Source organism: Pseudomonas sp. PL-6, from assembly GCF_054110165.1.
The window spans coordinates 1655583-1711565 of the sequence record NZ_CM134189.1; the positions used below are offsets into that span (position 1 = coordinate 1655583).

The following is a 55983-nucleotide window of genomic DNA, read 5'->3' on the forward strand; positions in this document are numbered from 1 at the left end:
TGGCCAGTGGCGCGATGGCCCACAGCTGGCGCAGGTTGCTCGGCGGCGCTTCCGGCAGGCTCGGCTGGGCCTGGCGGGTCAGGGTGATGGGCATCAGCGCCGCGCTGATCAGGATGGCGGCGAGGGCGAACAGGGTGAACTGCACCGGGTCGGCCAGGTGCAGCAGTTGCTGGGCCAGGGCCAGGGCGCCGAGGTTGACCGCCATGTACACAGCGAACACCTGGCCGCGCTGCTCGCTGGGCGCCTGGGCGTTGAGCCAGCTCTCGATGACCATGTACAGCGTCACCAGGGCCAGGCCGTAGAGCACGCGTAAGAATAGCCAGACCCAGGGATCGATCAGCAGCAGGTGGAGCAGGGCGGCGATGGCGGCCAGGGCGGCGCAACAGGCGAACGCGCGGATATGCCCGATGCGTCTGACCAGCGGCGTCGCCAGCCAGGTGCCGAGGAGGAACCCGACGAAGTACCCGGACATGATCAGGCCGAGCATCGTGGTGGAGTAGCCTTCGGCGACGCCACGCAGGGTCAGTAGGGTGTTGAGCAGGCCATTGCCGAGCAGGAGTAACGCGACCCCACTCAGCAACGAGCCGATGGGGGCAATCAGGGACCACATGGCGAACTACCCTAGGGGACTGTGCCGGTGATGGCAAGCAGGGAGTACGCCAATGAATAGCTGGGTAATTAATTAAGTTGTTGAAATATAAAAAGTAAATTTATCGACAAAAGGTCCATGGATTTTTTCTGCACGTGGCGGCGCACCCTGGCGGTGCAGGGCTCGGCCGATAGTCCCGGCGTGCCGCGAGCGGTGTTTCCTGCATGGGCCCGGAAAAAAGAGCCGGCGGCGCTGTAACGCCAGGCAGGCCGCCCCGTCCATTTCAGCGAGGGTGCCAATCCGGCCCCACGCAGGAAAACTTCTGGAGAATTGCCATGAAACAGCTCAATACCCTGACCGCCACCCTGGGCGCCGCGCTGCTCACGTCCGTCGCCTTCACCGCTCAGGCGGCGGGCAATCCCTTCGCCGCCGAGGAACTCGCCAGCGGCTACAGTCTGGCCGCGCACGAGAAGGGCCATGAGGGCAGCTGCGGCGAAGGCAAGTGCGGCGGCGAGATGAAGGCCGAAGGCGAGGGCAAGTGTGGCGAGGGCAAATGCGGCGGCGAGATGAAGGCCGACGGCGAAGGCAAATGCGGCGAGGGCAAGTGCGGCGCCGAGAAGAGCGAATAAGGCAGGGAACGGGGGACGGATCATGCAGGCTCGTTTCGTCAGCGGCGCCGGCCTCGGCTTGCGTCGTGGCCTGCTCGCCGCCTTGCAGGAGGACGGGGCGAGCGGTGCGGACTTTCTCGAAGTGGCGCCGGAGAACTGGATCGGCGTCGGTGGGCGCCTGGGCAGGCAACTGCGCGCGCTCAGCGAACGCCGGCCGCTGCTCTGCCATGGCCTGTCCCTCAATCTCAGCGGCTTCGCGCCGCTGGACCTGGAGCTGCTGCGGGCCATCAAGGCATTTCTCGATGCCCATGGCGTGCTCGGCTACAGCGAGCACCTGTCGGCCTGTGCCGATCACGGCCAGCTCTACGACCTGATGCCGCTGCCGTTCTCCGAGGAGTCGGTGGTGCGCATTGCCGAGCGCGTGCGCATCGTCCAGGACTTGCTGGAGCGGCCGCTGATCATCGAGAACGTCTCGGCTTACGCGCAGCTGCCGGGCGAGCTGGACGAGGCGAGCTTCGTTCGCGCGGTGCTGGAGCGCGCCGATTGCCAGCTGCTGCTGGACGTCAACAACCTCTACGTCAACAGCATCAATTTCAACTTCGATGCCCAGGCTTATACCGCCGCGCTGCCGAGCGAGCGCATCGCCTACCTGCATGTGGCCGGGCATTACGACCAGGCCGCCGATCTCAAGATCGACACCCACGGCGCGCCGGTGATCGACCCGGTGTGGGCCTTGCTGGCGCATGCCTACGCACGTCATGGCGTGCGCCCGACGCTGCTGGAGCGCGACTTCAACTTCCCGCCGCTGGCCGAGCTGTACGCCGAGCTGGCGCAGATCCGCCGCCTGCAGGCCGCGGCTGCGGGCGCGCGCAGGTACGGCACATGACCGGCGTCGACCATCAGCGCGCCTTCGCCGCGCGCATCCGTCAGCCCGAGGCCGAGCCCCTGCTGCCCGGCATCGCGGCCGAGCGCATGGCGGTCTATGAAGAGCTGTTCTTCAACAATATCGAGGGTTTCGTCAGCGGCGCCTTCCCGGTGCTGCGTTCGCTGTTCGACGAGGTGCGCTGGCGCTCGCTGCTGCGCGCCTTTATCGCCGCTCATCGGGCGACGACGCCTTACTTTCTTGCGATCAGCCAGGAATTTCTCGCCTGGCTGCAGCAGGGCTACCGGGCGCAGGCGGGCGATCCGCCGTTCATCCTCGAGCTGGCGCACTACGAATGGCTGGAGCTGGCGCTGGACGTCAGCGAGGCCGAGCTGCCGGCCCGCGGCTGGTCGCCCCTGGCCTGGCCGCTGGCCTATGCCTGGCCGGTGCAGCGCATCGGCCGCGACTACCACCCCGAGACGCCGCCGGCCGAACCCAGCTGCCTGCTGGCCTGGCGCGACGGCCAGGACAGGGTGCGCTTCATGCAGCTGGCGCCGTTCGCCTACCGCCTGGCGCTGCGTCTGCAGGCCGGCGAGGCGCCCGCTGCCGCGCTCGCGGCCCTGGCCGCCGAGCATGGCCTGGTCGCCGATGGCGACTACCTCGATAACGCCCGCGCGCTGCTGGACGACTGGCAGCGGCGCGCCATCTGGTTTCCTTCCACCGAGGACTGACCCTCATGCTCGCCGTGCTCAATCGATGCCAGGATGCCCTGGACGCCACCCGCCGCCTGGATTTTCTCGGCCCGCTGCTGCTGCGCCTGTACCTGGTGCCGGTGTTCTGGATGGCCGGTACGCGGAAACTCAAGGATATCGACGCCACCGCCGCCTGGTTCGGCAACCCGGACTGGGGCCTGGGCCTGCCGTTTCCCGAGCTGCTGGCCTGGGCCGCGGCGCTGAGCGAGGCGGGCGGGGCGATTCTGCTGCTGTTCGGCCTGGCGGTGCGCTGGGTGAGCATTCCGCTGATGGTGACCATGCTGGTGGCGATCTTCGCCGTGCACTGGCCCTATGGCTGGCAGGCCATCGCCGACCCCACGGCGCCCTTCGCCAACGAGCGGGTGCTGGCGGCGGCGGAGAAACTGCAGCGGGCACGGGCGCTGTTGCGCGAGTACGGCAACTACCAGTGGCTGACCGGCAGTGGCCAGTTCGTGGTGCTGAACAACGGCATCGAGTTCGCCGCCACCTACCTGGTGATGCTGCTGGCGCTGTTCTTCGGCGGGGCGGGGCGCTGGCTGAGCCTGGATTACTGGCTGGCGCGGCGCTGGCGGCGGCAGCGCACGCGGATCGACGGCGGGGCCTAGCCCGGATGCAATCCGGGGCGGCGATGGTCGGGCTTCGCTGCGCTCGGCGCCAACCTACTCCTGGCGTAGTTCGACCAGCCATTCCTTGGGCACGTCGCGCTTGAGCGCCAGCTGGCACTGCTGGCTGTCGGGGTCGAAGACGATCACCGCCTCGCCCTTGTCGAGGGCGCGGCGCACCCGTTGCACGCGGGTTTCCAGCGGGGTTTCGTCGCCGTTGTCGGTGCCCTCGCGGGTGACGAAGTCCTCGATCAGCGCGGTGAGGGTATCGGCTTGCAGCAGGTGAGCGGGAATCAGCACGGCAGGAAGGCTCCAGTCAAACGGCGCCCATGCTAGCGCGCGCGTCAGGCACTGTGCACCCGAAGAAAGCGCTCCAGGGTGCTGTAGAGCAGGCCGCTGTCCAGCGGTTTGCCGAGAAAGTCGTCCATCCCGGCGTCCAGGCCGTGCTGGCGGTGTTCGTCGAGGATATGCGCGGTCAGCGCGACGATCGGCACCGCCGCCAGCTGCTGGCTGCGCTCCAGGCGGCGGATCTGCCGGGTGGCCTCGAAGCCGTCCATCAGCGGCATCTCGCAGTCCATCAGGATCAGCTGGATGGCGCCGGGGTCACGGCCGTATTCGGCGACTGCGGCCTGGCCGTCGGTGACCAGGCGCACGCTGTAGCCGCGTTTCTTCAGGAAACCCTGGACCACCAGCTGGTTCACCGGGTTGTCCTCGGCCACCAGGATGCAGGGGGCGTCGTGGTTGTCGCTGCGTATCTCTCTGAGCAACTGATGTACCTGTGCGCGGGGTTCTTCGTAGAGTTCGCCCAGCGCCTGGCGCAGGGCGTTGACCGCCATCGGCTGGGCCAGGTGCTGCAGGCGCAGGCCCTGGCTGGCCGGCAGCTGCTGGCAGGCTTCGGGCGGGCAGACCAGCAGCACGCGCTGCTGTGGCTGCAGCTTGGGCCGCAGCGAGTCGAGCCAGTGGTTGACGCTGCCCGGCCAGGGCGCCATCAGCACCAGCAGCGGCGGCGCGGCGAAATCCTCCAGGTAATCCAGTAGGCGTTCCGGGGTCTGGCAGCGTTCGGTGCGCATGCCCCAGCGCCCGAGCAGGCGGCTGGCGGCGTCCAGGCCGAGGCCGTCGAGCGAGGCGAGCAGGGCGGTGCGCCCGGCCAGCAGGCGGCCGAGTTCGTCGGGCGCCTCGGCCGCGCTCAGCAGCGGAATGTCGAAGGCGAAACGGGTGCCCTGGCCGGGGGTGCTCTGCACCTCGATGCGGCCGTCCATCATCTCCACCAGCTCCTTGCTGATGGCCAGGCCCAGGCCGCTGCCGCCATAGCGACGGGTGGTGCTGGAGTCGCCCTGGGCGAAGGATTCGAACAGCTGGGCCAGGGCCTGCTCGCTGATGCCGATGCCGCTGTCGCTGACGGCAAACACCAGGTGCGGCTGGCCGTGGCTGTCGCTGCGGCGGCTGACGCTGATCGCCACGTGGCCCTCGGGGGTGAATTTCAGGGCGTTGCTGAGCAGGTTCATCAGCACCTGCTTGAGCCGCGTCGGGTCGCCCTGGATGCGCCGCGGCACGCCGCCTTCGAGGCTGACGTAGAGGCGCAGGCGCTTGTCCAGGGCCTGGCCGGTGAACAGGCTGAGGGTCTCGGAGATCAGGTCTTCCAGGTCGAACTCGATCTGCTCCAGGCTGAGCTTGCCGGACTCGATGCGGGCGTAGTCGAGGATGTCGTTGATCACCGCCATCAGCGAGCTGCCGGAGCTGGAGATGGTGTCGACGTAGAAGCGCTGGCTGCGATCCAGCGGCGTCTCGCGCAGCAGCTGCAGCATGCCCAGCACGCCGTTGAGCGGGGTGCGGATCTCGTGGCTCATCTTGGCCAGGAAGCGGCTCTTGGCCTGGCTCTCGAACTCGGCCTGTTCGGCGGCGCGGCGCGAGCGGAAGCCTTCCTCCTTGAGCAGGTTGATGCGGTCGGCCAGGCCGATGGACAGGGTGATCAGCTCGATGGTCACGCCGATCTTCACCACCGTGGCGCCGAACACGCCGAACACTTCCAGGCCCAGCGAGCCGGTGGTGGCCTGGATGAAGGCGAACAGCAGGATGGCCCAGGCCAGGGTGTAGTAGGAGCCGTAGCGCACGCCGCGGCGCCAGACGTAGACGCCGGTGAGCAACAGGATCAGCGACACCAGCGAGACGGTGACGCTGGCCAGGATGTTCCAGGCGGAAAGGCCGATCAGCGGTGCCGACAGCAGGATGCCGGCGCAGGCCAGCATCAGCAGGCGCAGGCCGGTGTCCAGGCGCGGGAAGTACTGGCGCGCGTGGAGGAAGTGGCGGCTGAACTGGATGGCGGTCAGGCAGTGCAGGTACATCAGGATGTAGATGCTCACCGACTGGAAGGCCACGTGCTCGGGCAGCAGCTTGAACAGCATGCCGTCGAAGCAGGCGGCGAGCAGGCCGACGTTGAGGTTGTAGGCCAGGTACCAGAGGTAGGCGGCTTCACGCAGCGACAGGTAGAGGAACAGGTTGTAGCAGAACATGGCGAACAGCACGCCGTAGAACGCGCCGTTGAAGCCCATGAGGTTTTCTTGGGCCACCGCGCTGGCGCCGTAGGTGCTGAAGAACAGCGGCACGAACACCGTGCTGGTGGTGTCGACGCGCACCAGCAGGGTGCTGACGCCAGGCTCCAGCTGCAGCGGGAACCAGAAGTTGCGCACCTGCACCGGGCGCTGGGAGAAGGCGTAGCGGTCGCCGCTTTCCTGTTCCAGGCGGCGGCCGTCGGGGCCGACGAGGAACACCTGCAGGTGGTCGAGCAGCGGGTAGTTGACCTCCAGGTAGCCGCCCAGCGCCTGAGTCAGGCCGTTGACCAGGCGCACCTTGAACCACCACACCGAGGCGTTCTTGCCCTGGTTGGCGTGCTCGCCCGTGATGCGGCGGAAGGCGTCGTCGTCCAGCGCCAGCGCCTGGTCGACGCTCAGCTGGCCGCCGACGTCCTCGTAGTAGCCGGTGTAGGGGCCGAGGGAAAGGCGCAGGTCGTCGCTATCCAGCGGCGCGGGTGGCAGGGCCCAGCTCGGGGACGTCAGCCAGAACAGCAGCAAAGCCAGGCATAGACGAGGCATCCGGAAACCTCAGTGGGCCACCAACAATGGCCGGGAATCATGTCCAACGTCGCGTCGCGACGGCCCGAAGGGTGACCGCCAGGGATGGCTGGCGGTTGCAGCGGGGGCGCTCGCGGCCCCCGGGGTTCTTTCGCGCCACTTTGCCCGGATGCGCGGGCCCCTTCAAGCGTCCTTGTCGTGCTGGCCGAGCAGGCTGTCCACCGGCGGGACGCGCGTCTCGCTTTCCATCTGCGCGTCGTGTTCGAGCTGGTGGCTGAAACGCTCCAGCGAGCCCTGCGCCGGCTGCGCGTCGCTGGCGAACACCGGCGGGCTGAGCAGGTAGGCGGTGAGCAGGCGGCTGAGCGCCTTGAGGCTGTCGATATGGGTGCGCTCGTAGCCGTGGGTGGCGTCGCAGCCGAAGGCCAGCAGCGCGGTGCGGATGTCGTGACCGGCGGTGACCGCCGACTGCGCGTCGCTGTGGTAGTAGCGGAACAGGTCGCGGCGCACCGGGATTTCCTGCTCGGCGCCCAGGCGCAGCAGCTGGCGCGACAGGTGATAGTCGTAGGGGCCGCCGGAGTCCTGCATGGCCACGCTGACCGCGTGTTCGCTGGACTGCTGGCCGGGCGCCACCGGGGCGATGTCGATGCCGACGAACTCGCTGACGTCCCAGGGCAGCGCGGCGGCGGCGCCGGAGCCGACCTCCTCGGTGATGGTGAACAGCGGGTGGCAGTCGATCTCCGGCTGCAGGCCGTGCTCCTTGATGGTCTTCAGCGAGGCCAGCAGGGCGGCGACGCCGGCCTTGTCGTCGAGGTGGCGGGCGCTGATATGGCCGCTCTCGGTGAATTCCGGCAGCGGGTCGAAGGCGACGAAATCGCCCACCGAGATGCCCAGCGACTCGCAGTCGGCGCGGGTGGTGGTGTAGGCGTCGAGGCGCAGCTCGATGTGGTCCCAGCTGATCGGCAGGTTGTCCACCGCGGTGTTGAAGGCGTGCCCGGAGGCCATCAGCGGCAGCACGCTGCCGCGCAGCACGCCCTGGTCGGTGAACACGCTGACCCGGCTGCCCTCGGCGAAGCGGCTCGACCAGCAGCCCACCGGGGCCAGGCCGAGGCGACCGTTGTCCTGCACCTCGCGGACGATGGCGCCGATGGTGTCGAGGTGTGCCGACACCGCGCGGTCGCAGCGCTCGCAATCGCTCTGGCGGCCCTTGAGGGTGGCGCGGATGGTGCCGCGGCGGGTCAGCTCGAAGGGGATGTCGAGGTCGTTCAGGCGCTCGGCGACGTAGCGCACTATGGTGTCGGTGAAGCCGGTGGGGCTGGGGATGGCGAGCATCTCCAGCAGCACCTTCTGCAGGTAGTCGAGGTCGGGTTCGGGTAGTTGCGGCATATGGACTCCTCGGCGTTGCCATTGCCCCTCGCCCGTTTACGGGAGAGGGGGGCGGGGGAGAGGGCTACCGATCAGCGCTCAGCTGATCACCTGGCTCAGCGGGAACAGCAGGTCGACGAAGCGTTCGGCGGTCGGCTGCGGTTCGTGGTTGGCCAGGCCGGCGCGTTCGTTGGCCTCGATGAACACATGCTGCGGCTGGTCGGCGGCCGGCACCAGCAGGTCGAGGCCGACCACCGGGATCTCCAGGGCTCGCGCGGCCTTGATCGCCGCCTCGCGCAGGCTCGGGTGGAGGATCGCGGTGACGTCCTCCAGGGTGCCGCCGGTGTGCAGGTTGGCGGTCTTGCGCACGGCCAGGCGCTGACCGGCCGGCAGCACGCTGTCGTAGTCGAGGCCGGCGCCGTGCAGGGTGCGCAGGGTTTCGGCGTCCTTGGGAATGCGGCTTTCGCCGCCGGTGGCGGCCTGGCGCCGGCGGCTCTGCGCGTCGATCAGCGCGCCGACGCTGTGGCGGCCGTCGCCGATGATCTCGGCCGGGCGGCGGATGGCCGCGGCGACCACCTCGTAGCCGATCACCAGCACGCGCAGGTCGTGGCCTTGGTGGAAGCTTTCCAGCAGCACGCGCTGGTCGAACACGCGGGCGCGCTCGATGGCGTCCTGTACCTCGCCCGGCGTGCGCAGGTCGACCGCCACGCCCTGGCCCTGTTCGCCGTCCACCGGCTTGACCACCAGGGCGCCGTGTTCGGCGAGAAAGGCGGCGTTGTCCTCGGCGCTGCCGGCCAGGCGCTGCGCCGGTACGGCGAGGCCGGCGCGCGACAGGGCGCGGTGGGTCAGGCGCTTGTCCTGGCACAGGGTCATGCTCACCGCGCTGGTCAGGTCGCTCAGCGATTCGCGGCAGCGGATGCGCCGGCCGCCCTGGCTCAAGGTGAACAGCCCGGCCTCGGCGTCGTCCACCTGCACCTCGATGCCGCGGCGCAGCGCCTCGTCGACGATGATGCGCGCATAGGGGTTGAGCTCGGCCTGTGGGCCGGGGCCGAGGAACAGCGGCTGGTTGATGCCGTTCTTGCGCTTGAGGCTGAAGGTCTGCAGCTCGCGGAAGCCGAGCTTGGCGTAGAGCTGCTTGGCCTGCTTGTTGTCGTGCAGCACCGACAGGTCGAGGTAGCTCAGGCCACGGCTCATAAAGTGCTCGATCAGGTGGCGTACCAGCACCTCGCCGACACCGGGGCGGCTGCACTGTGGGTCCACCGCCAGGCACCAGAGACTGCTGCCGTTTTCCGGGTCGTGGAAGGCGCGCTGGTGGTTGAGGCCCATGACGCTGCCGATCACCGCGCCGCTGTCCTCGTCCTCGGCCAGCCAGTAGGTGGGTCCGCCTTCGTTGTAGGGGGTGAGTTTCCCCGGCTCGATCGGCAGCATGCCGCGCATTTGGTACAGGCAGTTGATCGCCTGCCAGTCCGCCTCGTTCTGCGCGCGGCGGATGCGGTAACCGCGAAAGCCGCGGCGCGCCGGCCGGTAGTCGGTGAACCACAGGCGCAGGGTGTCGGAGGGGTCGAGGAACAGCTGCTGCGGCGCCTGCGCCAGCACCTGGTGCGGCGCGGCGACGTACAGGGCGATATCGCGCTCGCCGGGCTGCTCGTCGAGCAGGGCGGCGGCCAGTTCGCCGGCATCCGGGTAGGTGTGGCCGATCAGCAGGCGGCCCCAGCCGCAGTGCACGGCCAGCGGCTGGCTGGGCGGGGCGTTGTGATCCTCGGCCAGACGCGCCTGCAGGCGTTCGTAGGAGGGCGTCTGACCGCGCAGCAGGCGTTGGTTGTAGGCAGTGGTGCGCATTGGAATGGTCCTTTGCTGTCTGCAACGCCCGGATCGGATCCGAGCGTGAATGGAGTCGCGACAACCCCGGATTGCATCCGGGCTACGGCTGTGCCGAAGCGTAGGGTGGAGGTCGCTTTTCACATCCACCCTAGGCGTTTACAGGCCTTGCTCGCTCAACCACAGGTTGAGCGCCGCCAGCTGCCACAGCTTGGAGCCGCGCAGCGGCGTCAGCTGGCCCTGCGGGTCGGTCAGCAACTGGTCGAGCATGGCCGGGTTGAACAGGCCGCGATCCTGGCTGGGGTCGAGCAGCAGGTCGCGCACCCAGCCCAGGGTGGCGCCTTCCAGGTGCTTGAGTCCGGGCACCGGGAAGTAGCCCTTGGGTCGGTCGATCACCTCGCCGGGGATCACCTGGCGTGCCGCTTCCTTGAGCACGTGCTTGCCGCCGTCCGGTAGCTTGAAGCGCGCCGGAATACGCGCCGACAGTTCCACCAGGCGGTAGTCGAGGAACGGCGTGCGCGCCTCCAGGCCCCAGGCCATGGTCATGTTGTCCACCCGCTTGACCGGGTCGTCGACCAGCATCACCGTGCTGTCCAGGCGCAGCGCCTTGTCCACCGGCGCGACGGCGCCGGGGGCGGCGAAGTGCTGGCGGACGAATTCGCCGGCCATGTCGCCGGTCAGCCACTGCGGCTGCACGCAGGCGGCGTACTCGTCGTAGTCGCGGTCGAAGAAGGCCGCGCGGTAGGCGGCGAAGGCGTCGTCGGCGCCGTCCACCTGCGGGTACCAGTGGTAGCCGGCGAACAGCTCGTCGGCGCCCTGGCCGCTCTGCACCACCTTGCAGTGCTTGGCCACCTCGCGCGACAGCAGGTAGAAGGCGATGCAGTCGTGGCTGACCATCGGCTCGCTCATGGCGCGGAAGGCCGCCGGCAACTGCTCGATGATCTCGTGCTCGTCGATGCGCAGCTGGTGGTGGCGGGTTGCGAAGCGTTCGGCGATCAGGTCCGAGTACTGGAACTCGTCGCCACGCTCGCCGCCGGCATCCTGGAAGCCGATGGAGAAGGTCAGCAGATTCTCTACCCCGGCCTCGCGCAGCAGGCCGACCAGCAGGCTGGAGTCGACGCCGCCGGACAGCAGCACGCCGACATCCACCGCGGCGCGCTGGCGGATCGACACCGCCTCGCGCATGCCGTCGAGCACGCGCTCGCGCCAGTCTTCCAGGGTGAAGGGGATTTCCTCGCGCTGCGGGCCGAACTCCAGCTGCCACCAGCTCTGCTGCTGGCAGTTGCCGTCGGCGTCGATGCGCAGCCAGGTGGCCGGCGGCAGCTTCTCCACGCCGGCGAGGATGGTGCGCGGCGCCGGCACCACGGCGTGGAAGTTCAGGTAATGGTTGAGCGCCACGGGATCGAGGGTCCTGGCGATATCGCCGCCCTGCAGCAGGGCGGGCAGCGAGGAGGCGAAGCGCAGGCGCTCGCCGGTGCGCGACAGGTACAGCGGCTTGACGCCGAGGCGGTCGCGAGCGATGAACAGACTCTGCTTGTCGCGCTCCCACACGGCGAAGGCGAACATGCCGTTGAGCTTGGGCAGCAGTTTTTCGCCCCAGGCGTGGTAGCCCTTGAGCAGCACCTCGGTGTCGCCGCCGGAGAAGAAGCGGTAGCCCAGCTCTTGCAGTTCGGCGCGCAGCTCGGGGTAGTTGTAGATGGCGCCGTTGAACACCATGGACAGGCCCAGGTCGCTGTCGATCATCGGCTGGCCGGAGGCTTCGGCCAGGTCCATGATCTTCAGGCGGCGGTGGCCGAGGGCGACGGGGCCCTGGCTGTGGAAACCGTGGGCGTCGGGGCCGCGAGGGGCCAGGTGATGGGTGATGCGCTCGACGGCCGCGAGGTCCGCGGGGCGTCGATCAAAACGTAGTTCTCCAGCTATTCCGCACATATTTTCCTTACCGGTATTGCCGTTGGGGAGGGGCTCGGTGGTGGCCGAGCCTTTTACACCAAAACAAAAAAATGCTTTTATGTCAAAGTTTATGGTGCGATATATAGGTATGTATGAGCGATAAAAAAGTTCCTACTGAAATAGATTTGTCATCCGTGCTGGCCTTCGAAATGCCCCTGTTCCAGGCCTTGCGACGGCTGCAGCAGGCGGGCGAGGTGCACGCCAAGCGCCTGGCCCGTTTCGGCGGGCTGACGCCCATGCAGCTGCTGATCCTGCAGGTGCTGGCGAGCGAGACGCGCCTGACCGCCAGCGCCCTCAGCGGGCGGGTCAGCCTGACCGCGGCGACCCTGTCCGGCATGCTCGACCGCCTGGAGGAACGTGGCCTGCTGCAGCGTCAGCGCGACGACCAGGATCGCCGCCGCCAGTGGCTGCTGATCAGCGACGCCGGCCGCGAGCTGATCCAGCAGGCGCCGTCGCTGCTGCCGCCGGAGTTCAACCGGCGCTTCGCCGCCCTGGCCGACTGGGAGCGCCACAGCCTGACTGCCGCGCTGCTGCGCGCCGCCGAGCTGTGCGGGGAAATGGATTGAGGCGGCGCCGCCTCGGGGCGCCGCTGGAAAACCGCTTTTTCCAGAAAAAATTCAAGCAGGGTGTTGACTTAGCGTCGTCGCCTGCATAAAGTGCGCGCCTCGCTAAGGCACATGGGTGGTTAGCTCAGCCGGGAGAGCATCTGCCTTACAAGCAGAGGGTCGGCGGTTCGATCCCGTCACCACCCACCATAGCGAATTCGGACGCAAGTCCGGCCGACGCGCAGCGGTAGTTCAGTCGGTTAGAATACCGGCCTGTCACGCCGGGGGTCGCGGGTTCGAGTCCCGTCCGCTGCGCCATTTTTCTCCGGTTCGAGCATGCTCGGGCCGAGATGGCAAACCTTAAGAGGTGCCATCAGATGCAACACTGCTTATTGAAACAGAGTTCCTTGGACGCAAGTCCAGCCGACACGCAGCGGTAGTTCAGTCGGTTAGAATACCGGCCTGTCACGCCGGGGGTCGCGGGTTCGAGTCCCGTCCGCTGCGCCATATACGGAAACCCGCTGATCGCAAGATCAGCGGGTTTTTTGTTGCCCATCGTCTGGGCGCCGCTTCTCTGTGGCGGCGCTCAAGCGGCAAGCTTTGCGTGGCTGTCGGTCGCGGCTAAGGAAGCTCTGAAATAGCCGTCATTCCCGCGCAGGCGGGAATCCAGAGCCTGCGTAGTCCCTGGGCTCCCGCCTTCGCGGGAGTGACGATAAGTGGCTTTTTCAGAATTTCCCTAAAGCCCCTCCCACGCTACCTGTGGGGGGTAGGCTTTCTTCCCGCCAGCCATGGCGCCCGGCAATTTTTCCTGCCCGCGGCTTTTCGTCATCTTGTCTTCATCCCGCCGTTCTAGCCTGATGGGCATGTTTCTTGTTTATCGTTGAACGGGTCATGCGGGAGGAGCGAGCGATGGACGATTATCAGGAAGAACTGCTGGAACTGAGCGCCCTGGAGCAGGATGCGGTGGATGGCGTCGAGGACGCCACCGAGCTCTAACGGGTCATGGCGCCCCGCAATGGGGCGCCGGCCAGGCGGCTGCCGCTCGCTCTCGTAGCCCGGCTTTCATCCGGGCTACCCGCGCTCAGCGTGAAAGAGCGTCCAGCACCTGGCCGATGGCCGTTTCCAGTCCGGCGATGGGCGCGTCCTGGTTGTCTTCGATCACCACCAGGCGGCTGCCGCCGTCGCTGATCGCCTTGGCCAGATCGGCTGTCGGCTGACGCTGGACAAGCATGGCGGCGACCTCGTTGTCCCGCAGCTCGGCGCTCAGTTGCGCCAGGGTCTCGGCCGTCCATTCGGCGTCTTGCGCCACGTTCAGCTCGATGCGGTCGAGGTTGAGGCCGCCGATCAGGTAATCGAAGTGATCCGACAGGCTGGCCACGTTGAGGTTGTCCAGTTCGGCCAGGCGGCTTTCGCTGGCGGCGCTGAGCTTGAGCAGGCGCTGCTTGAGCGTCGCCAGGTTGGCTTCGATCTGCGGTTTGGCCTCTGGCGCCAGGCGGCCCAGGTCGGCGGCGATCACATCGGCCATGCGCCCCAGGTTGTTGATGTTGAGCCAGGGCTGGCTGGCCAGGGCGTCGCCGCCGTCGCTGCGCAGGGCGACGCCGGGCAGGGCGCCGTCCACCGGGCGCGCGCCGTCGACTTCGACGATGCGGATATTGCTGCGCCGCGCCAGCGGGTAGAGCGGGTCGTCCGGCCACAGCGAGCGCAGGGCGATTACCGCGTCGGCGTCGCGCGCGGCCTTGTCCAGCGCGCCCGCGCCGCGGCCGGCGAAGTACGAGGGTTGGCGGCTGGCCGGCAAGTTGGCCGGCGCGGCGCGTTGCAGTTGCACGGCGCTGCCGTCGAGCAGGCTGGCGCCGAGGCCGTAGGTGATCGGCAGGCTGGCGAGAATGCGCACGGGTTGCTGTTCGGCGTGTAGCGGGCCGGCGAGCAGGGCGCAGGCGGCGAGGGCGAGGCTCAGGCGTTGCAGGTTCATCCCAGGTTCCCTTTCAGGCTAGGCAGGATGCCGCGGGCGATGGCGGCGAGGGCGAAGGCGAGGCCGGCGACCATGATGATCGCGGCGCCGGAGGGGACCGGCAGTTCCAGGGCGATCGGCAGGAAGATGCCGGCCAGAGTGCTGCAGGTGGCGATCAGTACCGACAGCCAGAAGAAGCCCTTCAGCGATTGGCTCAGCAGGCGTGCGGCGGCCGCTGGGATCACCAGCAGGGCGCCGACCAGGATGGCGCCGATGACCTTGACCGCAGCCACAGTGACCAGCGACACCAGCATCACGAACAGGTAGTCCAGCGGCTTCACCGCGACGCCGCGCACGCTGGCCAGTTGCGGGTTGAAGCTGGCCAGCATGATGCGGTTGTACAACGGCAGCGCCAGGCCCAGTACCAGCAGCGAGACCAGCGCCAGCACGGCGAGGTCCTGGGCGTTGACCGTCAGCACCGAGCCGAACAGCACGTTCTCCAGGATATGGATGTTGATCTTGCCGGCGAGCACCAGCAGCAGGCTGGCGCCGATTGCCAGCGACACCGAGAGGAACACGCCGATCAGGGTGTCCGGCGCCAGGCCGGTGCGGTTGCGCAGGTAGTTGAGCAGGATGCCGAACAGCAGGCAGTAGCCGAACAGGCTGCCGTAGGGGCCGGTGTAGGGTTCGCCGAGCAGGATGCCGATGGCCACCCCGGTCAGTGCTGCGTGGCCGACCGCCTCGGAGAAGAAGGCGAAGCGCTTGACCACCACCAGGGTGCCGAGGCCGCCGAGCACCGGACCGATCAGCAGGCCGGCGAGCAGGGCGTTGACCACGAAGCCGTAGGCCAGGGCTTCGGGCAGGTAGCCGGCGCTGGCCCAGGCCTGGATCGCCAGGCGGATGCCTTCGAAACTCATGACGAGGCCTCTTGCTGGCGCGGATGGCTGGAGAACAGTTCGAGCAGCCGTTCCGGAGTCAGCACCTGCTGCGGCGCATCGTCGAACAGCACGCGGCGGTTGAGCCCGGTGACGCGGTCGGCGAGGCGGCCGACGGCCTGCAGGTCGTGCTCGATCCACAGCACCGTGGTGCCGGCCTGGCGCCAGTCGCGCAACAACTGTTCGAACACCTGCACGCCGGGCTCGTCCAGTGCCGACATCGGCTCGTCCAGCACCAGCAGCTGCGCCTCGGGCACCAGGCCCTGGGCCAGCAGCACGCGCTGGCGCTCGCCGCCGGACAGCGCGCCCATGCGCCGCTTGCGCTTGTCGAGCATGCCGACCCGCGCCAGCGCCTGTTCGATGGTCGGGGCGTGGCGCCGCGACAGGCCGAGGAAGGCCGGGCGGCGCTGGCACATGGCGGCCATGAAGTCGTCCACCGTCATCGGCAGGCCGCGGTCGAACTCCAGCGCCTGCGGCACGTAGCCGATGGTGCCGGGGCTGGCCGGCCAGTGCAGGCGCAGCTCGCCCTGGTGCGGCATCTGTCCGAGCAGGGTCTTGATCAGCGAGCTCTTGCCGCCGCCGTTGGGGCCGACCAGGGCGTGCACGCTGCCGGCGCGCACCTGGAAGCTGACGTTGTCGAGGATGCGCGTGCGGCCGAGCGCCAGCTGCACTGCGTCGAACTCGATGGCCGGGCCGCTCGGGCGCGGCAGCGCGTTCTCCAGCGCACTCATGCGCCGGAGTCCCGAATCGCCCGCACCACGGTGTCGAGGTTGTGGCGCATCTCTTCCTCGTACTTCTGCGGGCTGTAGTCGCCGTAGGAGATATGGGTCAGGGCGTAGAGCTTGACCCCGGATTCGCGCTGGATGGTGTCGACGTAGCTGGAGGGGAAGTCCATCTCCGAGAAGATCACCTGCACGTCGAGGTCCTTGAGCTGGTCGATGGTCTTCTTCAGCTGGCTGGGGCTGGGTTCGATGCCGTGGGCCGGTTCGACCACCGCGGTGACCTCCAGGCCGAACTCGCGCAGCAGGTAGTCGTAGGCGCCGTGGATGGTGGCCACCCGCAGCTCGTTACCCGAGGCGGCGCTGAGCTGGCTCAGCGCCGTCGCGCGCAGGCCGCGCAGGCGCTTGCCGTAGGCGCGGGCGTTCTGGCTGTAGTGCCTGGCGTTGTCCGGGTCGAGCTTGCCCAGCTCGCGGGCGATGTTGTTGATCTGCGCGATCGAGGCGCTGATGGAGAGGAAGGTGTGCGGGTTGACCACCTTGCCGGCGCCGCGCGCGGCCTGGCCGGTGGCGGCCAGCAGCGGCACGCGGGCGTTGGCCTCGATCACCGGCACCTGCGGCTTCTCGCTGACGGCGATCATGCGGTCGGCGAAGTCGTCGTGGCCGACGCCGTTGAGCACCACCACGTCGAGGCCGCCGATGCGCTTGATGTCCTCGGCACGCGGCTCGTAGGCGTGCGGGTTGAAGCCGGCGGGAATCAGCGGCACCACCTCGGCGCGGTCGCCGACTATGTTGCTGACGTAGCTGTAATAAGGGTGCAGGGTGATGCCGATGCGCAGGCGCTGGCCGTCGGCGGCCTGGGCCAGGGCCGGCAGCAGCGCGGCGCCGAGCAGCAGGCCGCCGAGCAGGCGGCGCAGGGGGGCGGAGAGGGTCATCTGCGGGTCTTCCAAAGGGTCAGTGGCGATGCTGGCGGGTGACGCCGGCATCGTAGTGGGTCACCACCTGCTGCCAGCCGGCGGCGCTCAGGGCGTCGTCGTGCAGCGCGGTCGGCGGCGTGGCGGCGCTGCGCTTGAGCCAGATGGTTGGCGTGTCGCCGCCGGGCAGCAGGAGGAAGGTGCCGGCCACCGCGACGTCGCCGCTCAGGCCCAGGTAGGCGCTGCGCTCGCCGCGCTGCAGCAGTTGCCAGCGATGGCCGCCGCGCTTGCTCGCGCTGGCGTCGGCGACGAAGGGCGGCAGGCCCTCGTCGGCCAGGGCCTGCGGGCTGGGCAGGGCCTGCAGCTCGCCTTGCAGCAGGAGGATTTCGTCGTACGCCACGGCGAGGTCGGTGTGGATGCCCTGCTCGGCGGCATTGAGGTCGCGGCGGGCGTCGAGCTGGTGGCCTGCGACCTCCTGCTGCGGCACCGGCTCGCTGCGCCAGACGATGACCAGCGCAGCGAGGGCGAGGATCGCCAGGCTGAGCAGCAGCACCTGCAAGCTCTCGTGGCCGGCGCCGGCCGGGCGTACCACCTGGGTGGTCATGGCGCGGCGATTTCCGTGTGGTCGATCTCCACCACGTGGCCGGGGCCGGCGTCGAACAGCACGTAGAACTCGCCGTCCGGGCGCTTGAAGCTGAGCCGGGAATCCTCGCCGAGCTTGCCGGGCACCAGCACCTCCTCCTCGTAGCTGATCACGTCGAGGGTCACGCCCGGGGCGCCGCTGCCGTCGGAGAAGCCGCCGGTGCAGACGATTTTCTCGCCGTCGCCGGCCTCGCACTGGCAGATCGGGTTGTGCGCCAGGGCCAGGGGCGCGAGCCCGACGCCGAGGACGAACAGGCCGATACGCAGGGTGGGGGTCATGGTTTGCCTCCTTGTTGCTTGAGCCAGGCGAGGGTCGCCGGCGACGCCTCGGCCAAGGGAATGGATGCCTGGTGCACCGTGCCGTCCCAGCCTTCGGCGGTGATCCACAGCTCGGCGTCGGGCTTGGTGCGTGGCGGTACGGGAATGCTGGCGCCCATGCGGTAGGGGCTGCCAAAGAACAGCCCGCCGGCGGCGCGCAGGCTGCGCGGCTTGCCGATGCGCAGGTAGGTGGCCTTGACCTGCTCGCCGCAGCCCTGGCACAGCGCGGCGTTGAACGCCTTCATGTAGCCGGCCGGGCCTTCCAGCTGCGGCGGCAGATTGCGGAACTCGGCCAGGCGCAGGCTCCAGGGGCCGACCTGGACTTCGCCGATCTCGCGCTCGCCCAGGCCGCTGTCGCCGCGAAACAGCGCCACGTCGTGGAAATACTTGGGCATGAAGCCCAGCGGAATCAGGATCAGCAGCGCATTCAGGTGGAAGCGCCACCGGTACCACCAGCGGCTCAGGGCAGAAGGCGCCGGGGCGGCGGTTGCGGCTTTGCTCATGGACGACCCTCCGAGACTTCGGCGATGGCGATGGGCGCCGCCCGGGTCGGCCGCGGGGTGCGTCTGACCACTGCGGCAGTGGCCTGCACCGTGCGTTTGCTCCAGATCAGCAGGCCGCTGAGCACCATCATGCTCAGCAGCAGGCCGAAGAAGCACCAGATCAGCTTGACCCACAGGCCGCCGAAGTCGCCGACGTGCAGCGGGCGCATGGACTCGGTGACGAACTCCAGCGCGGAGCGGTCGTCGAGCAGGCGCTTGGCGTCGATCTCGCCGTTGTAGGGGTTGACCGTCACCGACTGGAACATCAGCGGATACCAGCCGCGACCCGAGACGGTGATGTGGCCATAGGCATAGATGGGCAGGTCGATCGAGCTGGCCTCCAGGCTGGGCACGGCGCCCTGGGCGATGCTCACTGCCTTGTCCAGGTCGATGCGCGGCACGTCCGCTGCACTGGCCGCCAGCGGCACTTCCTCGCGGCTCACCACCGGCGGCACGCCCTCGGTGGAGATGGAGATGTGGAAGTCGAACAGCAACGCGCGGATCAGGAACCAGATGCCGGTGATGGAAATCACCGCGATGAACCAGATCGACCAGATGCCGGACAGGCGATGGAAATCGCCCCAGAAGATCCGCGCGCCCTGGCCCACGCGCAGGCGCGGACGGAAGAAGCCTTTCCAGAATTTCTTGTAGACCACCAGCCCGGTGATCAGCGACAGCAGCATCGGAATGCCGGTCAGCGACACCAGGTACCAGCCCCAGCTGAAGCCGTTGGTGAAGGGCACCAGCCACCAGCCGTGCAGGGCACGGGTGAACTGGCGGAAGTCGAACTGCGGGCTGATGCCCTGGATCACCCCGGTGTAGGGGTTGACGTAGATCATCGGCGAGCTGCCGTCCGGGTAGCTGACCCGGGCGGTGAGGGCGAAGTGATCCTCGTCCGGGCGCTCGATGCTCTGCACCACCAGTCCCGGCTCGGCGCGCTGGATCGCCGCCAGCACCTGGCCGTAGCTGAGCCGCTCGGCGTCGTCCGACGGCTTGCTGGCGCGCACGTCCGGGTTGGCCAGCCAGACGATCTCCTGGCTGACCGTGGCCAGGGTGCCGGTGACGCAGATGATCAGCAGGAAGAACCAGACCGGCAGGGCCAGCCAGCTATGGACGAGAAACCAGAGTCTGGAGCGGGATTTCTTGGACATGGTCGCGGGGTCGTTGGCGCGCGCGGCGGGCCGGCGCGGAATGAATGGAGTAAGAAGCGACCGCAAACGCGGATGAAAAGGATTCTAAGTTGCAAACGATTGGCGATCAAGGTCGCCGTGCGCGATCAGCCCGCTCGGCGTTGCGCGCGCCGGTAGTCGCCGGGCGTTTGCCCGAGCCAGCGCTTGAAGGCGCGCTGGAAGGCTTCGGCGGAGGCGAAGCCGAGCAGGTAGGCGATCTCGCCGAAGGCCAGCTCGGTGTCGCGGATATAGGCCATGGCCAGATCGCGGCGGGTGTCGTTGAGAATGGCGCGAAACTGCGTGCCTTCCTCGGCCAGCTTGCGCCGCAGCGTCCAGCTCGGCAGTTGCAGGCGTCTTGCCAGCTCTTCCAGGTCCGGCTCGCGGCCGTGCAGCAGCGGGCCGAGCAACTGGATCACCCGTTCGCGCAGGCTGCGGGTGCGGGTCAGTTGTTCGCGTTCGCGCTCGCACAGTTCCAGCAACTGCTGCCAGGTGCCGGGGCAGTGCTCCGGGTTGCCCTGGGCCAGGCTGGCGGCGCTCAGGCGCAGGCGGTTGGCGCCGGCGGCGAACTCCACTGGGCAGCCGAACAGTGCCTCGTAGCGCTCGGCATAGACCGGCGCAGGGAACTCGATCTCGACTTTCTCCAGGGCCACCGGGCGACCGATCACCTGGCTCAGGTTGCTCTGCCAGCCGGCCAGCACCGAGTCGACCACGAAGCGGTTGTAGGCGTTGTACGGGCTGATGGAATAGAAGTGCAGCCAGGCGCCGCGGCCGTCCTCGACCAAGCCCGAACTGCCGCGGTAGTTGGCCGCATACAGCGCCTCGAAGTCGGTCAGCACGCGTGCCGCCGCGCCCAGGCTGGGTGCCTGGGCGGCGCAGATACCGGCCAGGCCGACCTGGCCGAGGCGGCTCAGGCGGCCCATGTCCAGGCCCAGTGCCGGGTCGCCGCACAGTGCGATGGCGCTGTGACCCAGGCGCATGAAACGCGGGATCGACAGGCGTGCGCGCGGCTCGCTCAGGCGCGCGGCGTCCAGGCCGAACTGCTCGAGCAGCGGCTGCGGGTCGTGCCCGCGTTCGCGCAGGGCCGCGGCCAGCGCCTGGGTGAAGCCGACCGAGAGGTCGCCGAGGCGAACGCGCGAGGCTTTCATAGCCACAGGTTGAGCAGTTGCGCGCCGCGGTCCTCGGCGCCCTGTTGCACCTGACCGGCGTCGAACGCCAGCCCCGCGGCCTGGCCGCTGCGCTCCCACAGGCGGCCGCGAAGGTGCACCCGGAGGCCGGCGCGTACGCCGTCGGCGTGCAGGTGCCGGGCCAGCTCGGCGTTGTGGCCGGCGCCTTCCAGGTCGCCGGGCATGGCCAGCAGCTCGACCTGCTGGCCGACCAGGGCGGCGCGACTGGCAGCCTGCCGGGCGTCGTCGCCGAGCAGCACGCCGAGGCGTCCGGCCGGTGTGTCGAGCACCTGCAGCGCCGCGCTCGGGGCGGCGCTCACGGCGCCTGCGGCAACGGCCTGGCGCTGCGGCTGGCCCAGCGGATTGCCGGCGCGGTCGAACACCAGGCTGACGTTGTACAGCGGCCCGCGGCCCACCTCGAGGCGGCCCAGCTCGACGCGCGGCTCGGGCAGGACGATGGAGCCGGCCACCAGGGTGATGCCGTAGTCGCGGGCTAGGCCGCCGAACAGCTGCTGGTAGTCCTGGGCCATGGCCCTGGCCTTGGTGCGCAGCAGGGCGTCGTCCAGACGCGCGTCGCCCTCGGCGGCCAGCAGGGCGCGCAGGAAGGCCAGCGGGTTGCTCGCCGCCAGCCAGCGCAGGGCCTGGCGCCGATCCGCGGCGCGGTACAGCTCGTCCTTCTCGCCCACCGCCAGCAACCAGGTGCCGATATGTGCCGGCAGCACGACTACGGTGCGTTCGCTGAGCAGGCCCAGGTCGCGGGCCTGGTCGAGGTAGGCGGCCAGTTTCAGGCGCAGGCGGCCGAGGCTCTGGTAGTCGGCGGCGAACAGCTCGGGCTGGATGCCCAGCAGGTTGCCGCGCGGGCCGGGTTGGCCGCGGTCGAGGGCGAGTCGGCTGCGCAGGTCGGACAGGTAGTGGCCGCTGGGGCGCTGCTCGCACCAGTGGGCGTAGCTGCCGAGGCCGGCGAGCAGGGCGAGGGACAGGACGCTGAGGATCAGTAAACGCATGGCGGGGCTTTCGTTGGAGTTGCGCTGCAGGTTAGGTCGATTGGGCGGGCCTGCCAAGTCAGCTTGCTCATTTCGATCATTATCTTGTCAGTTTCGATCATTGAGCCGGGCTGGCGGGCTCTTTATCGTCTGGCCCCATAACCGACCGCGTGACCATGAGACCGCGGCAATCCGTGAACTGCACCGCGATGTGGAGAATTCCATGACTGCTCGTTACCCGCACCTGCTGGCCCCGCTCGACCTCGGCTTCACCACGCTGAGCAACCGCACCCTGATGGGCTCCATGCACACCGGCCTGGAAGAGAAGCCGGGCGGCTTCGAGCGCATGGCGGCCTATTTCGCCGAGCGCGCCCGCGGCGGCGTCGGCCTGATGGTCACCGGCGGCATCGGTCCGAACGAGGAGGGTGGTGTGTACGCCGGCGCGGCCAAGCTGAGCACGGTCGAGGAAGCGGAGAAGCACAAGGTCGTCACCCAGGCGGTGCACGAGGCCGGCGGCAAGATCTGCATGCAGATCCTGCATGCCGGGCGCTACGCCTACAGCCCCAAATCCGTCGCGCCGAGCGCCATCCAGGCGCCGATCAACCCGTTCAAGCCGCGCGAGCTGGACGAGGAGGGTATCGAGAAGCAGATCCAGGACTTCGTCAACTGCGCCGCCCTGGCCCAGCAGGCCGGCTACGATGGCGTCGAGATCATGGGGTCGGAAGGCTACTTCATCAACCAGTTCCTGGTCGCCCACACCAACCAGCGCACCGACCGCTGGGGCGGCAGCTACGAGAACCGCATGCGCCTGCCGGTGGAGATCGTCCGTCGCGTGCGTGAGGCGGTCGGGCCGAACTTCATCATCATCTATCGCCTGTCGATGCTCGACCTGGTCGAGGGCGGCAGCACCTGGGACGAGATCGTGCTGCTGGCCAAGGCCATCGAGGCCGCCGGCGCCACCCTGATCAACACCGGCATCGGCTGGCACGAGGCGCGCATCCCGACCATCGCCACCAAGGTGCCGCGTGCGGCCTTTACCAAGGTCACCGCCAAGCTCAAGGGTGAGGTGTCGATTCCGCTGATCACCACCAACCGCATCAACACCCCGGAAGTCGCCGAGCAGGTGCTGGCCGAGGGCGATGCCGATATGGTGTCGATGGCCCGTCCCTTCCTCGCCGACCCGGACTTCGTCAACAAGGCCGCCGAAGGCCGCGCGGACGAGATCAACACCTGCATCGGCTGCAACCAGGCCTGCCTGGACCACACCTTCGGCGGCAAGCTGACCAGCTGCCTGGTCAACCCGCGCGCCTGCCATGAGACCGAGCTGAACTATATCCCCACTCAGCAGGTGAAGAAGATCGCCGTGGTCGGCGCCGGCCCGGCCGGACTGGCGGCGGCGACCGTCGCGGCCGAGCGCGGCCACAGCGTGACCCTATTCGATGCCGCCAGCGAGATCGGCGGCCAGTTCAACGTGGCCAAGCGCGTGCCGGGCAAGGAGGAGTTCTTCGAGACCCTGCGCTACTTCAAGCGCAAGCTGGAAACCACCGGCGTCGATCTGCGCCTCAATACCCGCGTCGGCGTCGACGAGCTGGCGAGCGGCGGTTTCGACGAGATCGTCCTGGCCACCGGCATCGCCCCGCGCACCCCGGAGATTCCCGGTATCGAACACGCCAAGGTGATCAGCTACCTGGACGCCATCCTCGAACGCAAGCCGGTCGGCCAGCAGGTCGCGGTGATCGGCGCCGGCGGCATCGGTTTCGACGTTTCCGAATACATCACCCACCAGGGCCAGGCCACCAGCCTGGACCGCGAGGCGTTCTGGAAGGAGTGGGGCATCGACGGCCAACTGGAGGCGCGCGGCGGTGTCGCCGGTATCGCGGCTCAGCCGCACCCGGCGGCGCGCCAGGTGTTCCTGTTGCAGCGCAAGAAGTCCAAGGTCGGCGACGGCCTGGGCAAGACCACCGGCTGGATCCACCGCACCGGGCTGAAGAACAAGAACGTGCAGATGCTCAACTCGGTCGAGTACCTCAAGGTCGACGACGCCGGCCTGCATATCCGCATCGCTGGCGGCGAGCCGCAGCTGCTGCCGGTCGATACGGTGATCGTCTGCGCCGGCCAGGATCCGCTGCGCGAGCTGCAGCAGGGCCTGGAAGACGCCGGCCAGCGCGTGCACCTGATTGGCGGCGCCGACGTGGCGGCCGAACTGGACGCCAAGCGCGCGATCAACCAGGGCTCGCGCCTGGCCGCCGAGCTCTAAGCAAGAAGACGCCCCGCCTTGTGCGGGGCATTTTGTTTGTGGCCGACAATAACAAGGAGAAGCCCGATGTCCCTCGAAGCCCAATTGCAGCCCGCCGCCGCGGCCAGCCTGCAACGCTGGCACCAGCTTATCGCCGCCAAGGACCTGGGGCCGCTGCCGGAGTTGCTGCACCCGCAGGCGGTGTTTCGCTCGCCCATGGCGCACACCCCCTACCCGGGCGCGCAGGCGGTCAACCTGATCCTCAATACCGTGCTCAAGGTGTTCGAGGACTTCGCCTACCACCGCGAGCTGGCCACGGCCGACGGCCTCAGCGTGGTGCTGGAGTTCAGCGCCAGGGTCGCTGGCCGGGACCTTAAAGGCATCGACATGATCCGTTTCGACGAGACCGGCAAGATCGTCGAGTTCGAGGTGATGATCCGCCCGATGAGCGGCCTGCAGGCGCTGGGCGCGGAGATGGCGCAACGCCTGGCGCCTTTTCTCGCCGCGGCCAAGCACTGAAATCCATCACAGTTTTGTTTTGCGGCTCGTCGCACTCTGCTGGGCGGCTGGTCGAGTGCCAAGCCCGTCACATTGCTGCGGCGGGTTTTTCCCCTAGACTTGGCTGAACAACGGAGGGCCCCGCCGCTCAGGCCTGACAAGGCCTTGTCGGCAGTCCTCCGTGCGCGCAGATGCCACCCGCGTTGGTCCAGAGGGAACCCGATGAGCATGCAGAACAAGCCGCAGATGGTGGAAGCCGTGATGTTCTTCAGTGAACGCGGTATCTGCAAACAGATGCTGTTCCCCGAGTTTGAGGCCCTGCTCGACGGCGTGGTCAACATGCCCGAATTCGCCGACCAGCAGATGCGCGTGGCCTTCGTCACCATCAACCCGCGCCTGCTGGTCAAGGCGGCGGTGTTCTTCTACCTGGACTTCAACGCGGACGGCAGCCCCGACAAGGGCTGGAACATTCCCCTGCAGCACCTGGCCGAGCGCGCCGGGCGTGGCCCCGACCTGGGCGCTGGCCCCATCCGCCTGGCCTGCCGCAGCCAGTGCCCGGTGTCCTGGCACCAGATGCACCTGTGGGACCCCAGCCTGGCGCCGGGGCAGAACGACCTGGTGCTGCTGCGCGATGCGGTCAAGGGCAATAAGCTCGGGCTGCTGGTGGAGGACGAGAATGCCCAGGCGGTGGTCGCCGAGCGCCTGCAGATGGCCTCCGAGGACAAGTGGTACGCCCCCGATCCGGCCAAGGAAGTGGCCGACCAGCTGGCGCGCAAGATGGATCAGGAGCACCGCCTGAAGACCGCCCAGTTGATCAAGCAGCAGCGCCTGCGCATCAGCAGCCTGAGCCAGCAGCACGAGGAGGAGCTGGCCAAGGCCAAGCTGGCCAGCGAGGAGCAGAGCAAGCACCTGCAGGCGCAGATCCACGGCCTGCACCAGGCGCTGCGCCAGCAGGAGGAACTCAACGCCAGTCTCAAGGCGCAGCTGGCCGCCCAGGCCGAGAGCTTCCAGAGCAGCCGCGAGGAAATGACCCAGCAGCTGCGCGCCCTCGAGCGCCACGGCCGTACCGAAGGCGACATCCTCCGTGCTCAGTTCGACGGCGAGCTGCAGGCCAAGGTCGCCGCAGCGGTGGTGGAGTACAAGGAACAGATCGCCATCCGCGACGTCGAGCTGGCCTACCGCAACGAGCAGGATGCCCAGCTGCAGCGGGAGAACGCCCGGCTCAAGCGCGAGCGCGACGAATTCGCCAGCCAGGGCGGCGACCAGGTGCTCGAGCGCCTGGCCAAGCTCGGCGTGGTATTCGTGGTCTACCACCCGGGCGCCGGCCACCTGACCATCCCGCTGCAGGACATCGCCCGCTACCAGGACAACCCCATGGCCTATGCCGCGGCCAAATGCTTCGTCTCCGAGCCGCAGTACCGCCAGTGGCTGGCGCATTATCAGCAGCCGACCTGCGATGCCAGCCTGCCCAGCGGCGAACGCTGCGCCATTCCCATCGACCGGATCGACTCGCCCAGTCGCTTCAACGCCGGCGACTCCAACTGCTGCGCGCGGCACAAGGCGGGTAGTCGCCTGCGTACCGTCGGCTGATCTTGGCCCTGCAATTCCCCGACTGGCGCCCGCAGGCGGCGCTGCAACCCGTGCATCTGGACTGGCTGGACGCGGCCGGCATCGAGCTGGCCTGCCTGCGCCTGGAGCTGATCGACCCGCTGGTGTCCGGCAACAAGTGGTTCAAGCTCGCTCCGCACCTGCAGGCCGCCGCTGCCGGCGGCGCAGCCGGAGTGATCAGCCTGGGCGGCGCCCATTCCAATCACCTGCATGCGCTGGCCGCGGCCGGCAAGCGTTTCGGCTTTGCCACCGTCGGCCTGCTGCGCGGCGAGCCGCAGCAGACGCCGACCGTCGTTGATCTGCAGGCCTGCGGCATGCAACTGCACTGGCTGGGCTACGGCGGCTACCGGGCGCGGCATCAGGCGGATTTCTGGCAGCCCTGGCTGCAGCGCTACCCGCGCTTTCATCCGGTCGACGAGGGTGGCCTGGGCCTGCTCGCGGCCGAGGGCTGCAGCGGCCTGGTGCAGATGGCGCGGGCGCAGCTGGACGGTCTCGGCTGGGACGACTGCGACGGCTGGTGGCTGGCCGTCGGCACCGGCACCACCCTGGCCGGCCTGGTGCTGGGCGAGGCGGGGCGCTGCCCGGTGTACGGCGCCCTGGCGGTGCCGGGCAGCCATGGCGTGGCCGCGCAGGTGAGCGCGCTGCTGCGCCAGGCCGGTCGCCCTGATCGGGGCTATCGGCTGATCGAGGCGGCGCGCGGCGGCTTCGCCCGCATCGACGACGAGTTGCACGAGTTTATCCTGCGCAGCGAGCGGGCCAGCGGCCTGCTGCTGGAGCCGGTCTACACCGGCAAGGCGTTAATGGCGTTGCGCCAGTATGTCGAGGGCGGTTACCTTGCCCGCGGCAGTCGCCTGATCTTCGTCCATACCGGCGGTCTGCAGGGGCGGCGCGCACTGATGGGCGCCGCCGCCGACTACACTGAGGTCTGACCAGCGGAGCCTGGAATCCCCCATGAGCGAACCTCTCCACCCCGAACAGCTGCGCAGCCTGACCCCGCTCAACGTGCTGTCCGACCAGCAGTGGCGCGAGTTGCGCAGCCAGTTGGTGCCGCAGCCCCTGTTGGCCGGCCAACTGCTGTTCCGCCAGGGCGATCAGGCGCGCCTGACCTACTACCTGCTGGCGGGCGAGCTGCAGTTGCAGGGCGCCGACGGCCAGGTGCAGCGTCTGCGGGCCGGCAGCGAGGCCAGCTGCCATCCCTTGTCGCCCAGCCTGCCGCGGCTGCACGAGGCGCGTGCGCTGAGCGACGTCAGCGTGCTGGCCATCGACAGCGCCACCCTGGATCGTCTGCTGACCTGGCGCCTGGCCTACCAGGACCTGCTGCTGGCGCTGCAGCAGAGCGGCGCGGACGTCGAGTGGCTGGAGCGCCTGCTGGACAACCCGCTGTTCGCCAAGGTGCCGCCGGCCAACGTGCAGAACATGCTCGGCCGCCTGCAGCGCATCCAGCTCCCGGCCGGCAGCCGGGTGCTGGAGGAGGGCGCGGCGGGTGATTGCTGCTTTTTCCTCGAAAGCGGCCGCGCCGAAGTGATCCGCGGCGCCGGCGGTGATAGTCAGGTACTGGCCGAATTGGAGGTGGGCGCCTGTTTCGGCGAGGAGGCGCTGCTGGCCGACCGGCCGCGCAACGCCACGGTGACCATGATCGAGGACGGCAGCGTGCTGCGCCTGGATCGCCAGGAGTTCTTCGCCCTGCTCAAGGCGCCGGTGGTGGCCGAGGTGTCCCTCGGCGAAGCGGCGCGCCTGCTGGCTCAGGGCGCGCAGTGGCTGGACGTGCGCCTGCTCGAGGAATACCAGCAGGCGCATGCGCCGCAGGCCCTGCACATGCCGCTGCAGCTGTTGCGCCTGAAGGCGCGTCTGCTGGACAAGGCGCGCACCTACCTGTGCTACTGCGACAGCGGCAAGCGCAGCGCCAGCGCGGTGTTCCTTCTGGCGCAGCTGGGTTACAGCGTCTACGCCCTGCGCAACGGCCTCGATGGCCTGCCGGCGGTGCAGCGCGACGCCCTGCTGTGCGAGAGCGGCGCCGGCTACCTGGCGCGTTCGGGCGGACGCATCGAACGCAGCCGCTGAGCTGAAGGCGGGGCGGTTGCGGCGCGCATGCGATCCGCGGAGGGCTGCAGCCTGTCCCGGATTGCAGCCGGGCTACGGTCTGTCGACCATCTGGGGCTCGGCCTGGCGCGGCCACTGGTCGCCGACCAGAAAGATCCGCTGCACTTCCTGCCAGCTGCCGTCAGCGGCTTCTTCCAAACTTACCAGTAACTGCGCGCCGGCCTGTGCCGGCAGGGCATCCAGCCATTGCTGCAGGCGTTCGCCCGACCAGCGCTGCTCGGCGTCCACCCGCGCCGGGGCCAGCCAGGCCAGGCGCGGCAGCGGCTGCCAGACGCTCGGCGGCTGCTCGCGGAGGAAGGCCGGCCAGTCGCGGCGGTGCAGCCAGCGTCCGCGCAGGTGCTGCGGCGAGGCTCCGCGCGGCGCGGCGCAGCTCTGCGCCCAGGGATAGAACAGGTAGCCGCCGAGCCACAGGGCGGCCTGGGTGTCGCCCAGTCGCAGGGCGTTGAGCGTGCTGCGCGCCTCGCGCCGCGAGGACAGCGGCAGCTGGCGCTGGCTGAGGTGGGCCAGCTTGAGGTCGAGGCGGTCGTGGCTGCCGGGGCCGAGCCACTGCGCGGCGTCGCCGCCGTCTTCGGCGGGCGGGCCGAGGTAGAACTTCACCGCCAGCTCCAGGTGGTGCTCGCCCTCGGCGTCGCGCAGCAGCAGGTCGAGCTCGCCCAGGGTCTGGCCGCTCTGGCGGATCGGCAGGTTGGCCGCCAGCACCTCGATATCCGGCGCGCCATGCAGGGCGAACTGCCACAGGCGTTCGTAGTACAGGCCCAGGCGGCGCACCGGATTGCCGGCCAGCCAGGCGCTCAGCTCGCCGTCGTCGCGGTCCAGCCGGCGCAGCCAGTCGGCCAGCAGTGCCGGCTGGGTGCCCCAGCGGCTGGCCTGCAGCGGGTGGCGCTGCGGTTTGGGCGTCTGCCCGAGCAGCGGCGGCGACAGCAGCACCCAGGCCAGGTCGCGGACGGCGGGGCGGTGCAGGTGGCGGGGCAGATCGTGGAGGACATCGAGCGGGCTCATGTAAGCGAGCATAGCCCAGTGCGGTGGGCGGTTTGCTGCGGCCTCGGCCTTTGACCGATAATCGCCGTCTCTCCCTTCTCAAGTCTGGCGGGCATCCCATGGAGCAATTTCGCAATATCGGCATCATCGGGCGCCTCGGCAGCACGCGGGTGCTGGAGACCGTCCGCCGACTCAAGCGTTATCTCATCGACCGCCACCTGCACGTGATCCTCGAGGACACCATCGCCGAGGTGCTGCCCGGCCACGGCCTGCAGACTTCCTCACGGAAGATGCTCGGCGAGGTCTGCGACCTGGTGATAGTGGTCGGCGGCGACGGCAGCATGCTCGGTGCGGCGCGCGCGCTGGCCCGGCACAAGGTGCCGGTGCTGGGGATCAACCGCGGCAGCCTGGGCTTTCTCACCGATATCCGCCCCGACGAGCTGGAGTTCAAGGTGGCCCAGGTGCTCGAAGGCCAGTACCTGACCGAGAACCGCTTCCTGCTCGAGGCCGAGGTGCGTCGCCACGGCGAAGCCATCGGCCAGGGCGATGCGCTCAACGACGTGGTGCTGCACCCGGGCAAGTCGACGCGGATGATCGAGTTCGAGCTGTTCATCGACGGCCAGTTCGTCTGCAGCCAGAAGGCCGACGGCCTGATCGTCGCCACCCCGACCGGCTCCACCGCCTATGCCCTGTCGGCCGGCGGGCCGATCATGCACCCCAAGCTCGACGCCATAGTGGTGGTGCCGATGTACCCGCACACCCTGTCCAGCCGGCCGATCGTGGTGGACGGCAACAGCGAGCTGAAGATAGTGGTGTCGCAGGACCTGCAGATCTACCCGCAGGTCTCCTGCGACGGTCAGAACCATTTCACCTGCGCGCCGGGCGACACCCTGCACGTGGCCAAGAAGGCGCAGAAGCTGCGCCTGATCCATCCGCTGGATCACAACTATTACGAGGTCTGCCGCACCAAGCTGGGCTGGGGTAGCCGCCTCGGGGGGCACGACTGAATGTCCCTCGACCCCCATCGTGGTTACGACCTGATCGGTGATATCCACGGCTGCGCGCGCACCCTGGAGCGCCTGCTGGAGCAGCTCGGCTATCGCCAGCAGGGCGGCGTGTGGCGCCATGCCTCGCGCCAGGCGATCTTCCTCGGCGACCTGATCGACCGCGGCCCCGGCATCCGCGAGGCCCTGCACCTGGTGCAGGCCATGGTCACGGCCGGCCAGGCGCTGTGCATCATGGGCAACCACGAATTCAACGCCCTGGGCTGGAGCACGCCGGCGCCGCCGGGCAGCGGCCGGCAGTTCGTCCGCGAACACAGCCCGCGCCACCAGCGCCTGATGCGCGAGACCCTGGCGCAGTTCGAGGCCTATCCGCAGGAATGGCGCGAGTTCCTGCGCTGGTTCTACGAGATGCCGCTGTTTCTCGATGCCGGGCGTTTTCGCGTGGTGCATGCCTGCTGGGACAGCGGCCTGATCGAGCCGCTGCGCGCGCAGTTCGCCGACGGCTGCATCGACGAGCATTTCGTCCAGGCCTCGGCGGTGCCCGGCAGCTTCGCCAACCTGGCCCTGGATCGCCTGCTGCGCGGCACCGACATGCGCCTGCCGCATGGCCTGACCCTGACCAGCGACGACGGCTTCACCCGTTCCTATTTCCGTACCAAGTTCTGGGAAGAGAATCCCGAGACCTACGGCGACATCGTCTTCCAGCCCGACGCGCTGCCCGAGCTGGCGGCGCAGACGCCTTTGACCGAACTGCAGAAGGACGAGCTGCTGCGCTACGGCGCACACGAGCCGTTGCTGTTCGTCGGCCACTACTGGCGCCGCGGCAAGCCGGCGCCGATCCGCGCCAACCTGGCCTGCCTGGACTACAGCGCGGTGGTTGGCGGCAAGCTGGTGGCCTACCGCCTGGACCAGGAGCAGCGCCTGGAGTCGGGCAAGTTCGTCTGGGTCGACGTCGATCCCGCGGAGGCGCCGCGATGAGCGCCGTGGCCGTGCTGCGCCTGCCGCTCGCCGCCGATCTGAGCGGTTTCGTCGCCCTGCTGCGGCGTCTGCAGGTGCCGCACCGGGTGATCGAGGAGGGCGGCGAGCAGGTGCTCTGGGTGGCCGGCGAGGAGTTGGCCGAACAGGTGCGCGAGCTCTATGCGCGCTACCCGGATGGCGATGCCGCCGGCGAGGTTGCCGACCCCGTCGCGCCGGAGCGCGAGGGCGTATTGCAGCAACTGCGCCGCAGTCCGCTGACTGGCGCCGTGCTGCTGCTGACTTTCATCGTTTTCGCCGTGACCGCGGCCGGGGAGAACTTCGCCGCCATCCGTTGGCTGAGCTTCGTCGACTTCCGTATCGACGGCGAGCACCTCTACCTGACCTACCTGGAGGCGACGCTCGCCAGCGGCCAGTGGTGGCGTCTGCTGACGCCCATGCTGATCCACTTCGGCTGGCTGCACCTGGCGATGAACAGCCTGTGGTACTGGGAGCTGGGCCGGCGCATCGAATTTCGGCAGGGCGCCATCGGCCTGCTCGGGCTGACCCTGCTGTTCGCCCTGGCGTCGAACTTCGCCCAGTACTGGTGGGCCGGGCCGTCGCTGTTCGGCGGCTTGTCCGGCGTGCTCTACGGCCTGCTCGGGCATTGCTGGATCTACCAGCGTCTGGCGCCGAACCCGGCCTACCGCCTGCCGCCCGGCGTGCTGGTGATGATGTTGGCCTGGCTGGCGATCTGCATGACCGGCGTCTTCGAACTGCTGCAGTTCGGCGCCATCGCCAATGCCGCGCATCTCGGCGGCCTGCTCACCGGCTGCCTCACCGGGCTGCTTGGCGGTATGCTGGCCAGACGCAGCGCTTGAACCGATCATATTGACCGTTCCGGCGGGTTGCACCCGCCCCAGGATCCATCCGGAGACCCCATGTCGTCCTTTCTCGAAGCCATCGAAAACATCACCCCGGAAATCTACCAGAGCCTCAAGCTGGCCGTGGAGATCGGCAAATGGCCCGATGGCCGCAAGCTGACCCAGGAGCAGAAGGAGCTGAGCCTGCAGGCGATGATCGCCTGGGAACAGCAGAACCTGCCGGAGGATCAGCGCACCGGTTACATGGGCCCGCAGGAGTGCAGCAGCAAGTCCGAGCCGGTGCCCAACCTGTTGTTCAAGTCCTCGGAAACCCTGCACTGATGAGCGAACTGGGACGTGGCTCGCTGAGCAAGATGGCGGCGCGCCTGGACGCGCCGGTGCAGTACGCCTTGCGCCTCGGCGACGAAGAGGTACCGGTCAACCCGCTGCTGGGCAAGACGTTGCGCCTGGAGTACCTCGGCGCCATCCACTGCAGTCACTGCGGACGCAGGACCAAGACCAGCTTCAGCCAGGGCTATTGCTACCCCTGCATGCAGAAGCTGGCGCAGTGCGACGTCTGCATCATGAGCCCGGAGAGGTGCCATTACGACTCTGGCACCTGTCGCGAGCCGAGCTGGGGCGAGCAGTTCTGCATGACCGACCATATCGTCTACCTGGCCAATTCCAGCGGCGTGAAGGTGGGCATCACTCGCGCCAGCCAGGTGCCGACGCGCTGGATCGACCAGGGCGCGACCCAGGCGCTGCCCATCCTGCGCGTGGCCACCAGGCAGCAGTCCGGCTTCGTCGAGGACCTGCTGCGCAGCCAGGTGGCGGACAAGACCAACTGGCGCGCGCTGCTCAAGGGCGATGCCGCGCCGGTCGACCTGCCGGCGATCCGCGAGCAGCTGTTCGCCAGCTGCGCCGCGGGCATCGCCGAGCTGCAGCAGCGCTTCGGTCTGCAGGCCATTCAGCCGCTCGGCGCCGCCGAGGTGCTGGACATCCGCTATCCCATCGCGGCCTATCCGGCCAAGATCGCCAGCTTCAACCTGGACAAGCAGCCACTGGCCGAGGGGACCTTGCTCGGGATCAAGGGCCAGTACCTGATGTTCGACACCGGCGTGATCAATATCCGCAAGTACACCGCTTACCAGCTGGCCGTCCACGAGATCGCCGCCTGACCCCCGATTGCCACCCGGCGCCCGGCGCGCCGCAGACGAGAGGCCAAGAGCCATGCGTACCGAACAACCGAAGATGATCTACCTCAAGGACTATCAGGCCCCCGACTACCTGATCGACGAGACCCACCTGACCTTCGAGCTGTTCGAGGACCATAGCCTGGTACACGCGCAGTTGGTCATGCGCCGTAATCCCGAGGCCGGCGCCGGCCTGTCGGGGGCCCGCATGCCGCCGCTCGTGCTGGATGGTCAGCAGCTTGAACTGCTGGAGCTCAAGCTCGACGACCGCGAGCTGGGCGAAGGCGATTACACGCTGACCGACAGCCACCTGACCCTGCAGCCGACCCAGGAGCGTTTCGTGGTCGATAGCACGGTGCGTATCCATCCGGAAAGCAACACCGCGCTGGAGGGCCTGTACAAGTCCGGCAGCATGTTCTGCACCCAGTGCGAGGCCGAGGGCTTTCGCAAGATCACCTTCTACCTCGACCGTCCGGACGTGATGAGCAAGTTCACCACCACGGTCAGCGCCGAGCAGCATAGCTACCCGGTGCTGCTGTCCAACGGCAACCCGATCGCCAGCGGTGCGGAAGAGGGCGGCCGCCACTGGGCGACCTGGGAAGACCCGTTCAAGAAGCCGGCCTACCTGTTCGCCCTGGTCGCCGGCGACCTCTGGTGCGTGGAAGACAGCTTCACCACCATGAGCCAGCGGGAAGTCGCGCTGCGCATCTATGTCGAGCCGGAGAACATCGACAAGGTGCAGCACGCCATGGACAGCCTCAAGCGCTCGATGAAGTGGGACGAGGAGGTCTACGGCCGCGAGTACGACCTGGACATCTTCATGATCGTCGCGGTCAACGACTTCAACATGGGCGCCATGGAGAACAAGGGCCTCAACATCTTCAACTCCAGCTGCGTGCTGGCCCGCGCCGAGACCGCCACCGACGCCGCCCATCAGCGCGTCGAGGCGGTGGTGGCCCACGAGTACTTCCACAACTGGTCGGGCAACCGCGTGACCTGCCGCGACTGGTTCCAGCTGTCGCTCAAGGAAGGCTTCACCGTGTTCCGCGACGCCGAGTTCTCCGCCGACACCCACTCGCGCACGGTCAAGCGCATCGAGGACGTGGCCTATCTGCGCACCCACCAGTTCGCCGAGGACGCCGGCCCCATGGCCCACCCGGTGCGCCCGGATGCGTACATGGAGATCTCCAACTTCTACACCCTGACTATTTATGAAAAGGGCTCGGAAGTGCTGCGCATGATCCACACCCTGCTCGGGCCGGAGCTGTTCCGCAAGGGTTCGGATCTGTACTTCGCGCGCCACGACGGCCAGGCCGTGACCTGCGACGACTTCGTCAAGGCCATGGAGGATGCCAGCGGCGTCGACCTGACCCAGTTCAAGCGCTGGTACACCCAGGCCGGCACGCCGCGCCTGGAGGTCAGCGAGGCTTATGACGCCGCGGCCCAGACCTACAGCCTGAGCTTCCGCCAGAGCTGCCCGGCCACGCCGGGGCAGAAGGACAAGCAGCCCTTCGTCATCCCCGTCGCGCTCGGCCTGCTCGATGCCCAAGGCCACGAGCTGCCGCTGCGCCTGCAGGGCGAGGCTGCCGCGCAGGGCACCAGCCGCGTGCTGTCGGTCACCGAGGCCGAGCAATGCTTCACCTTCGTGGATGTCGCCGAGCGGCCGCTGCCGTCGTTGCTGCGCGGCTTCAGCGCACCGGTCAAGCTGCATTTTCCCTACGACCGCGACCAGCTGATGTTCCTCATGCAGCACGATTCGGACGGCTTCAATCGCTGGGAAGCGGGCCAGCAGCTGTCCGTGCAGGTGCTGCAGGAGCTGATCGGCCAGCAGCAGCGCGGCGAGACCCTGCTGCTGGATCGGCGCCTGGTCACGGCGCTGCGCACGCTGCTCGAGGACGAAGCGCTGGATCAATCCATGGTCGCCGAGATGCTTTCGCTGCCGGGCGAAGCCTACCTCACCGAGATCAGCGAGGTGGCCGACGTCGAGGCCATCCACGTCGCCCGCGAGTTCGCCCGCAAGGAGCTGGCCAGCGCGCTGTTCGAGCCACTGTGGGCGCGCTACCAGGCCAACCGCGAAGTGTCCAAGGTCACCCCCTATGTCGCCGAGGCCGCCCACTTCGCCCGCCGCAGCCTGCAGAACATCGCACTGTCCTACCTGATGCTCAGCGAGCGGTCCGAGGTGCTGGCCGCCTGCGTCGATCAGTTCGAGAACGCCGACAACATGACCGAGCGTCTGGCGGCGCTGGCGGTGCTGGTCAACTCGCCGTTCCGGGACGAGCAGGGCAAGGCCCTGGCGATGTTCGCCGACTTCTTCAAGGACAACCCGCTGGTGATGGATCAGTGGTTCAGCGTGCAGGCCGGCTGCCCGCTGCCCGGCGGTCTGGAGCGGGTGCATGCGCTGATGCAGCACGAGGCCTTCACCCTGAAGAACCCGAACAAGGTGCGCGCGCTGATCGGCGCCTTCGCCAACCAGAACCTGGTCAACTTTCACCGCGCCGACGGGGCGGGCTACCGCTTTCTCGCCGACCAGGTGATCGCCCTCAACGCCCTCAACCCGCAGATCGCCTCGCGCCTGCTGGCGCCGCTGACCCGCTGGCGCAAGTACGGCGCCGCCCGTCAGGCGCAAATGCAGGCCGAACTGCAGCGCATCCTCGCCTCCGGCGAGCTGTCCAGCGACGTCTACGAGGTGGTGAGCAAAAGCCTGGCCTAAGACGGGTTCTGCGGCACAAGAAGTGTTACCAGCCTCTGGCTGGTAACACTTTTTTGTTACTCAAAGAAATATGCCCTTCGCCTGTTATGCATTTGCACACTTAAGTTAGGGTCTTGGCCCTTGACTGAGTGGCGCTCTTGCTTGCGCGAAAACCCACGCGAGACCTCTAGCAAGGGGCATAAAGCGTCGGATCGTAGGACAAAAGACGCCACCGGCCAGGCGAATAGCTGACAGATTGGTCAGTGAATGATCAGTCACCGAAGGAAACACCGCCGATTGTCTAACTAGCGCCTTTGCGCTGATACGCTCGTTTGAATTGGCACCATGGTTGCAGTGCAGGACGGGATTCGGCCCCACGCCGCTGCGCCAGGGGCCGCTGCAATGCATTGGCGCAAGCCAAAACAAGCCGTCGTCAGTACGGCATATCGCCGTCCCGCCTGCGGGATCGCCCAAAAGAATGATCTGTCCACGGAGTAAAGTCTCGATGGAAATTAAGTCCCGCAAGCCCGTTCTGCGATTTGCCCCGGCCACCGCCGGCTTCGCGTTCGCTGGCGTCCTGCCGTTGCTGGTTGCCGCCCAGGTTCAGGCGGTGGAGTTCAGCTTCGCCGACAACGAAATCACCGGTTCCATCGATACCACCGTGTCCTACGGCCAGCTGTGGCGCGTGCAGGGCCAGGACAAGAGCAACAACGACATCAACACCAACGACGGCAACCGCAACTTCGATACCGGCCTGGTTTCCGAAGTGTTCAAGATCACCACCGATCTGGAAGCCTCGTATCAGAACTACGGCGTGTTCGTGCGCGGCACCGCGTTCTACGACACCCAGATCATGGACAAGCGCAACGACTACTACGGCGCCAACGATCCGGCCCAGCCGAGCCAGAATTTCCCGCGCGACGACAGCTTCACCTACGAGACCCGGCACAAGGCCGGCCGCGATGCGCAGATCCTCGATGCCTATGTCTACGGCAACTGGGACGTGGGCGATATGCCGGTCTCCGGCCGTCTCGGCAAGCAGGTTTTCAACTGGGGCGAAGGCCTGTTCTACCGCGGCGGGGTGAACACCACCAACCCGGTCGACGCCGCCAAGTTCCGCCTGCCCGGTTCGGAAGTGAAGGAAGTGCTGGTGCCGGTCGAGGCGCTGAGCTTCAACCTCGGCCTGACCGACAACCTGTCGATGGAAGCCTTCTACCAGTGGAACTGGAAGGAAACCGCGGTCGACCCGGTGGGCACCTACTTCTCCGAGACCGATCTGTTCGCCGATGGCGGCAACACCGCCTACACCACGGTCGATGCACTGTCCAATCCGCTGTTCCAGACCGTTTACAACGGCGCGGTGAATGGCGGTTTCGCCGGTCTGCCGGCCAACTTCGGCGGCTTGCAGGGCACCAACTATCTGGACAGCAACGGCGTGATCAAGGTGGCCAGCGTCGGCTCCGACATCAATGCCAAGAACGATGGCCAGTTCGGCGTCGCCTTCCGTTATATCGCCGAAGAGCTCAACTCCACCGAGTTCGGCTTCTACTTCGTCAACTACCACGCCAAAGAACCGACCATCTACGCCGATATCAACTCCACCTACGCCGGCCTGAACATCGATCAGCTGGCCAGCCTGGGCAGCCTGCTGGGGGTCAGCGCCACCAGCTACGACGATCTGGTCAGTCAGGCCGCCAGCAACCCGGCCGCGGCTACCGTGCTGGGCCTGGTCAACGGCGCCGCCGCCGTGGACGTGGCCAACCAGGTCAACGCCCGCCGCGAGTACGCCGAAGATATCCGCATGTACGGCATGAGCTTCAATACCACGGTCGGCGAGGCCTCGGTGTTCGGCGAGCTGTCCTACCGGCCGAACCTGCCGATCGGCATCGCCACCACCAACGACCTGCTCGGCGACCTGCTCGGCCAGGCCGCCCACCTGTCTGCCGGCCGCCCGGTGAACATCGGCGGTCAGATGGTCGATATCGACGATCAGATCCACAACTCCACCCGTGTCGAGGCCTTCAACACCTCGCTGGGCACCATCTACAACTTCGGTCCGTCGCTGGGCTTCGACTCGCTGTTCGGCGTCGCCGAGCTGGCGTCCGAGCACGTGCGCGGCGACAGTCTGCAGTACGTCGATTACCAGGGCAACGTGCGCTACTACGCCGGCCGGCCGAACAACTCCTACGTTTCCGGCTATGACCGCGACGACCAGATCAACAAGAACGCCTACGGCTACACCCTGGTCATGTCCGGCACCTGGAACGACGTCTACGCCGGCGTCAACCTGTCGCCGTTCGCCGTGTTCAAGCACGACTTCGAGGGCAACTCGCACCAGACCGGCAACTTCGTCGAAGGCCGTATGGCCTACACCGTCGGCATGCGCGCCAGCTACCTGAACAGCCTGGAAGCCGAGATCCAGTACACCGAGTTCTACGGTGCCGGGCAGAACAACGGTTCGCGCGACCGCGACAACGTGGGCGTCAACGTCAAGTACTCCTTCTAAGACCCATAACCAGAAAAACAGCCGGGCGCCGCAGGGCGTTCGGCCAAACTCTTCACGGAGAATTACCATGCTGAACAAGCACAGGCTGATGGCCGTAGCCGTTGCACTGGCGTTTTCCGCCGGCACCGCGCTGGCTGCCGTTTCCCCGCAGGAAGCCGCCAAGCTCGGCGATACCCTGACCCCCTTCGGCGCCGAGAAGGCCGGCAACGCCGCCGGCACCATCCCGGCCTGGACCGGCGGCATCACCCAGGCGCCGGCCGGTTACACCCGCTCGGGCCAGCACCACGTCAACCCCTTCCCGGAAGACAAGCCGCTGTTCACCATCACCGCGGCCAACCTGAGCCAGTACGAGGCCAACCTGACCCCGGGTCAGATCGCCATGTTCCAGGCCTATCCGGAAACCTACCAGATGCCGGTGTACCAGACCCGCCGCTCCGGCTCCGCGCCGCAGTGGGTCTACGACAACAGCATCAAGAACGCCACCAGCGCCAAGCTGGCCGATGGCGGTAACGGCTTCAGCAATGCCTATGGCGGCATCCCGTTCCCGATTCCGCAGAACGGCGTCGAGGCGCTGTGGAACCACATCGCCCGCTACCGCGGCACCTACATCGTGCGCCGCGCCTCGGAAGTGGCAGTGCAGCGCAACGGCGCCTACTCGCTGGTGACCTCGCAGCAGGAGGCGATGTTCAAGTACTACATGCAGAACGGCTCCTTCGCCGATCTGAACAACATCATGTTCTACTACCTGTCGTTCACCACCAGCCCGGCGCGCCTGGCCGGTGGCGCCACCCTGGTTCACGAGACCCTGGATCAGGTCAAGGAGCCGCGTCAGGCGTGGGGCTACAACGCCGGCCAGCGTCGCGTGCGGCGTGCGCCGAACCTGGCCTACGACACCCCGATCGCTGCCGCCGACGGCCTGCGTACCGCCGACGACACCGATATGTTCAACGGTGCGCCGGATCGCTACGACTGGAAACTGGTGGGCAAGAAGGAAATCTACATCCCCTACAACAACTACCAGGTCACCAGCCCGGGCGTGAAGTACAAGGATCTGCTGCAGGTCGGCCACCTCAACCCGGCGCTGACCCGCAACGAGCTGCACCGCGTCTGGGTGGTGGAAGGCACGCTGAAGTCCGGCGCCCGCCACATCTATTCCAAGCGCACCCTGTTCCTCGACGAGGACAGCTGGCAGGCCGCGGTGGTGGATCAGTACGACGGTCGCGGCGAGCTGTGGCGCGTATCCATCGCCTACCTGAAGAACTACTACGACCTGCCGACCACCTGGTCCGCGCTGGACGTGTTCCACGATCTGCAGGCGCGTCGCTACCACGTGCAGAACCTGGACAACGAAGAGAACAACACCATCGACTTCAGCCAGGCGATTCCGGACGACGGTTATTTCAAGCCGGCCGCCCTGCGTCGTCGCGGCACCCGCTAATAGTCGTGTAGTCTCACGCGAAGGCCGCTACAGTAGTAGCGGCCTTTTCGTATCAGCTCGGCGAATGGGCCGTGCTCAAGCGGCTGCGGCCTTAACAAAACATAACGTCGCGCCGATTGTCAGGGCTTTCCGAAGCTCGCTAGGATGAGCGGCCTGCTAATCAGGCAGTACCGCCTATAACAATAAGGGGGAAGGTATATGAGTGAGCCCGTCATGCGGCGCACCCAGTCCGGTCTGGCGTCCATCCTGGCGCGCAAACCGGCGCTCCGTGTCCATTCGCCGCTGGCCAAAGCGCTCTCGCTGTGCAGTGTGCTGTCCGTGTTGAGCTTCGCCGCCGCGCCGCTGCAGGCCGAAACCTCGGCAGCCGCAGAGGCCGGCTATGCCATCGAGTCGCCCCAGGCGGTGCACAGCCTGCTGCTCGATGTGGTCAACACCGGCAAGCGCCTGGTCGCCGTCGGCGACCGCGGCCATATCCTTTATTCCGACGACCAGGGACAGAGCTGGACGCAGGCCAAGGTGCCCAGCCGGCAGATGCTCACCTCGCTGTTCTTCGTCGATGCACAACATGGCTGGGCCGTTGGCCACGACGCGCAGATCCTCGCCACCAGTGACGGCGGCCTGAGCTGGACCAAGCAGTTCGAAGACCTCGAGCGCGAAGCGCCGCTGCTGGACATCTGGTTCAAGGACCTGCAAACCGGCTACGCCATCGGCGCCTACGGCGCGCTGCTGGAAACCAGCGACGGCGGGCAGAACTGGGAAGACGTCAGCGACCGCCTCGACAACGAAGATGCCTATCACCTCAATGCCATCACCGCGGTGAAGGATGCGGGGCTGTTCGTCGTCGGCGAACTCGGTCAGATGTTCCGTTCCGCCGATTGGGGGCAGACCTGGGAACGCATCGAGGAGCAGCCCTACGATGGCTCGCTGTTCGGCGTGCTCGGCACCGACCAGGCCGGCACCCTGCTGGCCTACGGCCTGCGCGGCCACCTGTTCCGCTCCACCGATTTCGGCGACAGCTGGCAGCAGATCGTCATCAACACGCCGAACAACGGCCCGCTGGAGTTCGGCCTGGCCGACGGCACCCTGCTGGCCGACGGCAGCATCGCCGTGGTCGGCCATGGCGGCACCGTGCTGCGCAGCACCGACCATGGGCAGACTTTCAGCCTGATCAACCGTCCCGACCGCCTCTCGCTGGCCGGGGTAACTGCACTGGATAACGGCAACCTGATCCTGGTGGGGCAGGGCGGCGTTCACCTCGCCGCCGCGACCGGCGCCGATCTGGGCCAACAATAACAAGCCGGGAGCCTTTGCATGACTAAGCATCAACAAACGCCTGCCTCTTTCCTCGAGCGGCTGATTTTCAACAATCGCCCGGCGGTGATCCTGATCTGCTTGCTGATCAGTATCTTCCTGTTCTACCAGGCCGCGCAGGTACGTCCGCAGACCAGCTTCGAGAAGATGATTCCGCTGGGTCACCCCTATATCCAGAAGATGCTCGAGCACCGTAACGACCTGGCCAACCTGGGCAATACGGTGCGCATCTCGGTGGAAGCCACCGAGGGCGACATCTTCAGCAAGGAATACATGGAGACCCTGCGGCAGATCCACGACGAGGTGTTCTACATCCCCGGCGTCGATCGTTCCGGCCTCAAGTCGCTGTGGAGCCCCAGCGTGCGCTGGACCGAAGTGACCGAGGAAGGCTTCGCCGGCGGCGAGGTGATTCCGCAGACCTACGACGGTTCCGTGGAAAGCCTGGAGGACCTGCGCAGCAACATCCTCAAGTCCGGACAGATCGGCCGCCTGGTGGCGAACAACTTCAAGTCGAGCATCATCGACGTGCCGCTGCTGGAGTCCTACCCGGACCCCAACGACCAGAGCAAGCTGGTGTCCCTGGACTACCAGAAGTTCTCCCACGAACTGGAAGAGAAGATTCGCGAGAAGTACCAGGCGCAGAACCCCGACGTTAAGGTGCACATCATCGGCTTCGCCAAGAAGGTCGGCGACCTGATCGACGGCCTGTTCGGCGTGGCGCTGTTCTTCGCCGTGGCCATCGGCATCACCTTCGTCCTGCTGCTGTGGTTCACCCACTGCTTCAAGAGCACCCTGGCGGTGGTCATCACCACGCTGATCGCGGTGGTCTGGCAGCTCGGCCTGCTGCATACCCTGGGCTTCGGTCTCGACCCCTATTCGATGCTGGTGCCGTTCCTGGTATTCGCCATCGGCATCTCCCACGGGGTGCAGAAGATCAACGGCATCGCCATGGCCTCGGGCGAGGCGACCGACGCCCTGTCCGCCGCGCGCATGGCCTTCCGTCAGCTGTTCATCCCCGGCCTGGTGGCGTTGCTGTCCGACGCCGTGGGCTTCGTCACCCTGCTGTTGATCGACATCGGCGTGATCCGCGAACTGGCCATTGGTGCCTCGATGGGCGTGGCGGTGATCATCCTGACCAACCTGATCCTGCTGCCGGTGATGATTTCCTATATCGGCATCAGCAAGAAGGCGGTGAAGATCAGCCGCGAAGAGGCGGCCAAGGACCATCCGCTGTGGCGTGCCATCTCCAACTTCGCCCACCCGATGGTGGCGCCGATCTCCGTGGTGGTCGCCGTGGTGGCCTTGGCCGGCGGCGTCTGGTACGGGCAGAACCTGAAGATCGGCGACCTCGATCAGGGCGCCCCGGAACTGCATCCGGACTCGCGCTACAACCTGGACAACGACTTCGTCATCCGCAACTACTCGACCAGCTCCGACGTGCTGGTGGTGATGATCAAGACTGCCACCGAAGGCTGCTCCACCTATCCGGCCCTGGCCGCCATGGACGAGCTGATGTGGCAGATGGAGAACACCCAGGGCGTGCAATCGGCCATCTCCATGGTCACCGTGTCCAAGCAGGTGATCAAGGGCATGAACGAGGGCAACCTGAAATGGGAAACCCTGTCGCGCAACCAGGACGTGCTGAACAACTCCATCGCCCGTGCCGAAGGCCTGTACAACGCCGACTGCTCGGTGGCGCCGGTGCTGGTGTTCCTCGAGGACCACAAGGCCGAGACCCTGTCGCGTGCCGTGGCCGCGGCCGAGGCGTTCGCCAAGCAGCACAACAGCGATGAGCTGCAGGTGGTGCTGGCGGCCGGTAACGCCGGTATCGAGGCGGCCACCAACGAGGTGATCGCCGCGTCGGAGACCACCATGCTGATCGCGGTCTACGCGGCGGTGAGCATCATGTGCCTGCTGACCTTCCGTTCGCTGGCCGCGACCCTGTGCGTGATCCTGCCGCTGGTGCTGACCTCGATCCTCGGCAACGCCTTGATGGCCTACATGGGCATCGGCGTCAAGGTCGCCACCCTGCCGGTGATCGCCCTCGGCGTGGGCATCGGCGTGGACTACGGCATCTACATCTACAGCCGCATGGAGACCTACCTGCGTCAGGGTCTGTCGCTGCAGGACGCCTACTACGAGACCCTCAAGTCCACCGGCAAGGCGGTGCTGTTCACCGGCGTGTGCCTGGCCATCGGCGTGGCGACCTGGATCTTCTCGGCGATCAAGTTCCAGGCCGACATGGGCCTGATGTTGACCTTCATGTTCCTCTGGAACATGATCGGCGCGATCTGGCTGCTGCCGGCCCTGGCCCGCTTCCTGATCAACCCGGAGAAGCTGCGCGCCAAGGGCTGATGCCCGGCCTGCAGCAGAAGAACCGCGGCCTTTGGGCCGCGGTTTTTTTATGGTGCTGGGGTGCGCCGCGCGCAGGGCGGATAGGCCGCCAGGCTTGTCCGCCAACCGAGGGGCGCTGGCGAAGGCACGCGCTGGCGCCGGTAGCCCGGATGACATCCGGGGCCTTCGCCGGCAGCCGGTTCCGATGGATACGGGGGTTACGCCCTGCGTTGGCGTACTACCGACAACGGCTGCCGATCAAGGGTGGACGGCTACAGCGGATAAATACCCGATAGCCGGTGCGCGCGACGCACCCTACCCACGCCTGCCTGCGATCGACTCTGGTGGCGCCGTGCGCACCAGCGTCGATCGCCGTCAGCGTGGGTAGAGTGGCGGCAGCGCGCTGCTTTCCTGCGCGGCGGCGCTCGGTTGCTGGGTGGCCGGCAGGTTGCGGATCGCCTTCCACAGCTCCTCGCCCTGCCACTGCTGGCCGGTCTCGCTGTACAGCGCGCCGTTGAGGCCGTCGAGGGCGTCGGACAGCGGCACGTAGCGCGCCGCCATGTCGGCCAGGGTTTCCGGCTGCTGGCGCGCCCAGGCGTCGAGGGCGTGGCGGGTGGTCTGGGCATCGCCGGCCAGGCAGGCGCGCTTGAGGTCGTCGAGCAGGGTGCGCGGGCTCGGGCCGCTTTGCGCGGCGCGCTGGATCGCCGGCTGGCGCCGGGCGTGCCACCACAGGCCGAAACCGAGCAGGCTGGTGCCGGCGAGCAGGGCGCAGGCCAGCTGCCAGGGCCACAGCGGCGGGCCTTCGAGCACCTGCGTGGTCACCACGCTGGGGCTGGCCGGCTCGTCGCTGTGCAACTGCGGGTTTTCCGCCACCTGCAGGGTGCGCGCGGGCAGGGCGGTGCGTTCCAGGCTGTCGGTCTGGGTGTTCCACCACAGCACCTCCAGCGCCGGCAGCTCGAAGCTGCCGCTGCGGCTCGGCACCAGCGCTTCGCGGTCTTCGCGGCTGCCGATGATGCCGGTTTCGCTGCGCTGGTCGCTGAGCTGCGGCTGATCCGGATAACGGCGCAGGCCGTCGACCTGGGTGGCGGGCAGTGGCGGCAGCTGGGCGCTGGACAGGCCATCGACCTTGAGGATCAGGCGGCGGGTCAGCGACTCGCCGACCCGGCTCTGTCCCGGCTGCGGGTTCCAGGTTTCCGCCAGGCCCAGGGCGCGTGCCGGCAGCCAGGGGGCGTCGGCCGGGTACTCGGCCGGCTTGGCTTTGACCTGCAGCGGGATGTCCGGCGATTTGACCCGCGACACCTTACCGGCGCGCGGGCCGAAGGGCAGGAAGTCGTCGCCGCGCGAGCGGTCGACCAGGGTGGCGCTGAACACCTGACCGGGGATGCTCAGCTCGCCGCTGCGCTGCGGGTAGATGGCGTACTGCAGCTCGATCACGCCGTGGCGCACGCCGCCGATGGTCTTCTCGTAGGTGCGCGGCTCGCCCAGTTGCTCGATGCGTGCATCCTGCATCTGCAGTGGGGTCAGGCTGCTGTCGTCGTACATCGACACCGAGTGGTAGATGCGCAGGGTCAGCACGGCCTGGGCCTGCACGTAGACGCTGTCCTGATCCAGGCTGGCGTCGATGAACACCGGCGCCAGCTTCTCGCCGTTGCCCGGCTCGCCGGTCGCCTGCACCTGCAGGGTGATGGGCAGGGTTTCGGCATCTTCCAGGCGGATCGGCGGGATCACCACCTCGCCGCTGTGTTTGGGTTGCAGGGTGAGGATCCAGCGTGTGGCCGCGCGCGGCGTGTCGCCGAGGTTGCTCAGGCGGTTGACCTGGCGACTGCCGAGGATTTCGAAGTGCTCGTCCAGCGGGCTCAGGTCCGGCCGGCCGAAACGGGTCGGGTCGGTGGACTCGAGGGTCAGCACCACGGTCTCGCCTTCGTTCAGGCGGGTGCGGTCGACGCTGGCGAAGAAGGCCTCGGCGCTGGCCTGGCCGGCCAGCAGGAGAAGGAGCAGCGTGGCTAGACGCTTCATCGGGAGGGTTCCTGACGCTGTTGCTGTTCGTACCAGAATTTTCGCCGCAACAGCTCGGCCGGGTCGTCCGGAATCTGTCGCAGCCATTGTTCCAGCGCTTGCTGGCGCTCGTCGGCCGAGCCCAGCTGTTCTTCCGCCAGCGGGCCTTCGGCGGTGCCGGTATCCGCCGCTGCTTCGTCGCCCGGCGCTGTCGAGGCGGCGTTGTCGTCACTCTCGCCCGGCTGCGGCTCGCCGTTGTCGCCCGCTTCGTCCGGGCGGTTCGCTTGCGCCGGTTGGCTCGGCGGCGGCTCGGCAGCCTGGCCGGCCGGGGCTTCGTTGGGCTCGCCGCTGTCCGCTTCCTGGCTCGGCGGTGGCGCTTGCGCGTTGTCGCCGGGCTGCTGCTGCGCCTGGCGCTGGCGCAGCGCCTCCTCGACCAGGGCCTTGTTGTGCTGCGCCGCGCTCAGCTCGGGCTGGCGCTCCAGCGCCTGCTCGTAGGCGTCCAGCGCCGCCTCCAGTTCGCCGCCCTTGGCCAGGGCGTTGCCGCGGTTGTAGTGGTCGGCGGCGCCGTCGCCCTGGGCGAAGCGCTCGGCGGCGGCGGCGTAGTCGCCGGCCTCGTACAGCGCCTTGCCCTGCCACTGCGGATCGGCGAAGCGTTGTGCCGCCTCGGCCGGGCGCTGCGCCTGGAGCAGGCGCTGGCCCTGCTGGTCCGGGCGCAGCCACAGGTCGTCGAACGTCACGGCCTGGCTGGTCTGCGGCGGCAGCATCAGCAGCAGGGGCAGACAGAACAGCCAGCCGCGCCGCCCGGCGCAGGCGGCCAGGAGCAGCAGCGGCAGTAGCAGCCAGTAGCCCTGGTCGATCCGCGCCTCGAGCTGGGTCGGCTCGCCGGCGGCGCGCAGCGCCTGCGGGCCATCGAGCAGGCCGAGGCGGCGCAGGTCGTCGTCGTCGAGGCGGGCCTGGGCGTAGCGGCCGCCGTGGGCCTCGGCGACCTCGCGCAGGCCGGGCGCGTCCAGGCGCGGGATGAGGATGGCGCCGCGCTCGTCCTTGAGGAAGCTGCCGTCCTCCTGCACCACCGGCGCGCCTTCGCGGCTGCCGATGCCGAGGATCAGCAGCGGTGTGGCACGGCGTTCCAGCGCCTGGCGGATGCCGCTGCGTTCCTGCTCGTCGAGGGCGCTGGTGATCAGCAGCAGGCGGCCCTGGCCCAGTTGCGCCTGCTCGAGCAACTGCAGGCCGCGCGCCACGGCCAGGTCGGCGCGCCGGCCCGGTTCGGGCATCAGCGAGGGCTTGAGCGCTTCGAGCAGGTTGCGGCTGGTGGCCAGGTCGTCGGACAGCGGCACCAGGCTGTGCGCGCTGCCGGCGTAGACGATGATCGCGGTCTGCGCGTCGCGCCGGGCTTCGAGCAGGTCGAGCAGCTTGCGCCGGGCCTGTTCCAGGCGGTTCGGCGGGCCGTCCGCGGCGAGCATCTGCGGCGTCAGTTCGAGCAGCACCAGCAGCGGGTCGGCCGGTTTCTGGTTGCTCTGCTCGACGCGCTGCCAGCTCGGCCCGAGCAGCGCCAGCACGGCCAGCAGCCAGGCCAGGCCGAGGGCCAGCCAGGGCAGCCGGCTGCCACGGCCGTTGCCGCCCGCCAGCAGCGTCTGATGGAAGGCGGCCGGCAGCAGCAGCTGCCAGCGTCCGCTCTGCCGCTCGCGGTGCCACAGGCGCCACAGCAGCCAGACCAGCAGCGGCACCAGCAGCAGCCACAGCGGGCGCAGCCATTGCGGCCAGAGCAGGCTCATGCGCGCCTCCGCAGGCGTTGCGGCAGGTCCGGCCAGAGCGTGCGGCTGGCCAGCAGCAGGCTGCCGAGCAGTGCCAGGGCCAGTGGCCAGGCGTACAGCGCCCGGGCCGGGCGGGCCAGGGCGGGTTGCTGGGCGACCGGTTCGAGGCGATCCAGGGTCAGCTCGATCTGGCTCAGCTCGGCCTGGCTGCGCGCGCGGAAGTATTCGCCGCCGGTGGCGTCGGCGATGGCGCGCAGGCTGGTTTCGTCCAGGTCGAGGGTGCTGAAGCCGAGCGCACCGAGCACGCCGCTTTGCTGCGGATCGGCGCCGATGCCGATGGTGTAGATGCGCACGCCTTCCTCGGCGGCCAGTTGCGCGGCGGTCAGCGGTTCGATCTCGCCGCCGTTGTTGGCGCCGTCGGTGATCAGCACCAGCACCCGGCTCTGCGCCGGGCGCTGGCGCAGGCGCTTGACGGCCAGGCCGATGGCGTCGCCGATGGCGGTGTTCTTGCCGGCGATGCCGATCAGCGCCTCGTCCAGCCAGGTGCGCACCGTGTGGCGGTCGAAGGTCAGCGGCGCCTGCAGGTAGGCCTGGCTGCCGAACAGGATCAGGCCGACCCGATCACCGCGGCGGTCCTCGATGAAGTCGCCGAGCAGGCGCTTGACCAGTTCCAGGCGGCTGATCGGCTCGTCGTCCCAGAGCATGTCGGCGTAATCCATGGAGCCGGAGACATCCACCGCCAGCAGCAGGTCGCGGCCGCTGGCCGGCAGCGGCAGCGGCTCGCCGACCCACTGCGGGCGGGCCGCGGCGCACAGCAGCAGGAGCCATAGCAGGGCCAGCGGCGCCTGCTGGCGCCAGCTCGGCAGGCCGATGCGGGCGCGGCGGCCGCTGAGCGCCTGCAGCTCGTCGAGAAAGGTCACGCGCAGCGCCGCGTCGCCGCTGTCGGCGGCCGGCAGCAGCCGGCGCAGCAGCCAGGGCAGTGGGGCGAGGGCGAAGACCCAGGGCCAGGCGAACTCAAACATGCTTGCGAATCCAGGTGGCGACGGCCTGCTCGAGCTCGTCGATGGCCTTGTCGCTGAGCGTGCACTGCGGCTTGTAGGCGCCTTCGACCAGCACCATCCAGCGCGTCAGTCCGGCGGCCGGGCAGCGGTTGTCGAGGAAGGCCAGCCAGGCGCGACTGCTCAGCACGTGGCTGTGGCTGTCCGGATAGCGTTCGCGGCACAGGCGCTTGAGCAGGGCGTTGAGCTGCTGCAGCCAGGGCCCGGCCGGGGCGCCGTCGTAGGGTTTGCGCAGTTGCGCCAGCTCCGCCAGGGCGGCCTGGCGCAGTGGCTCCAGCGGCGCCTCGGCGCGCACCTGGCGGCGGCGGACGCGCCAGCGCCGCAGCAGGCGCCACAGGCCCCAGCCGGCCAGCGGCAGCAGCACGGCCAGCAGCCACCAGCCGGGTGCCGGCGGCCACCAGGGCACCGGCGGCGGGTCGATCAAGGGCTGCAGCTGGTCGAGCGGATTCATGGCGCCTTCCTCGGGCGCAGGGCGCTGAGCAGTTCCTGCAGCTGTTCGATCAGCTCGACCTGGGTACTCAGCGGCAGCAGCGGCACGCCGAGCTTCTGCGCCAGGCGTTGCCAGCGCGCCTCGCGGGCCTGCGCCTGAGCGCGATAGGCCTGGCGCAGGTCGCCGTTATGGGTGTCGAGTTCCAGCAGCGCGCCGCCCTGGGTGAAGCGCAGCAGGCCGGCGGCCGGCAGGGCGTGGTCGAGCGGGTCGGACAGCGGCAGCAGCAGCAGGTCGGTGTGGCGGGCGAGCAGGGCCAGCTGCTGCTCGGCGTTGTCGTTCAGCGCGCGCTCGTCGCACAGCACTATGACCAGGCTGCCGGGGCGCAGCACCTCGCGGGCGCGGCGCAGGGCCAGGCCGAGCGTGTCGCGCGCGGCGCCGGGCGGAGCGTCGGGGCCCAGCGCCTGGTTGGCGCGGGCCAGCAGGTTGAGCAGTTGCAGCAGGCTCTGCTTGCTGCGCCGCGGCTTGACCTCGTGGTGCTCGGTGTCGGCGAACACCAGGCCGCCGATGCGGTCGTTGTGCGCCAGCGCGGCCCAGCCGACCAGCGCCGCGGCGCGGGCGGCGAGCACCGACTTGAAGCACTGCCCGGAGCCGAAGAACAGCCGCTGGCTCTGTTCGGCGAGGATGAAGATGGGCCGCTCGCGCTCTTCATGGAACAGCTTGGTGTGCGGTTCCTGGGTGCGCGCGGTGACGCGCCAGTCGATGTTGCGCACGTCGTCGCCGGCCTGGTAGACGCGCACCTGGTCGAAGTCGACGCCGCGCCCGCGCAGCTTGGAGTGGTGCAGGCCGATCAGCGGGCTGCGCCGCGCCGGGGTGGAGAACAGCGGCACCTCATGCACGCGATGGCGCATCTCGATCAGCTCGGCGAGATCGAGGTGGATGGCATTGGCGCCGGCGGGGCTGGACATGGTCTAGGGGGCGTTCCCGGATTGCATCCGGGTTGCGGCAGTGCGGCCAGGGGTGCGCATTCAGGCCACCGCCACCACGTCGAGGATGCGCTGGATCACCCGGTCCTGATCGATGCCCGAGGCCTCGGCCTCGAACGACAGGATGATGCGGTGGCGCAGCACGTCGAACAGCATCGCCTGGATGTCCTCGGGGCTGACGAAGTCGCGTCCGGCCAGCCAGGCGTGGGCGCGTGCGCAGCGATCCAGGGCGATGGAGCCGCGCGGGCTGGCGCCGTAGGCGATCCACTCGGCCAGTTCGGGGTCGAACTTGGCCGGGGTGCGGCTGGCCATCACCAGCTGCACCAGGTATTCCTCCACCGCGTCGGCCATGTACAGGCCGAGGATTTCCTTGCGCGCGGCGAACACCGCCTGCTGGCTGAGCCGGTGCTCCGGCTTGGTCTCGCCATTGAGCGCCTCGCCGCGGGCCTGGGCGAGGATCTTGCGCTCCACCGCGGCGTCGGGAAAACCGATCTTCACGTGCATCAAAAAGCGGTCGAGCTGGGCTTCGGGCAGCGGGTAGGTGCCTTCCTGCTCGATGGGGTTCTGCGTCGCCATCACCAGAAACAGCGGCGACAGGTCGTAGGTCGAGCGGCCCACCGAGACCTGGCGCTCGGCCATGGCCTCGAGCAGCGCCGACTGCACCTTGGCCGGGGCGCGGTTGATCTCGTCGGCCAGCACCAGGTTGTGGAAGATCGGCCCCTGCTGGAACACGAAGCTGCCGGTCTCCGGGCGGTAGATCTCGGTGCCGGTGATATCCGCCGGCAGCAGGTCGGGGGTGAACTGGATGCGGTGGAACTCGCCTTCGATACCTTCGGCCAGTTCCTTGATCGCCTTGGTCTTGGCCAGCCCGGGGGCGCCCTCGACCAGCAGGTGGCCGTCGGCGAGCAGGGCGATCAGCAGCCGTTCGATGAGTTTTTCCTGGCCGAGGATCTGGGTTGAAAGAAAATGTCGCAGCGCGACAAGCGCCTCACGGTGTTCCATCGTTAAGCTCATCCGGCGAGAGTGACCGGCGAGTCGAAGACTTCGCCGGGGTTCTGGGACCGCCACTTTAATGCAATCGCGGTCACCTAGACTAACGTTGATCCATAACCTTGTGGCGACGGTCACCCCCACCTCTTCACGCCCCCAGTCGAAAATGGAGCACAACCATGGCGTTCTTTACGGCGGCCAGCAAAGCCGACTTCCAGCATCAACTGCAAGCGGCGCTGGCGCAGCACGTGAGCGAGCAGGCGCTGCCACAAGTGGCGCTGTTCGCCGAACAATTCTTCGGCATCATCGCCCTCGAGGAGCTGACCCAGCGGCGCCTGTCCGACCTGGTCGGCTGCACCCTGTCGGCCTGGCGCATGCTGGAGCGTTTCGATCACGGCAAACCGCAGGTACGTGCGTTCAACCCCGACTACGAGAAGCACGGCTGGCAGTCGACCCACACCGCGGTGGAGATCCTGCATGGCGATATCCCGTTCCTGGTCGACTCGGTGCGCATGGAACTGAACCGTCGCGGTTACAGCATCCACACCCTGCAGAACAGCGTGTTCAGCGTGCGCCGCGACAAGAACGGCGAGCTGCTGGAGATCCTGCCCAAGGGCAGCCAGGGCGAGGGCGTGCTGCAGGAAGCGCTGATGTTCCTGGAGATCGACCGCTGCGCCAGCGCCGGCGAGCTGAAGACCCTGGAGAAGGCCATTCACGAGGTGTTCGGCGACGTGCGCATGAGCGTCGCCGACTTCCAGCCGATGAAGGCCAAGGCCCGCGAGCTGCTGGCCTGGCTCGACCGCGCCAAGCTCAAGGTGGACAAGGCCGAGCTGGACGAGATCAAGGTGTTCCTCGGCTGGCTGCTGGACAACCACTTCACCTTCCTCGGCTACGAGGAGTTCACCGTGACGCCGAGCGCCGACGGCGGCACCCTGGTCTACGACGAGAAATCCCTGCTCGGCCTGTCCAAGCGCCTGCGCAGCGGGCTCAAGGCCGAGGAACTGCACATCGAGCCGGAAGCGGTGGCCTACCTGCGCGAGCCGCAGCTGCTGTCGTTTGCCAAGGCCGCCGTGCCCAGCCGCGTGCACCGCCCGGCCTACCCGGACTTCGTCTCGATCCGCGAGCTGGACGCCAAGGGCAACGTGGTCAAGGAATGCCGCTTCATGGGCCTGTACACCTCGGCGGTGTACGCCGAGAGCGTGTGGAACATCCCCTATATTCGCCGCAAGGTGGACGTGATCAAGCAGCGCTCCGGCTTCGACAGCAGCGCCCACCTGGGCAAGGAGCTGGCCCAGGTGCTGGAAGTGCTGCCGCGCGACGACCTGTTCCAGACCCCGGTGGACGACCTGTTCGCCACCGCCCTGGCCATCGTGCAGATCCAGGAGCGCAACAAGATTCGCGTGTTCCTGCGCCGCGACCCCTACGGCCGTTTCTGCTACTGCCTGGCCTATGTGCCGCGCGACGTCTACTCCACCGAAACCCGGATGAAGATCCAGCAGGTGCTGATGGAGCGCCTGCAGGCCACCGATTGCGAGTTCTGGACCTTCTTCTCCGAGTCGGTGCTGGCGCGGGTGCAGTTCATCCTGCGTGTCGACCCGAAGAACAAGGTGCAGATCGACCCCGTGCGTCTGGAGAAGGAAGTCATCCAGGCCTGCCGCTCGTGGAAGGACGACTACGTCAGTCTGATGGTGGAAAGCCTCGGCGAGGCCCAGGGCACCAACGTCCTGGCCGAGTTCCCCGGCGGCTTCCCGGCCGGCTACCGCGAGCGTTTCGCCCCGCACTCGGCGGTGGTCGACATGCAGCACCTGCTCAGCCTGAGCAACGACAAACCGCTGGTGATGAGCTTCTACCAGCCGCTGGCGCAGGGCGACCAGCAGCTGCACTGCAAGCTGTACCACGCCGACACGCCGCTGCCGCTGTCGGACGTCCTGCCGATCCTGGAGAACCTCGGCCTGCGCGTGCTCGGCGAGTTCCCCTACAAGCTGCGCCGCGTCGACGGCCGCGAGTTCTGGATCCACGACTTCGCCTTCACCTACGCCGAAGGCCTCAACGTCGACATCCAGCAGCTCAACGACACCCTGCAGGACGCCTTTATCCATATCGTCGGCGGCGATGCCGAGAACGACGCCTTCAACCGCCTGGTGCTGACCGCCGCCATGCCCTGGCGCGACGTCGCCCTGCTGCGCGCCTACGCGCGCTACCTCAAGCAGATCCGCCTGGGCTTCGACCTGAGCTACATCGCTGCCACCCTGGTCAACCACGCCGATATCGCCAAGGAGCTGGTGCGCCTGTTCCGCACCCGCTTCTACCTGGCGCGCAAGCTCGCCGCCGAGGACCTGGAAGACAAGCAGCAGAAACTCGAGCAGGCCATCCTCGCCGCCCTGGACAACGTCGCGGTGCTCAACGAAGACCGCATCCTGCGGCGCTACCTGGACCTGATCAAGGCCACCCTGCGCACCAACTTCTACCAGGCCGATGCCAGCGGCGCGGCGAAGAGCTATTTCAGCTTCAAGCTCAACCCGCGAGCGATTCCGGAGATTCCGCGGCCGACGCCGAAGTTCGAGATCTTCGTCTACAGCCCGCGCGTCGAGGGCGTGCACCTGCGCTTCGGCGACGTCGCCCGCGGCGGCCTGCGCTGGTCGGACCGCGAGGAGGACTTCCGCACCGAGGTGCTCGGCCTGGTCAAGGCGCAGCAGGTGAAGAACGCGGTGATCGTGCCGATGGGCGCCAAGGGCGGCTTCGTGCCGCGCAAGATGCCGGTCGGCGGTAGCCGCGACGAGGTAATGGCCGAGGGCATCGCCTGCTACCGCATCTTCATCAGCGGCCTGCTCGACATCACCGACAACCTCAAGGACGGCGCCGTGGTGCCGCCGGTGAGCGTGGTGCGCCACGACGCCGACGACCCCTACCTGGTGGTGGCGGCCGACAAGGGCACCGCGACCTTCTCCGATATCGCCAACGGGATTGCGGCGGAATATGGTTTCTGGCTGGGCGACGCCTTCGCCTCCGGCGGCTCGGCCGGTTACGACCACAAGGGCATGGGCATCACCGCCAAGGGCGGCTGGGTCAGCGTGCAGCGCCACTTCCGCGAGCGCGGCATCGACGTGCAGAAGGACAACGTCACGGTGATCGGCATCGGTGACATGGCCGGCGACGTGTTCGGCAACGGCATGCTGCTGTCGGACAAACTGCAGCTGGTGGCCGCCTTCAACCACCTGCACATCTTCATCGACCCCAATCCGGACGCGGCCAAGAGCTTCGCCGAACGCAAGCGCCTGTTCGATCTGCCGCGCTCGAGCTGGGCCGACTACGACGCGGGGCTGATCTCCGAGGGCGGCGGCATCTTCCTGCGCAGCGCCAAGAGCATCGCCATCAGCCCGCAGATGAAGGCGCGCTTCGATATCGCCGCCGACAAGCTGGCGCCGACCGAGCTGCTCAATGCGCTGCTCAAGGCGCCGGTCGACCTGCTGTGGAACGGCGGCATCGGCACCTATGTGAAATCCAGCAAGGAAAGCCACGCCGACGTCGGCGACAAGGCCAACGACGCCCTGCGCGTGGATGGCTGTGAGCTGCGCGCCAAGGTGGTGGGCGAGGGCGGCAACCTGGGCATGACTCAGTTGGGGCGCGTGGAATACGGTCTCAATGGGGGAGCGAGCAACACCGACTTTATCGACAACGCCGGCGGTGTGGACTGCTCCGACCACGAGGTCAATATCAAGATCCTGCTCGGCGAAATCGTCTCCGCCGGCGATATGACCGAGAAGCAGCGCAACAAGCTGCTGGTGGAGATGACCGACGACGTCTCCGAGCTGGTGTTGGGCAACAACTACAAGCAGACCCAGGCGCTGTCGCTGGCCGAGCGCCGCGCCCGCGAGCGGGTCGGCGAGTACAAGCGCCTGATGAACGCCCTGGAGGGCGCCGGCAAGCTGGACCGGGCGCTGGAGTTCCTGCCCAGCGACGAAACGCTCAACGAGCGCGCCGCCAACGGCCAGGGCCTGACCCGGCCGGAGCTGTCGGTGCTGATCTCCTACAGCAAGATCGACCTCAAGGAATCGCTGCTCAAGTCCCTGGTGCCGGACGACGACTACCTGGCGCGCGAGATGGAGACCGCCTTCCCGGCGGTGCTCAGCGCGAAGTTCGGCGACGCCATGCGCCGCCATCGCCTCAAGCGCGAGATCGTCAGCACGCAGATCGCCAACGACCTGGTCAACCATATGGGCATCACCTTCGTGCAGCGCCTGAAGGAGTCCACCGGCATGAGCGCGGCCAACGTCGCCGGCGCCTATGTGATCGTCCGCGACCTGTTCCGCCTGCCGTACTGGTGGGCGCAGATCGAGGCGCTGGACTACAAGGTGCCGGCCGAGCTGCAGCTGCAGCTGATGGACGAGCTGATGCGTCTGGGCCGCCGCGCCACCCGCTGGTTCCTGCGTAGCCGACGCAACGAGCTGGACGCCGCGCGCGACGTGGCGCATTTTGCACCGCGTATCGAAGCGCTGGTCGGCCGTCTGGACGAACTGCTCGAGGGCCCGGCCCGCGAGCAGTGGCTGGCGCGCTACCAGAGCTTCGTCGAAGCCGGCACGCCGGAGGAGCTGGCCCGCGTGGTGGCCGGCACCAGTCACCTGTACACCCTGCTGCCGATCATCGAAGCGGCGGACGTCACCGGCAAGGACGCCAGCGAGGTGGCCACCGCCTACTTCGCCGTCGGCGGCGCGCTGGAGCTGTCCTGGTACCTGCAGCAGATCACCGGCCTGCCGGTGGAAAACAACTGGCAGGCGCTGGCCCGCGAAGCCTTCCGCGACGACCTCGACTGGCAGCAGCGTGCGATCACCGTGTCGGTGCTGCAGATGGCCGACGGCCCGCAGGAGATCGAGGCGCGGGTGGCGCTGTGGCTGGAGCAGCACCACCGCCTGGTCGAGCGCTGGAAGCTGATGCTGGCCGAGCTGCGCGCGGCCACCGGCACTGACTATGCCATGTACGCGGTGGCCAACCGCGAGCTGATGGACCTGGCGCAGAGCGCCTGATCCATCCGCTGAAATGAACAAGCCCCGCCCAGTGCGGGGCTTGTTCATTCAGGTGGTGCGGTATTCATGAGCTTTGCGTAGCCTGGGTTGAGCGCAGCGATACCCGGGATAGGGCGCTTTACATGACGTGTAGCGTCGTAGGGTGGATCACGCTTCACCGATCCACCATCACGCCGCCCCGGTGGATGAAAAAGCGTCATCCACCCTACGCAGGGGAGTGCGATCAGCGCAGCATCTGCTCCACCAGGCGCTTTTCCTCGGCCAGCTCGCGCTGACGGGCGTCGATGCGCGAGGCCAGCTGGAAGTTGCCGCTGGCGCGGCGCTTGGCGAAGTCGAGCTGCTCGATGGCCTGGTTGTAGTCGCCGACCAGGGCGAAGAACTCGGCGCGGGCCTGATGCAGGCCGATGGTGTTGCCGCTCAGGCCGCGCACCTCGGCGACCTGGTACCAGACGTCCGGGTCCTTGGCGCGGTTCTTCAGCAACTCGTCCAGCGCCCGTTCGGCCTCGCGGGTGCGCTGCTGCTTGAGCAACAGGTCGATATGCGCCTGCTGCAGCGGG

General features: G+C 67.9%; 45 protein-coding genes and 3 tRNA genes (2 of these 48 running past the window's edge). 24 read left to right on the forward strand and 24 right to left on the reverse strand.

Going from position 1 to position 55983, the window contains the following annotated elements:
• Positions 1 to 610, reverse strand: the start of a protein-coding gene (locus tag ACW9UL_RS07640) for an MFS transporter (protein ID WP_397496518.1). Its footprint begins 641 nt before the window's first position; only the first 610 of its 1251 coding nucleotides appear in the window; it begins with the start codon at positions 608 to 610; the stop codon falls past the left edge of the window.
• 314 nt (positions 611 to 924) lie between these two features.
• Here ACW9UL_RS07640 and ACW9UL_RS07645 point away from each other — a divergent pair, with 314 nt between their 5' ends.
• From ACW9UL_RS07645 to ACW9UL_RS07660, 4 genes are read left to right on the forward strand one after another with little or no spacing between them, the layout of a single operon-like run.
• Positions 925 to 1218, forward strand: a complete 294-nt coding sequence (locus ACW9UL_RS07645; protein WP_021443516.1) for an HvfA family oxazolone/thioamide-modified RiPP metallophore — start codon at positions 925 to 927, stop codon at positions 1216 to 1218.
• Positions 1219 to 1240: 22 nt separating this feature from the next.
• On the forward strand, positions 1241 to 2083 hold the full coding sequence (locus tag ACW9UL_RS07650; RefSeq protein WP_457789896.1) for an HvfB family MNIO-type RiPP peptide maturase: 843 nt from the start codon (positions 1241 to 1243) through the stop codon (positions 2081 to 2083).
• Complete coding sequence (locus ACW9UL_RS07655) at positions 2080 to 2790, forward strand: HvfC family RiPP maturation protein (protein WP_457789898.1); 711 nt, start codon at positions 2080 to 2082, stop codon at positions 2788 to 2790. The genes ACW9UL_RS07650 and ACW9UL_RS07655 overlap by 4 nt, the downstream gene beginning before the upstream one ends.
• Before the next feature lie 5 nt (positions 2791 to 2795).
• A complete protein-coding gene (locus ACW9UL_RS07660; RefSeq protein WP_457789900.1) occupies positions 2796 to 3416 on the forward strand; it encodes an HvfX family Cu-binding RiPP maturation protein in 621 nt (206 codons plus the stop codon).
• Between the two features lie 54 nt (positions 3417 to 3470).
• On the opposite strand, the gene ACW9UL_RS07665 is transcribed toward ACW9UL_RS07660, so the two are convergent.
• From ACW9UL_RS07665 to ACW9UL_RS07685, 5 genes are all read right to left on the reverse strand, one after another.
• The gene (locus ACW9UL_RS07665; protein ID WP_021445222.1) at positions 3471 to 3713 is read right to left on the reverse strand and encodes a YheU family protein; all 243 of its coding nucleotides are present in this window, start codon (positions 3711 to 3713) and stop codon (positions 3471 to 3473) included.
• A gap of 44 nt (positions 3714 to 3757) precedes the next feature.
• On the reverse strand, positions 3758 to 6502 hold the full coding sequence (locus ACW9UL_RS07670) for a hybrid sensor histidine kinase/response regulator (RefSeq protein ID WP_457789902.1): 2745 nt from the start codon (positions 6500 to 6502) through the stop codon (positions 3758 to 3760).
• A 162-nt stretch (positions 6503 to 6664) separates the two neighbouring features.
• Positions 6665 to 7864 carry an osmoprotectant NAGGN system M42 family peptidase gene (locus ACW9UL_RS07675; RefSeq protein WP_021444346.1) on the reverse strand — a complete coding sequence of 400 codons (1200 nt, stop codon included), beginning with the start codon at positions 7862 to 7864 and terminating at the stop codon, positions 6665 to 6667.
• 78 nt (positions 7865 to 7942) lie between these two features.
• Positions 7943 to 9682, reverse strand: a complete 1740-nt coding sequence (ngg, locus tag ACW9UL_RS07680; protein ID WP_457789904.1) for an N-acetylglutaminylglutamine synthetase — start codon at positions 9680 to 9682, stop codon at positions 7943 to 7945.
• A gap of 138 nt (positions 9683 to 9820) precedes the next feature.
• Entirely contained in the window at positions 9821 to 11590 is a 1770-nt protein-coding gene (locus tag ACW9UL_RS07685; protein ID WP_031303123.1) for an N-acetylglutaminylglutamine amidotransferase, read from the reverse strand.
• Positions 11591 to 11703: 113 nt separating this feature from the next.
• On the opposite strand from ACW9UL_RS07685, the gene ACW9UL_RS07690 reads away from it, so the two are divergent.
• From ACW9UL_RS07690 to ACW9UL_RS07705, 4 genes are all read left to right on the forward strand, one after another.
• Positions 11704 to 12177 (forward strand): MarR family winged helix-turn-helix transcriptional regulator, encoded by a 474-nt coding sequence (locus ACW9UL_RS07690; protein WP_031303122.1) that lies wholly within the window; start codon positions 11704 to 11706, stop codon positions 12175 to 12177.
• 113 nt (positions 12178 to 12290) lie between these two features.
• Positions 12291 to 12366, forward strand: a tRNA-Val gene (locus tag ACW9UL_RS07695).
• Positions 12367 to 12397: 31 nt separating this feature from the next.
• A tRNA-Asp gene (locus ACW9UL_RS07700) sits at positions 12398 to 12474 on the forward strand.
• A 112-nt stretch (positions 12475 to 12586) separates the two neighbouring features.
• Positions 12587 to 12663, forward strand: a tRNA-Asp gene (locus ACW9UL_RS07705).
• A 574-nt stretch (positions 12664 to 13237) separates the two neighbouring features.
• Here the strand turns inward: ACW9UL_RS07705 and ACW9UL_RS07710 are convergent.
• From ACW9UL_RS07710 to ACW9UL_RS07755, 10 genes are all read right to left on the reverse strand, one after another.
• Positions 13238 to 14125, reverse strand: coding sequence for a metal ABC transporter solute-binding protein, Zn/Mn family (locus ACW9UL_RS07710; protein WP_457789907.1), 888 nt, complete (start codon positions 14123 to 14125; stop codon positions 13238 to 13240).
• Positions 14122 to 15021: a metal ABC transporter permease gene (locus ACW9UL_RS07715; protein WP_457789909.1), complete on the reverse strand. Its 900-nt coding sequence runs from the start codon at positions 15019 to 15021 to the stop codon at positions 14122 to 14124. Before ACW9UL_RS07715 ends, ACW9UL_RS07710 begins: the two co-directional genes overlap by 4 nt.
• Complete coding sequence (locus tag ACW9UL_RS07720) at positions 15018 to 15770, reverse strand: metal ABC transporter ATP-binding protein (protein WP_457789911.1); 753 nt, start codon at positions 15768 to 15770, stop codon at positions 15018 to 15020. Before ACW9UL_RS07720 ends, ACW9UL_RS07715 begins: the two co-directional genes overlap by 4 nt.
• Positions 15767 to 16690 (reverse strand): metal ABC transporter substrate-binding protein, encoded by a 924-nt coding sequence (locus ACW9UL_RS07725; protein WP_457789913.1) that lies wholly within the window; start codon positions 16688 to 16690, stop codon positions 15767 to 15769. Before ACW9UL_RS07725 ends, ACW9UL_RS07720 begins: the two co-directional genes overlap by 4 nt.
• 19 nt (positions 16691 to 16709) lie before the next feature.
• Positions 16710 to 17273 carry a DUF6162 family protein gene (locus ACW9UL_RS07730; protein WP_457789915.1) on the reverse strand — a complete coding sequence of 188 codons (564 nt, stop codon included), beginning with the start codon at positions 17271 to 17273 and terminating at the stop codon, positions 16710 to 16712.
• Positions 17270 to 17590, reverse strand: a complete 321-nt coding sequence (locus ACW9UL_RS07735; RefSeq protein ID WP_457789917.1) for a hypothetical protein — start codon at positions 17588 to 17590, stop codon at positions 17270 to 17272. Before ACW9UL_RS07735 ends, ACW9UL_RS07730 begins: the two co-directional genes overlap by 4 nt.
• A complete protein-coding gene (locus tag ACW9UL_RS07740) occupies positions 17587 to 18132 on the reverse strand; it encodes a PA2404 family protein (RefSeq protein ID WP_457789919.1) in 546 nt (181 codons plus the stop codon). The genes ACW9UL_RS07735 and ACW9UL_RS07740 overlap by 4 nt, the downstream gene beginning before the upstream one ends.
• On the reverse strand, positions 18129 to 19322 hold the full coding sequence (locus ACW9UL_RS07745) for a PepSY-associated TM helix domain-containing protein (protein ID WP_457789921.1): 1194 nt from the start codon (positions 19320 to 19322) through the stop codon (positions 18129 to 18131). Before ACW9UL_RS07745 ends, ACW9UL_RS07740 begins: the two co-directional genes overlap by 4 nt.
• 125 nt (positions 19323 to 19447) lie before the next feature.
• Complete coding sequence (locus ACW9UL_RS07750; protein ID WP_457789923.1) at positions 19448 to 20485, reverse strand: AraC family transcriptional regulator; 1038 nt, start codon at positions 20483 to 20485, stop codon at positions 19448 to 19450.
• Positions 20482 to 21507 (reverse strand): carbon-nitrogen hydrolase family protein, encoded by a 1026-nt coding sequence (locus ACW9UL_RS07755; protein ID WP_457789925.1) that lies wholly within the window; start codon positions 21505 to 21507, stop codon positions 20482 to 20484. The genes ACW9UL_RS07750 and ACW9UL_RS07755 overlap by 4 nt, the downstream gene beginning before the upstream one ends.
• Positions 21508 to 21709: 202 nt before the next feature.
• Between ACW9UL_RS07755 and ACW9UL_RS07760 the strand changes: the two genes are divergently transcribed.
• The 5 genes from ACW9UL_RS07760 to ACW9UL_RS07780 all read left to right on the forward strand — a co-directional run bounded on the left by ACW9UL_RS07760 (position 21710) and on the right by ACW9UL_RS07780 (position 27889).
• Positions 21710 to 23743, forward strand: coding sequence for an oxidoreductase (locus ACW9UL_RS07760; protein WP_457789927.1), 2034 nt, complete (start codon positions 21710 to 21712; stop codon positions 23741 to 23743).
• Between the two features lie 66 nt (positions 23744 to 23809).
• A complete protein-coding gene (locus tag ACW9UL_RS07765) occupies positions 23810 to 24241 on the forward strand; it encodes a nuclear transport factor 2 family protein (RefSeq protein WP_457789929.1) in 432 nt (143 codons plus the stop codon).
• Positions 24242 to 24442: 201 nt separating this feature from the next.
• Complete coding sequence (locus tag ACW9UL_RS07770) at positions 24443 to 25810, forward strand: chromosome partitioning protein ParA (protein WP_457789931.1); 1368 nt, start codon at positions 24443 to 24445, stop codon at positions 25808 to 25810.
• A gap of 8 nt (positions 25811 to 25818) precedes the next feature.
• Positions 25819 to 26757 (forward strand): 1-aminocyclopropane-1-carboxylate deaminase/D-cysteine desulfhydrase, encoded by a 939-nt coding sequence (locus tag ACW9UL_RS07775; protein ID WP_457790924.1) that lies wholly within the window; start codon positions 25819 to 25821, stop codon positions 26755 to 26757.
• A 22-nt stretch (positions 26758 to 26779) separates the two neighbouring features.
• Positions 26780 to 27889 (forward strand): cyclic nucleotide-binding domain-containing protein, encoded by a 1110-nt coding sequence (locus tag ACW9UL_RS07780; RefSeq protein WP_457789933.1) that lies wholly within the window; start codon positions 26780 to 26782, stop codon positions 27887 to 27889.
• A 72-nt stretch (positions 27890 to 27961) separates the two neighbouring features.
• Here ACW9UL_RS07780 and ACW9UL_RS07785 read toward each other — a convergent pair whose 3' ends face one another.
• Entirely contained in the window at positions 27962 to 28927 is a 966-nt protein-coding gene (locus ACW9UL_RS07785; RefSeq protein ID WP_457789935.1) for a DUF1853 family protein, read from the reverse strand.
• A 98-nt stretch (positions 28928 to 29025) separates the two neighbouring features.
• On the opposite strand from ACW9UL_RS07785, the gene ACW9UL_RS07790 reads away from it, so the two are divergent.
• The 10 genes from ACW9UL_RS07790 to ACW9UL_RS07835 all read left to right on the forward strand — a co-directional run bounded on the left by ACW9UL_RS07790 (position 29026) and on the right by ACW9UL_RS07835 (position 43219).
• Positions 29026 to 29913: an NAD(+) kinase gene (locus tag ACW9UL_RS07790; RefSeq protein ID WP_021445926.1), complete on the forward strand. Its 888-nt coding sequence runs from the start codon at positions 29026 to 29028 to the stop codon at positions 29911 to 29913.
• Positions 29914 to 30888, forward strand: a complete 975-nt coding sequence (locus ACW9UL_RS07795; RefSeq protein ID WP_021445927.1) for a metallophosphoesterase — start codon at positions 29914 to 29916, stop codon at positions 30886 to 30888.
• On the forward strand, positions 30885 to 31745 hold the full coding sequence (locus ACW9UL_RS07800; RefSeq protein WP_397496537.1) for a rhomboid family intramembrane serine protease: 861 nt from the start codon (positions 30885 to 30887) through the stop codon (positions 31743 to 31745). The genes ACW9UL_RS07795 and ACW9UL_RS07800 overlap by 4 nt, the downstream gene beginning before the upstream one ends.
• Before the next feature lie 60 nt (positions 31746 to 31805).
• Positions 31806 to 32069, forward strand: coding sequence for a YeaC family protein (locus ACW9UL_RS07805; RefSeq protein ID WP_021445929.1), 264 nt, complete (start codon positions 31806 to 31808; stop codon positions 32067 to 32069).
• Positions 32069 to 32905, forward strand: coding sequence for a DUF2797 domain-containing protein (locus ACW9UL_RS07810; RefSeq protein ID WP_457789938.1), 837 nt, complete (start codon positions 32069 to 32071; stop codon positions 32903 to 32905). Before ACW9UL_RS07805 ends, ACW9UL_RS07810 begins: the two co-directional genes overlap by 1 nt.
• 52 nt (positions 32906 to 32957) lie before the next feature.
• Positions 32958 to 35630 carry an aminopeptidase N gene (gene pepN, locus ACW9UL_RS07815; RefSeq protein WP_457789940.1) on the forward strand — a complete coding sequence of 891 codons (2673 nt, stop codon included), beginning with the start codon at positions 32958 to 32960 and terminating at the stop codon, positions 35628 to 35630.
• A gap of 484 nt (positions 35631 to 36114) precedes the next feature.
• Positions 36115 to 38115, forward strand: coding sequence for a DUF1302 domain-containing protein (locus ACW9UL_RS07820; RefSeq protein ID WP_021445932.1), 2001 nt, complete (start codon positions 36115 to 36117; stop codon positions 38113 to 38115).
• A 67-nt stretch (positions 38116 to 38182) separates the two neighbouring features.
• Complete coding sequence (locus ACW9UL_RS07825) at positions 38183 to 39553, forward strand: DUF1329 domain-containing protein (protein ID WP_457789942.1); 1371 nt, start codon at positions 38183 to 38185, stop codon at positions 39551 to 39553.
• Positions 39554 to 39751: 198 nt separating this feature from the next.
• Positions 39752 to 40846, forward strand: a complete 1095-nt coding sequence (locus ACW9UL_RS07830) for a WD40/YVTN/BNR-like repeat-containing protein (protein WP_457789944.1) — start codon at positions 39752 to 39754, stop codon at positions 40844 to 40846.
• 18 nt (positions 40847 to 40864) lie between these two features.
• Complete coding sequence (locus ACW9UL_RS07835) at positions 40865 to 43219, forward strand: efflux RND transporter permease subunit (RefSeq protein WP_457789945.1); 2355 nt, start codon at positions 40865 to 40867, stop codon at positions 43217 to 43219.
• A 354-nt stretch (positions 43220 to 43573) separates the two neighbouring features.
• Here the strand turns inward: ACW9UL_RS07835 and ACW9UL_RS07840 are convergent, their stop codons facing one another.
• The 6 genes from ACW9UL_RS07840 to ACW9UL_RS07865 are packed head-to-tail and all read right to left on the reverse strand — an operon-like array spanning position 43574 to position 50417.
• On the reverse strand, positions 43574 to 45214 hold the full coding sequence (locus tag ACW9UL_RS07840; protein WP_457789947.1) for a BatD family protein: 1641 nt from the start codon (positions 45212 to 45214) through the stop codon (positions 43574 to 43576).
• Entirely contained in the window at positions 45211 to 46965 is a 1755-nt protein-coding gene (locus ACW9UL_RS07845) for a VWA domain-containing protein (protein ID WP_457789949.1), read from the reverse strand. The genes ACW9UL_RS07840 and ACW9UL_RS07845 overlap by 4 nt, the downstream gene beginning before the upstream one ends.
• The gene (locus ACW9UL_RS07850) at positions 46962 to 47966 is read right to left on the reverse strand and encodes a vWA domain-containing protein (RefSeq protein ID WP_457789951.1); all 1005 of its coding nucleotides are present in this window, start codon (positions 47964 to 47966) and stop codon (positions 46962 to 46964) included. Before ACW9UL_RS07850 ends, ACW9UL_RS07845 begins: the two co-directional genes overlap by 4 nt.
• Positions 47959 to 48453, reverse strand: a complete 495-nt coding sequence (locus ACW9UL_RS07855) for a DUF4381 domain-containing protein (protein ID WP_122107372.1) — start codon at positions 48451 to 48453, stop codon at positions 47959 to 47961. The genes ACW9UL_RS07850 and ACW9UL_RS07855 overlap by 8 nt, the downstream gene beginning before the upstream one ends.
• A complete protein-coding gene (locus tag ACW9UL_RS07860; protein WP_122107371.1) occupies positions 48450 to 49397 on the reverse strand; it encodes a DUF58 domain-containing protein in 948 nt (315 codons plus the stop codon). The genes ACW9UL_RS07855 and ACW9UL_RS07860 overlap by 4 nt, the downstream gene beginning before the upstream one ends.
• Before the next feature lie 60 nt (positions 49398 to 49457).
• The gene (locus ACW9UL_RS07865; protein ID WP_021444957.1) at positions 49458 to 50417 is read right to left on the reverse strand and encodes an AAA family ATPase; all 960 of its coding nucleotides are present in this window, start codon (positions 50415 to 50417) and stop codon (positions 49458 to 49460) included.
• 167 nt (positions 50418 to 50584) lie between these two features.
• Between ACW9UL_RS07865 and ACW9UL_RS07870 the strand changes: the two genes are divergently transcribed.
• Positions 50585 to 55426 carry an NAD-glutamate dehydrogenase gene (locus ACW9UL_RS07870; protein ID WP_457789954.1) on the forward strand — a complete coding sequence of 1614 codons (4842 nt, stop codon included), beginning with the start codon at positions 50585 to 50587 and terminating at the stop codon, positions 55424 to 55426.
• Between the two features lie 223 nt (positions 55427 to 55649).
• On the opposite strand, the gene ACW9UL_RS07875 is transcribed toward ACW9UL_RS07870, so the two are convergent.
• Positions 55650 to 55983, reverse strand: the final stretch of a protein-coding gene (locus ACW9UL_RS07875) for a M48 family metallopeptidase (protein WP_457789955.1). Its footprint extends 1100 nt past the window's final position; 334 of the gene's 1434 nt are visible here — the last part of the coding sequence; its start codon lies beyond the right edge, outside the window; the stop codon is at positions 55650 to 55652.

Excerpts from the sequence above, each read along its gene's own strand:
- ACW9UL_RS07645 (WP_021443516.1), top strand. The coding sequence starts at position 925 with ATGAAACAGCTCAATACCCTGACCGCCACCCTGGGCGCCGCGCTGCTC.
- ACW9UL_RS07650 (WP_457789896.1), top strand. The coding sequence starts at position 1,241 with ATGCAGGCTCGTTTCGTCAGCGGCGCCGGCCTCGGCTTGCGTCGTGGC.
- ACW9UL_RS07655 (WP_457789898.1), top strand. The coding sequence starts at position 2,080 with ATGACCGGCGTCGACCATCAGCGCGCCTTCGCCGCGCGCATCCGTCAG.
- ACW9UL_RS07660 (WP_457789900.1), top strand. The coding sequence starts at position 2,796 with ATGCTCGCCGTGCTCAATCGATGCCAGGATGCCCTGGACGCCACCCGC.
- ACW9UL_RS07670 (WP_457789902.1), bottom strand. The coding sequence starts at position 6,502 with ATGCCTCGTCTATGCCTGGCTTTGCTGCTGTTCTGGCTGACGTCCCCG.
- ACW9UL_RS07675 (WP_021444346.1), bottom strand. The coding sequence starts at position 7,864 with ATGCCGCAACTACCCGAACCCGACCTCGACTACCTGCAGAAGGTGCTG.
- ngg (WP_457789904.1), bottom strand. The coding sequence starts at position 9,682 with ATGCGCACCACTGCCTACAACCAACGCCTGCTGCGCGGTCAGACGCCC.
- ACW9UL_RS07685 (WP_031303123.1), bottom strand. The coding sequence starts at position 11,590 with ATGTGCGGAATAGCTGGAGAACTACGTTTTGATCGACGCCCCGCGGAC.
- ACW9UL_RS07690 (WP_031303122.1), top strand. The coding sequence starts at position 11,704 with ATGAGCGATAAAAAAGTTCCTACTGAAATAGATTTGTCATCCGTGCTG.
- ACW9UL_RS07710 (WP_457789907.1), bottom strand. The coding sequence starts at position 14,125 with ATGAACCTGCAACGCCTGAGCCTCGCCCTCGCCGCCTGCGCCCTGCTC.
- ACW9UL_RS07715 (WP_457789909.1), bottom strand. The coding sequence starts at position 15,021 with ATGAGTTTCGAAGGCATCCGCCTGGCGATCCAGGCCTGGGCCAGCGCC.
- ACW9UL_RS07720 (WP_457789911.1), bottom strand. The coding sequence starts at position 15,770 with ATGAGTGCGCTGGAGAACGCGCTGCCGCGCCCGAGCGGCCCGGCCATC.
- ACW9UL_RS07725 (WP_457789913.1), bottom strand. The coding sequence starts at position 16,690 with ATGACCCTCTCCGCCCCCCTGCGCCGCCTGCTCGGCGGCCTGCTGCTC.
- ACW9UL_RS07730 (WP_457789915.1), bottom strand. The coding sequence starts at position 17,273 with ATGACCACCCAGGTGGTACGCCCGGCCGGCGCCGGCCACGAGAGCTTG.
- ACW9UL_RS07735 (WP_457789917.1), bottom strand. The coding sequence starts at position 17,590 with ATGACCCCCACCCTGCGTATCGGCCTGTTCGTCCTCGGCGTCGGGCTC.
- ACW9UL_RS07740 (WP_457789919.1), bottom strand. The coding sequence starts at position 18,132 with ATGAGCAAAGCCGCAACCGCCGCCCCGGCGCCTTCTGCCCTGAGCCGC.
- ACW9UL_RS07745 (WP_457789921.1), bottom strand. The coding sequence starts at position 19,322 with ATGTCCAAGAAATCCCGCTCCAGACTCTGGTTTCTCGTCCATAGCTGG.
- ACW9UL_RS07750 (WP_457789923.1), bottom strand. The coding sequence starts at position 20,485 with ATGAAAGCCTCGCGCGTTCGCCTCGGCGACCTCTCGGTCGGCTTCACC.
- ACW9UL_RS07755 (WP_457789925.1), bottom strand. The coding sequence starts at position 21,507 with ATGCGTTTACTGATCCTCAGCGTCCTGTCCCTCGCCCTGCTCGCCGGC.
- ACW9UL_RS07760 (WP_457789927.1), top strand. The coding sequence starts at position 21,710 with ATGACTGCTCGTTACCCGCACCTGCTGGCCCCGCTCGACCTCGGCTTC.
- ACW9UL_RS07765 (WP_457789929.1), top strand. The coding sequence starts at position 23,810 with ATGTCCCTCGAAGCCCAATTGCAGCCCGCCGCCGCGGCCAGCCTGCAA.
- ACW9UL_RS07770 (WP_457789931.1), top strand. The coding sequence starts at position 24,443 with ATGAGCATGCAGAACAAGCCGCAGATGGTGGAAGCCGTGATGTTCTTC.
- ACW9UL_RS07780 (WP_457789933.1), top strand. The coding sequence starts at position 26,780 with ATGAGCGAACCTCTCCACCCCGAACAGCTGCGCAGCCTGACCCCGCTC.
- ACW9UL_RS07785 (WP_457789935.1), bottom strand. The coding sequence starts at position 28,927 with ATGAGCCCGCTCGATGTCCTCCACGATCTGCCCCGCCACCTGCACCGC.
- ACW9UL_RS07790 (WP_021445926.1), top strand. The coding sequence starts at position 29,026 with ATGGAGCAATTTCGCAATATCGGCATCATCGGGCGCCTCGGCAGCACG.
- ACW9UL_RS07795 (WP_021445927.1), top strand. The coding sequence starts at position 29,914 with ATGTCCCTCGACCCCCATCGTGGTTACGACCTGATCGGTGATATCCAC.
- ACW9UL_RS07800 (WP_397496537.1), top strand. The coding sequence starts at position 30,885 with ATGAGCGCCGTGGCCGTGCTGCGCCTGCCGCTCGCCGCCGATCTGAGC.
- ACW9UL_RS07805 (WP_021445929.1), top strand. The coding sequence starts at position 31,806 with ATGTCGTCCTTTCTCGAAGCCATCGAAAACATCACCCCGGAAATCTAC.
- ACW9UL_RS07810 (WP_457789938.1), top strand. The coding sequence starts at position 32,069 with ATGAGCGAACTGGGACGTGGCTCGCTGAGCAAGATGGCGGCGCGCCTG.
- pepN (WP_457789940.1), top strand. The coding sequence starts at position 32,958 with ATGCGTACCGAACAACCGAAGATGATCTACCTCAAGGACTATCAGGCC.
- ACW9UL_RS07820 (WP_021445932.1), top strand. The coding sequence starts at position 36,115 with ATGGAAATTAAGTCCCGCAAGCCCGTTCTGCGATTTGCCCCGGCCACC.
- ACW9UL_RS07825 (WP_457789942.1), top strand. The coding sequence starts at position 38,183 with ATGCTGAACAAGCACAGGCTGATGGCCGTAGCCGTTGCACTGGCGTTT.
- ACW9UL_RS07830 (WP_457789944.1), top strand. The coding sequence starts at position 39,752 with ATGAGTGAGCCCGTCATGCGGCGCACCCAGTCCGGTCTGGCGTCCATC.
- ACW9UL_RS07835 (WP_457789945.1), top strand. The coding sequence starts at position 40,865 with ATGACTAAGCATCAACAAACGCCTGCCTCTTTCCTCGAGCGGCTGATT.
- ACW9UL_RS07840 (WP_457789947.1), bottom strand. The coding sequence starts at position 45,214 with ATGAAGCGTCTAGCCACGCTGCTCCTTCTCCTGCTGGCCGGCCAGGCC.
- ACW9UL_RS07845 (WP_457789949.1), bottom strand. The coding sequence starts at position 46,965 with ATGAGCCTGCTCTGGCCGCAATGGCTGCGCCCGCTGTGGCTGCTGCTG.
- ACW9UL_RS07850 (WP_457789951.1), bottom strand. The coding sequence starts at position 47,966 with ATGTTTGAGTTCGCCTGGCCCTGGGTCTTCGCCCTCGCCCCACTGCCC.
- ACW9UL_RS07855 (WP_122107372.1), bottom strand. The coding sequence starts at position 48,453 with ATGAATCCGCTCGACCAGCTGCAGCCCTTGATCGACCCGCCGCCGGTG.
- ACW9UL_RS07860 (WP_122107371.1), bottom strand. The coding sequence starts at position 49,397 with ATGTCCAGCCCCGCCGGCGCCAATGCCATCCACCTCGATCTCGCCGAG.
- ACW9UL_RS07865 (WP_021444957.1), bottom strand. The coding sequence starts at position 50,417 with ATGGAACACCGTGAGGCGCTTGTCGCGCTGCGACATTTTCTTTCAACC.
- ACW9UL_RS07870 (WP_457789954.1), top strand. The coding sequence starts at position 50,585 with ATGGCGTTCTTTACGGCGGCCAGCAAAGCCGACTTCCAGCATCAACTG.